Source organism: Mesorhizobium sp. CA8 (assembly GCF_020164955.1).
Classification (GTDB): Bacteria; Pseudomonadota; Alphaproteobacteria; order Rhizobiales; family Rhizobiaceae; genus Mesorhizobium.
Map to the genome: position 1 here is coordinate 1 of NZ_JAIUHG010000034.1, position 54,995 is coordinate 54,995.

Here is a 54,995-nt window from a genome sequence, read left to right on the forward strand (position 1 = left end):
CGACATCGTTGGCGCGAGCCACCTCGAAAGCGCAAATTTCAAGCCATGCCAAAGCTATCTTAGCGCATATGCCCTTGCGGGGGAGATGTCCGGCAGGACAGAGGGGGTGTGAAGGAACGCGGCTTTGGCGTCTTCGCTCCGATTGAGGACAGAAGGCCTCACTGAAAATTCCGCCCTTTCGGCATGACCTGTTGCGCGGCGCTCGATAGCGTCGCGACGTCCTGATGGACCGGCTGGCCACGGCTTGCGGCGGATCCAATCGGCCGTTCGGCGGGATTATGCTCGATGACCGGTCGATTGGCCGATTCCAGCAGCACGCTCAACCAGGACGTCAAATCCTCGATCCTGTCGGCGACGATGTGGATGACGTCCGATTCATGCTGCAGCTTGCCGGTGACGCGGATGAAGCGGGCGCCCATGACGATAGAGCGGAAACGGTCGAAGACGCGCGGCCAGATGATGACGTTGGCGATCGACTTCTCATCCTCCAGCGTGAGGAAGATGGCATTGCCCTTGCCGGGACGCTGGCGCACCAGAACGAGGCCGGCGACGGAGACGCGGCGGCCGTCGCGCACCGACGGCAGGCGGGCATTGGGGGTGACGCCGGCGCGATCCAGCCTTTCGCGCAGGAAGGCGACGGGATGCTCCTTCAGCGACAGGCCAAGCGAGCGGTAATCGTGCACGACATGCTCGCCGAGCGGCATTTTCGGCAGTTTCGTTTCCGGCTCCAGCTCGCGCAGGCGAAGCGAGGGCTGGTCGAACAGCGGCAGTTTCTCGGCGGCGCTCTTGCCGTCGAGCGCCCGCACCTCCCAGAGCGCGGCGCGGCGGTCGAGACCGATCGAGCGGAACGCGTCCGCCTCGGCCAGTTTTTCGATCTCGCCGACATCGAGGCCGGAGCGCAGCCAGACATCCCTGACCGAGCGATAGCCGTCGCCGCGCTGCGCGACGACTATATCCATGCGCTCTTCGGACAGGCCCTTGATCTGGCGGAAGCCAAGCCGCACCGCATGCGCCGTTTCGATGACGCCGCGCATCGAGGCGTGACGCTCGAGGATGCGTGACGGATCGAAGGCGGTGGCCTCCAGCGTGCAGTCCCAGACGGAATGGTTGATGTCGACCTCGCGTATCTCGACGCCATGATCGCGCGCGTCGCGCACGAGCTGGGCCGGCTGGTAGAAACCCATCGGCTGAGAATTCAGGATCGCGGCGCAGAACACGTCGGGAAAGAAGGTCTTGAACCAGCAGGAGGCGTAGACCAGCAGCGCGAAGGACGCGGCGTGGCTTTCGGGAAAGCCATATTCGCCAAAGCCTTCGATCTGCTTGAAGCAGCGCTCGGCGAACTCCCTGGGATAGCCTTTCTCGACCATCCCTTCGACCATTCGCGTTTCATAGTTGCCGATCGTGCCGGTTCGCTTGAAGGTCGCCATGGCGCGGCGCAGCTCGTCGGCTTCGCCCGGCCGGAAGCCGCCGGCGACAATGGCGATCTTCATCGCCTGCTCCTGGAACAAAGGCACGCCGAGCGTCTTGCCAAGAATCTCTTCCAACTCAGGCTTGGGGTATTCGGCCTTCTCCTTGCCCTGTCGTCGGCGCAGATAGGGATGCACCATGTCGCCCTGGATCGGACCGGGCCGCACGATCGCCACCTCGATGACGAGATCATAGAATTCGCGCGGCTTAAGCCGCGGCAGCATCGACATCTGAGCGCGGGATTCGATCTGGAAGACGCCCAACGTATCCGCCCGGCAGATCATGTCGTAGACGCGAGGGTGTTCCGGTGGCAGCGAGTTCAGGCCATAGGGCCGGCCGTAATCGTCCCGCGCCTGCGGATAATGATGCGTGAGCAAGGTCAGAGCGCGTTTCAGGCAGGTCAGCATGCCGAGCGCCAGCACGTCCACCTTTAGGATCTTCACCGCATCGAGATCATCCTTGTCCCATTCGACCATCTTGCGCTCCTCCATCGCCGTCTTGACGATGGGCACGACCTCGTCGAGCCGGTCCCTGGTGATGACGAAGCCGCCGACATGCTGGGAAAGATGGCGGGGAAAGCCCATGATCTCGTTGGCGCGCTCCAGCACCTGCCTGGACAGCGGATCGGTGCGGTCGAGGCCGCCGGCATTGGCTTCCCTTTCGCCAAGCTCGGAGGTCGACCAGCCCCAGATGGTGCTCGACAGCGCGCTCCTGACGTCTTCCGACAGGCCCATGGCCTTGGCAACTTCGCGCAGGGCGGAGCGGCCACGATAGCTGATGACGGCGGCGGCCAAGGCGGTGCGCTTGGCACTGTATTTCTCGTAGATATAGGCGATGACCTCGTCGCGCCTTTCATGCTCGAAATCGACGTCGATGTCGGGCGGCTCGTTGCGCTCTTCGGAGATGAAGCGCTCGAAGAGCGCATCGATCCGATCGGGGCCGACTTCGGTGATTCCGATGCAGAAGCAGATGACCGAATTGGCGGCAGAACCGCGCCCCTGGCAAAGGATGTCCTGACTGCGGGCGAATTTCACGATGTCGTAGACGGTCAGGAAATAGCGCGCGTAATTCAGGCGCTCGATCAGGGCGAGTTCTTCTTCGATGCGTTGCGTGACATGCGAAGGTACGCCGGCCGGGTAGCGCTTTGCCGCCCCTTCATAGGCCAAACGCGCGAGCTCGGCCTGCGGTCCAAGCCCGGATTCGGTCGGCTCGTCCGGATAATTGTATTCGAGGTCGCTAAGCGAGAAAGTGAGCTCCTCGGCGAAACGCAGCGTCTCCGCCAGGGCCTGCGGGTGGCGACGGAAAAGCCGCGCCATCTCCAGCGGGGGCTTCAGATGGCGCTCGGCATTGGCGGTCAGCTCCAGCCCGACCTCGGAAACCGGCGTGTTGAGGCGGATCGCGGTGAGCACGTCCTGCAGCGGCCGGCGGTCGGCTGCATGGTAGAGCACGTCATTGGTCGCCATCACCGGGACGCGCGCATGCTCGGCCATCGCCGCGGCCTGCTCGATGCGAAAACGGTCGTTGCCGCCATAATCCGGCGCCACGGCCAGCCGGAGCGCCGCGCCGAAGCGATTCTTAAGCCGGCTAATGAATGCCAAATTATCCTCCGCGCCTGCAGACAAATCGGGAAGGATCGCCAGCGACATCCGATCGCCCCATTCGAGCAGGTCGCTCAACTCGAGCAGCGTCGCGCCCTTCTCGTTCTCGTCGCGCAGATTGGCTTGCGTGAGCATGCGGCAGAGATGGCCCCAGCCCTGGCGGTCACGGGGATAGGCGAGGATGTCCGGCGTGCCGTCGCCGAACACCAGGCGGCAGCCGGGATGATAGGCCATCTTCTCCACCTTGGCCTGCTGCCAGGCGCGCACGACGCCGGCGACCGTGTTCCTGTCGGCAAGGCCGATCGAGGCAAAGCCGTAGAATTTCGCCGTGACCACCAGCTCCTCGGGCTTGGAGGCGCCGCGCAGGAAGGAGAAGTTCGACTGGATGCCGAACTCGGCATAGGGGATGACGGTCAGCGCGTTCATGCGAACACCCCATGCATGAACCAGCGTGGCGGCGCGGCCTGCGCGGCGCTGCTGTAGAGACCCTGGCGGTAGAGCCAGTAGCGGCGCCCCTCGCTGTCCTCGATGCGGTAATAGTCGCGGGTCGGCGCCTCCTCCTCGCCGGGCAGCTGGCGCCACCATTCGGCGGCGATGCGTTCCGGCCCCTCGGCGCGGGCGACGCGGTAGAGCGCGCGCCGCCAGCGGAAATTCATCGGTGGGCCTTCGGGGATCTCGGTCGCCGGCACCTCGATCGGCTCGGGCGAGCGGAACAGGCGCACCGGCCGCTCCGGCGGGTAGACGGTCATCGGCGGCGCTGTTCGGGGCGGCGCCGCCCGGCCGGCCGCCGGGGCGCGCCTTTGCGGCGCTTCGGCGAAAGGCACAGCTTTAACGGCCCGTTCCGGCAGATGGCTCTCGACGATCACCGGCTTCAGCACAGCGGCCTCGCCGAGACGGGCGCGGACGCGGTCGGCAAAGAGCGCGATGTCGGCGTCATCATCGGCCGTATCGCCGGTGAGGTCGCCCTGAGCCAAGTCGAAGGCGGCGACCGACAGCACGGACAGCCGCACGAGGTCGAAGCCGAAGCCGGCGTCGATGCTCTGCTCCAGCGCGGTGAGCCGCTCATGGAACAGCCTTTGGATCAGCCGCGGCTCGCGCATCGGGCGCGAGGTGCCGACGGCGATGCGGCTGACGGCGCCATCGACGCGGAAGAGAAGCAGCGCCAGTGTCCTTGCGCCCTCGCCACGGCGTTCGAGGTCGGTCCTCAAGGCGATCGCCAGCCGGCTCACCAGCCGCTCGATGTCGTCGGTGAGCATGACCGGCTCGGCAAGATGGCGCTCGACCGAGAGCGGCGCGACGGGAAGGCGCGGCGACACGGCCTCGTCGAGGCGGCCGAGCGCCTGGTCGAGGCGCAGAAGCAAGGTGGAGCCGAAGCGGCGGGCAAGCGGCGCGCGCGGTGCTGCCATCACCGCGCCGGCGGTGCGCAGGCCCACACTTTCCAGGCCGGCGCGGGTCTCCGGCGCGATGCGCAGCGCCGACAAGGGCAGTGGCGCCAGAAGCGCTTCTTCCTCGCCGCCGGCCACGATGCGGTCGCCATGGAAGCGCGCCGCCGCCCAGGCGGCACCCGGCGTCGAGGCCAGCCCGGCGCGGACATCGAAGCCCTGCTGGAAGAAGCGGGTGAGGATCTCGTCCTGCATGGCGCGCTCGCCGCCGAACAAATGCGTGCAGCCGGTGACGTCGAGGAACAGCCCGTCCTCGCCGTCGATCGCCACCAAAGGCGTGTAGCGGTCGCACCAGTCGGCAAGGCCTTCGAGCAGGCGGCGGTCGGCTTCCGCATCGGCCTCCACCACATCGATCGAAGGGTGCATGGCGCGGGCATCGGCAATGCCCATGCCGCGCTTCAGCTTCAGCGCCTCAGCCCGCTCGTCGAGGGCTGCGATGCGCTGGGTGTTGTTGTCGCGATGGCTGATCACCAGAGGCAGGTGATGCGAGGGCCGGGAACGCCAGGACCGACCCAGGCGCTGGCGCAGGATCCGCTCCGCGGCCAGATGCGGGAACCACAGCGACAGAATTCTCTGTTCTTTCTGCAAAAGCGTGCTCATCGGGGTTCCACTCCAGTGTGAATTGTCCGGGCAGGGCCGTGCGGCTCTTGCCGATATCGACTTTGAAGGCGGGGCGGCCGATCGAGCCGGCGAGCGGCCCGGCGACCGTCTCGCGGCTTGCCGAAGGTGCGGCCGAAACGATGAGGCGCACGGGTGCGGCGGTGGGATCGGCCTCGCCGGCCTGGCGCAGCAAAAGCAGTGGACGGCCAGCATTCCGGGCACGGGCGTGCAGCCGGCGCGTGGCGGTGAGGTCGAGAAGCCGCGGGCTGCCGCGGATCTCGAGGACGACCGCGGCGAAGGCGGTCATGCGGGCCGCTTCCTCGGCGATCCAGAGCGCGTCCAGCAGCTTCGGCGCCTCGGAAAACAGCAATTGCTCCGGCTCGATGCCGAACAGGGCGTGAAGGCCCATGGCATAGGGCAAGCCGGCCTCGTGAAAGATTTCCGCCGTGCCGACCCACAGGATCGGCAGGCCCTGCTTCTCCTTAAGGATCAGGCTTACGAGCGAGAGCGCGAAACCGGCGACGGCACCGGCATCGCGGGTCTCCAGGCCATGGATTTCGCTGAGCGCCGCCTTGGGCAGGCCGCCGCCAAGGGCGGTGTCGAGGCGATCAATACCGGTGTGCAGGAAGGCGTCCGCCGAGGCCACGGCAAGACCGTGCCGGAGGATCGTCATGTCCGATTTGGCGGTATGGGGAGATATTTGTTTTTCCGCAATTCCGGACGGAAAACCGCTTCGCACTTTTCCTGGAATTGCTCCAGCCGCGCTTCCTGCAGGCGCCTGCAGGCGCTCGGGCAGCGTTCCCTCGATCTTCGCGATCTGGCGGCGCAGGGCAAAAACAGTTTCCCGCGCCACGGCGCTTATCGCCATGACGTTCACTTCCGGCAGTTGTTCCTGTTATGTTCTTATAGATTCCAGAGGCGGCCGGAAGAGTCAAGCAGACTCGCAAGGAATTTATTCCCAATTATATACTTGAGAAAGTATGGGAATATGTCCTATGATTCGAGCCGACAGGCCGGCACTGAAAAGATTGAGGAAATCGAAGTCACTGACGAAATGGCGCGAGCGGGTGCGGATGTCCTAATCGGCAAGCCGGGCGCACTTGATATCATTGGGGATGCGGACGAGATCGCGAGGGAGATTTTTTGCGTGATGGTTCTGGCTTCGCCTTCGGGATTGGCGTCCGCCCTACGTCGATTGCCCGAGCAAGCAACGTGACTTGCCAGCCGCGCTTGCGCAATTGCTCGGCATGGTTTGCGAAGGTCCCTTTGTTCACGAAATGATAGGTTACCCTGCCATTGTCGCGCTTGGAATAAGCGAAGCCCTCCTGAATAAGGCGAGGTTTTGTCAGTTCGGTCATTGGGCCTCCGACTGGGCCGATGAATGCTTTTGCCCTCAGTGATAAGGGCTTCCCCTTTAGAGGGCCTTTGCCGACTGCGATGAGCCCGGAGTGTGTTCCATCCTCATATTGGGCGATATAGACGTAGTGTGAATGAACCAGATAGTTCCTGGTTTTCCATATTCGGCGTATCTTCGTAAAAAGAGCCGTGGTGATTTTCCGGTGCTTGGCGTTGGTCAGTGTGCTCACAACGGCGGCTTGGACAAGATCGATGCGCTGGGTAAAATTGCCGATGGCGTAATAGGAATTTGGGCCGGCGGTTTTGGCCTTCATCACAGTGCCGAGAAGCTCCGCCAATTGGCGTTCTAGGGCGGCCCACCGCGCGGTGATTAGACCAATGCCGGCGATTAGCTCCGGGTCGTATTCAAGAGGACTCAACACCTTGCCTGATACCTCCAAGGAAGACGAAGCCAAGTTCAACGAAACGCTGAAGCGGATGCTGAAGACCCCTCCCGATCATAAGACCGGGAAGGGGAAGAAGCCTGTAGCTCCAGACGGTTCTAAGGACAGTGAGGGAGCGCCAGCAGGTTATTCGGCTCCACCCCGTCAGGTTCGGTCTTAAGGTATTTCCGTCCGTTCGAACGCTGGCGCACGACAATCCACACGGACTCTCCTGTCGGCGCTACCGTCCAGTATTTTTCATTTTCGTTTTCAATGTTGTTTATCAGCGTATCGATGTCTCGATACCAGCCGCCAGCAGCTGGGCCGCCGAGTCCCTGAAGACGTCGATCTTTGTCGGCGTTGTCAGGCTTGTGACATGTTACTTGGAAAGTTCCGGCCATCATGGCCTCCTGTAGATTGCGCCACAGGACGGCTTGACGGATTCACCGATGGGTTTAGTTTGGTGATCGTTCTCATGCCTAGCCGTCCTGTGGCTTGGTTGCAGAAAGCGGCGGCGAACTTCCGATTCGCCGCCGCACTCATGAGAACATGACTTTAAGGAAGTGCAAGGCTAGTTCTGCACTATCCCTCAAGATTCACAGAGGCCTTTTCTTTCGCTTCCGTAACAACTTACGGGCTTTTTGCTTAGGCGTGATCGGCTTCACCAATCCGCCGATAGGTAAGGCGCTTGCCTTCGATCCTCGCCAACAACTGGTCGTGACGTTCCGTATCCGAAACGTTCAAGGCTGTACGGCGGTTATAGCGAAAATCGAACTCGGCAAGGTAACGATGAAGATGGGCTTCGCCGCAATGCTGGTAGGTGCCAACCATGCCGCGCTTGAAGACCGAAAACACGCTTTCGATGGTGTTCGTGTGGACGTCGCCGCGAGCGTATTCCTTGGCGGAATGCTTCACGGTGTCATGCTTGGCGAACTCTAGACCGGTGATCGGATACAGATTGCTTTCGTCGGTGTAGAGCGTCGATTTGCGGTCGGCGTTGCGGACCAGAACGTCGCGAACTTCCGCCTTGTTGGCATGTTGGACATGGAACATGCGGGACTTACCGCCGCGCTCGACCAAACCGACGATTGCGATCTTCATCGGCTTCTTGCGCTTGAGATAGGGACGGCCTTGGCGGTGCGGCGAGACATAGCCTTCTTCGCGGCGGCCAAAATAGGTTTCGTCGGCTTCAACGGTCTTGCCTTCGCCACCAATCGGACCAGACGACTTAACGTCTTCCTTCATGGCTTCGCGGATGCGGTGCGCCATAAACCAAGCGGTCTTGTAGGTAACGCCAAGCATGCGGTGCAGCTGGTGCGCCGACATGCCCTTCTTGGACGAAGCCAAGAGGAACGTCGCCAGCAGCCACTTGTTGAGCGGGATTTTGGAGCGCTCGAACACGGTGCCGACCGTGACGGTGAACTGTTCACGGCATTCCATGCAGTTGTAGAGACCGGGACGGTGAGCCTTGCCCACCATCTTCGTGATGCGATCCGCGTGAGCGTTGCCGCAATGAGGACAATTCGGGCCTTCCGGCCAACGCTGCGCCTCAAGGTGCTCGCGGGCGGCTTCGGCGTCTTGGAAGATTGGGCTATCGAGGCGCATTTGGCTAACTCCTTGGATTCATTTATCTCAAGGGGCACGTGCTTTGTCAAGTATATAATTAGGAATTTATTCCTTCGTCCTTTACCCTGAAAGCGGACGCCCAGCCGGCCCATTTGCCTCTATCGGCGCGAAAGCCTATATGCCGGGATCAAAGGACAGTTCATGGCCCGCATCTACAAGACACGCAGCTGGCACGACCAGCTTTCTCCGTCGATGGACGAGATGGAGCTTCTGGCGCTGGAGACCTACGCCCATCTGCCGGACGAGTTCCGCAAGCTCACCGGCGAGATCATCATCCAGATCGCCGAGTTCCCGACCGACGAGATCATGGACGACCTGTCGCTGGAGACGCCATTCGACCTGCTCGGCCTGTTCGAGGGGCGCGGCATCGCCGAGCGCTGGAACCCACAGACCGGCGAGGGTCCGAACCGCGTCACGCTCTACCGCCGCGCCATCCTCGACTACTGGGCCGAGAACGAGGAGACGCTGGGCGACATCGTCACCCATGTGCTGATCCACGAGATCGGACATCATTTCGGCCTGTCGGACGACGACATGGAGCGGATCGAGGAAGCCGCCGAGCAGGCAGCGCCGGGCTGAGCGCGCACCTCGTCATCCTAGGGCGAAGCAAGGAGCGAAGCGACGCGCGTAGACCCTAGGATCCATGCCATTCCATCAACACCAAGCCCGCGGTGCAGAACGGAACGCCTGCCGCCCGACACCGCAATTCCCTATATTCTGGCCCGCCGCGCCCTTCGGCAGAGGGAACGGAATGGATCCTAGGGTCTGCGCTCCGCTTCGCGTCGCTACGCCCTAGGATGACGAATGAGAGAGCCTGCTGGCCTTCCCTACCAGTCGCTGAGCTTGGTATCGGCTGTGTAGTCCTGGCCTTCGACATCCTTCACCACCGCCTGGCCGCAGCGCATCGACTTCGTCTGCTGGTCAAAGCCATAGGTCGGCGAGCCGAACAGGTGCCAGCCCTTGTTCAGCGCCGCCGTCACCTTGTGGCAGAAAGTGGCGTCGTCTGGGCCGGTGAGGAAGCGGTAGAGTTTCATGGATTGATCCTGTCGTGCCTAATCTGTCGTGCCTAATTGTCGTGATTGGGTGAAAAGCCGGGCCTGAAAAATCGTGTTTCGCCCGACATCATGCGCCGATGATCGCGGCCTTCGCCAGAAGTTTCTCGGCTTCCGCCAGATGCAGCCGCTCGACCATGCGGCCGTCCAGCGCAATCACCCCCTTGCCGGCATTTTCGCGCCGCGCGAACGCCTCCCGGATCGCGCGGGCCCTGGCCAGCGCCTCGGGCGACGGTGAAAAGGCGCGGTTCGCCGCTTCGATCTGGGCGGGGTGGATCAGCGACTTGCCGTCGAAACCCATGGCGGCGGCTTCCGCGCATTCGCCGGCAAAAGCGTCGAGGTCGCGAAAATCATTGGCGACGCCATCGATAACATCGAGGCCGCCGGCCCGCGCCGCGAGCACCAGCTGCATCAGCCAGGGCATCAGATAGCGCCGGTCGGGCGTCGCCATGATGCCGGTCGCCTTCACCAGGTCGTTCGTTCCGGTCACGAGACAATTGAGGCGAGAAGCAGGATCGCGGCCAAACTCGGCGATGGCGCCGATGTTGAGCAGCGCCCTGGGCGTTTCGACCATCGCCCATAGTTTCACGCTGTCCGGAGCGAAATTGTCGTCGAGCAGGTCGCCGGCTTCGAGGATGTCGCGCGGCGTGCCGATCTTGGGCAGAAGAATGCCGTCGGGCTCGGCCTTGGCCACCGCCAACAGGTCGTGGGTGCCCCATTCGCTGGCCAAAGGATTGATGCGCACCACCATCTCGCAGCGCCGTTCGCGCCCGGCGAGAATGCCTGCGACCTTGTCGCGCGCGGCTTTTTTGTCGGCGGACAGAACGGCGTCTTCGAGATCGATGATGACGGCGTCGCAGGCCAGGGAGCCGATCTTGGCGAGCGCCTTGTCGTTCGAGGCGGGAATGTACAGCACCGAGCGGCGCGGGCGGTAAGTGTCGACGGTCATGGCCGATCTATGCCGGGTGATGACAGATGAGGCAAGGCGGAGCCTCTCGAGGGACAGGACAATCGCATATGGCAGCGCCAGCCCCCGCTCCGTCTCGGCGCTGCGCGCCGAGCCACCTCTCCCCCACTTTGTGGGGGCGAGGAAACGCTAATCGCCGAGGGCGCGCGACCTTCGCAGGCCTGGGTTCCTCGCCCCCGCCAGAGGCGGGGGAGAGGTGGCTCGGCGAAGCCGAGACGGAGAGGGGGAGCGCCTATGCGATTGTCCTGCCTAAAAGGCGACCTGCCTGCACCAAATCTGCAAATCCTTGCTGAAAAGCTCCGGGATTCCGCCCTGCGCTCACCGCGCCCGCCGGCGAAATCGGCGCCATGCGAACACCTCACACATCCCGCTGGTCCCTGCCGCGCCGGCTCCGTAATGAAGGCTGGTGGCTCGTGGAGCCGCAAAGGCGGTGCCACGAAGCGGCCATCCTGCCTTTCGCCCCGAAGCCGCTCCACATGGTGGGAGCGGACACGCCGGGGACGATCCGGCGATAACGCTCTTTGCCAGCCTGCCATGGGCTCGGCCCAGGCATGCGCAAATGCTCGAGGCCTTTGTCGATTCATCGCCTTGCCCGGATGCAGCTCCGGACCGAAAACAATTTCGCACTTTTTCATGGAATTGCTCTAATCCTGCCGTCACCGAACCCTACGCACCGGGCCGCTGATTTCATGCCGCACAACATACTCGTCGCCGACGACGACCCGCATATCCGCGAGATCATCTGCTTCGCGCTGGAAAAGGCCGGCATGATGACGGCCGCTGTCGCCAACGGCGCAGCGGCGCTCCAGGCGGTCGAGCGCCGCGCGCCCGACCTCATCGTGCTCGACATCGGCATGCCGGAGATGGACGGGCTGGAGGTCTGCCGCAGGCTGAGGCAGAAATCCGACGTGCCGGTGCTGTTTTTGTCCGCGCGCGACGAGGAGATCGACCGGGTGCTCGGGCTGGAGATGGGCGGCGACGATTATGTGACCAAGCCGTTCAGCCCGCGCGAGCTGGTCGCCCGCGTCAACGTCATCCTGCGGCGCGCGCGTCCCGCGCCGCTCGAAGAAGAAGCGGACGAGCGTCAATTCGCGCATGGCAAGCTCATGCTCGTCCCGGCAAGCCACGAAGCGAGCTTCGACGGCAAGCCGCTCATCCTGACCGCAATCGAATTCGCTATCCTGAAAGGCTTCCTCGCCCGCCCGCAGCACGTGCTTGGCCGCGACGCAGTGATGGCCAATGCCTATGCCTCCAACATCCATGTCTCGGAACGCACGGTCGACAGCCACATCCGCAACGTGCGGGCCAAGCTGGCGGCGGTCGGCTGTCTCGACGCGATCGCGACGGTGCATGGCGTCGGCTTCCGGCTCGGCCGATGCGGTGGTTGAGCAAGGAAAGATGGCGGCCCAGGCTTGCCACCGTCGTCGTCGTCATCCTCATCCTGGTGATGGCGCTGCCGCTAGTCGGGCTGTTCTTCTTCCGGCTCTATGAGAACCAGCTGATCCGCCAGACCGAGGGCGAGCTGATCGCGCAGGGCGCGGTCGTTGCCGCTGTCTACGCCCAGGAAGTGCGCGCGGCCGGCATTTCCCAGGACAGGCTGGGTTCGCCGATCTCGGCCGATCCGGCGCGGGACAGCAATTATCCCTATGATCCGATCGAGCCGCGGCTAGACCTTGCCTCCGACGATGTCATGCCGATGCGCCCCGCGGCGCTTCCCGCCGCCCCCGACCCGGCCTTCGCGGCCATCGGCGCCCGGCTCGACGGCATTCTCGACGAAACGCAGAAAACGACGCTTGCCGGCTTCCGCCTGCTCGACCCGCGCGGCGTGGTGATTGCCGGCGGCGACGAGGTCGGCCGGTCGCTCGGCGATGTCGGGGAGGTACGGACCGCGCTTTCAGGTCATTATGCCAGCGAACTGCGCTTGCGGATCCCCGACCAGCCGGCGCCGCCGCTCTATTCGGTCAGCCGCGGCACTAGGGTGCGCGTCTTCGTCGCCATGCCGGTCGAGCTCGACGGCCGGGTCGCGGGCGTCGTCTATCTGTCGCGGACGCCGAACAACATCGTCAAGCACCTCTATGGCGAGCGCGGCAAGGTAACGTTGGCGGCGATCACGATCGTCGGCGGCACGCTCTTGATCGCGCTGGTGTTCATCCGCACCGTCAGCCGGCCGATCTACGCGCTGATCGAGCGGACGAAGCGCATCGCCGCCGGCGACCGCGAGGCGATCAGGCCGCTCGCCCATCACGGCACGCGCGAGATGGCGGCGCTGTCGGCGGCGTTCCTCGACATGGCGCAAAAACTGCAGGCGCGCTCCGACAGCATCCAGACCTTCGCCACCCATGTCTCGCATGAATTGAAATCGCCGCTGACCGCGATCCAGGGCGCGGCGGAGCTGCTCAGGGATTCCGGCGGCGCGATGGACGAGGCCGAGCGCCAGCGTTTCTCCAACAACATCGTCACCGATGCCGGGCGGCTCAATCTCCTGGTGCGCCGGCTGCTCGACCTGGCGCGCGCTGAAAATTTGGAGCCGAGCGGCGAAAGCACGACGCTTCATGCTGCATTGGCATCCTTGCCGATCGACACAAGGCTGGAAGCGCGGCTTGAAGGCGGCGGCGACATCAGGCTCGCCATCTCGGCCGAGAATCTCGGCATCGTGCTCGCCAATCTCATCGACAATTCGGCACGACATGGCGCCCGACAGGTGGCGATCCACGCCTCAGCCGATGGCAAGCGCGCGTCGGTCCGGATCGGCGACGACGGCGAGGGGATCTCGGCCGCCAACCGCGCCAGGATCTTCGAGCCGTTCTTCACCACGCGGCGCGAGTCCGGCGGCACCGGCATGGGGCTCGGCATCGTGCTGGCCCTCCTGAAAGCGCATGATGGCACGATCAGGCTGGTTGACTCCGAGCGCGGCACGCGCTTCGAGATCGATCTTCCTGCATTGATTTGAGCGTGCGAACCCCGAGCGTCGGGACCATGCTCTGGAGTCGGAGAACCAAAGCGTGCGCTACGACATCGTCATCATCGGCGGGGCCATTGTCGGGTCCTCGGTCGCCTATTATTTGCGCGAGGAGGGCTTTACCGGCTCAATCGCGCTGATCGAGCGCGATCCACAGTTCTCCTATGCGGCGACGACCTTGTCCTGTGCCTCGATCCGCCAGCAATTCTCGATCCCCGAAAACATCCGCCTGTCGCAGTTCACGCTGAAACTGTTCCGGCGGCTGAAGGAAACCTTTGGCACCGACGCCGATATCGGTTTTCGTGAGGGCGGATATCTCATCCTCGCCGGCGAGGCCGGGCTGCCGATCCTCAAGGCCAATCACGAGACGCAGGTCGCCGAGGGCGCCGACATCGTGCTGGAGGATGCCGGGCAGCTGGCGCAGCGTTTCCCGTGGCTGTCGACCGAAGGTATTTCCGCCGGCGCCTTTGGCCGCAGCGGCGAGGGCTGGTTCGACGCGCATGCCATGCTGATGCTGTTCCGCAAGGCGCTGCGCGACAAGAAGATCGATCTCGTCACCGCCTCCGTCACCGGCATCGCGCGCGACGGCAATCGTGTCGCCAGTGTAAGCCTCGACAATGGCGAGACGCTCGAAGCCGGCATTGTCGTCAACGCGGCCGGGCCGAATGCCGGCGAGGTCGCCGCCTTGGCCGGGCTGGCGCTGCCGGTCGAGCCGCGCAAGCGCAATGTCTTCGTCTTCGAAGCGCGCGACAAATTCGCCGATATGCCGCTGCTGGTGGATCCGTCCGGCATCTATGTGCGGCCCGAGGGCTCGGTCTACATCACCGGCGGCGCCGAGCCGGAGGAAGGCGATCATGCGCCCGATCCAACGGATTTCGAGGTTAACTGGCCGCTGTTCGAAGAGGTGATCTGGCCGGTCCTAGCCACCCGCATCCCGGCCTTCGAGGCGATCAAGCCGACGCGCGCCTGGGTCGGGCATTACGACTACAACACGCTCGACCAGAATGCGGTGATCGGGCCGCATCCGGAGGTCGAAAATTTCCTGTTCGCCAACGGCTTCTCCGGCCACGGCCTGCAGCAGGCGCCGGCGGTTGGGAAGTCGATCGCCGAGCTCATCGTGCATGGCGGCTACCGCACGATCGACTGTACGGCATTTGGATATGAGCGTGTGGCGGAAGGACGGGCGTTCCGGGAGCTGAACGTCATCTGACGGACGGCTGCATCGACCGAAAGCGCATTGCCGAGCGCATGGCCTCGTGCCGTGTTGTCGAATATGCACCAGACCTCGGCGGCCGATGCGCTGGCTTGGAAAAGCCGCCCGCTGATATCCAGAAGCTGACCGGCCTCGTAGTCCGAATAGTAGACGCGCGGCGCGCCATGGAATCGGAAGTAGGCGAGCTCACGCCAGCCGCCAGGCATAGAGGCAGCAGGCACGGGAGCAGGGTCGGCCGCAACGCGCCCAACATGAAAGCGGCTCAGCAAGGCCCCGGCTTCCGGCTCGAACCAACTGGCGTGACGCGGTTCGCAAACAAGGCGCCGGTCGGTCTTTGCACGCAGCGCGGCGAAGAACCTTCCGGTGGTTTGGGGATCGAACCCCAGGCTGGGCGGCAGTTGAACCAAAAGCACGGAAAGCTTGGCACCGAGGCCCCCGATCTGATCCAAAAACGCTTCCAGAAGATCATCGCAATCTCCCAGGCGGCGCTCATGCGTCATGACTCTGGGGATTTTTGCGGAAAAGCGAAAATGATCGGGGACCGCGCGCGCCCAGCGCTCATAGGTTTGCCGCCGATGCGGCTTGTGGAACGAGGAATTGATCTCGACGATCGAAAGCTGTGCCGCATAGCGTTCGAGCTGCGAGCCGGAAGCGGGAAAAAAGGTTTATGCGCTGCGGGTATGCTCCATCCGGCGGTTCCCACGACACAGCGGCTGTTCTCCATCCCCCGAATCTGGACAGGCGCGATTGCGAGTCAAGCGAGAGCCTCAGGGAGTTGGCCGAGCACCCAGATACCGCTGCAACCACCCCAACACCCGCGCCCAGCTCTCGGCATGTTCCGCTGCCGCATCCGGGAAACCCGCGAAACCGCCATGGCAGATGGTGAGCCGCGTGCCGCCGACGATCGGCTCCAGCAGATAGGCGACCGTCGTTTCTTCGCGGCCGAGCGCCGGATGGTCCCAGCCGTAGCGCCGCGTCTGCACGATCCGACGCGGCATTTCGATTTCGAGAAACTCTCCGCCGGCGGGCAGGCGCCCGCCGTCGGCGGTTCGCACCGTGACACGCCAGCTTCCGCCGACGCGCAGATCGGCGTTCCAGCCGGTCATGCGGTAGGTTTCGGGCGAACCCCACCAGCGCTCGACCTCGCTGGTTATCAGCGCCGCGCTAACCTCGTCCGGCGAGGCGGGAAGGTCGGCCGAGGCCACGACCGTGTCCGCGTTCGCCATGGCTTGCGGCAAGGACAGTTGCAGCATCGCATACGCCTCCGGCGAATCGTCTCGTATCCGAAACGAATATTCATCCCTTCGATGGCGGCCGCTCGAAACCCTTGCCGGTTTCGAGCAGGCTCTTGAGGCTGGCGAGCACCAGCGGCCAGCCCTTGGAGACGTTCGGAATCAGCCTGTGCGGGCCGTCGGCCTCATGGGTGACGGCGAGCTTCATCAATTCGCCGTCGGGCTCGATGGTGAAGGTGCAGCGCGTATAGCCGTCCTCCTTCACCTCGGGCATCCATTCGTTGCGCCATTTGATCACCAGGCGCCGTGGCGGGTCGATTTCGAGGATCTCGCCGGAGTCGGCGATACGCCCGTCGGGGAAGACCAGCTTCCAGCTCGAGCCGACCTTCCAGTCGCTCTCCTGATGGGAGCAGAGGAAGAAGTGCCGGTTGAATTCCGGATCCGTCAGCGCTTGCCAAAGTTTTTCCGGCGTCGTGCGGATATAGGTGACATAGACGAAACTGTTCTCGCTCACGGCTCTTCCCTTTCAAGGCGTTGCTTCAGGTCGCTGAGGGCAGCAAGCCGCCCCCGCTCGAACTTGCCGATCCAGCGCTCGGCGATCTCGTTGATCGGAACGGGGTTGAGGTAATGCTCCTTCTCGCGGCCCCGGCGCATGGTGGTGACGAGGTTCGCCTCCTCGAGGATCGCCAGGTGCTTGGTCACCGCCTGGCGCGTCATCTCCATGTTCTCGCAAAGCGCGTTCAGCGTCTGCCCATTCCGGGCATGGAGGCTGTCCAGCAATTGGCGGCGGGTCGGGTCGGCCAAAGCGCGAAAGACGGCATCCATGCTCATGGCTTTAATATGCAACTAGTTGGTTGCATGTCAAGCTCAAAAAGAATTGGCGACCGCAGCCATAGGGTCGCCCGGAGGTCAGCGCTTGCGGGAGAACCAGAAGGCGTCGGTCATGCGCGTCATGCCGATGCGCTCGTAGAAGCCGACGGCGTCGGGCATCGAGATCAGGCTGATGGCGACCGAAGGCCCGAGCTGCCGCTGCGCCTCGTCCATCAGGCCCCTGCCGACGCCGAGCCCTTGCGCCGAGGCGGATACGGCGAGCTCGGAGATGTAGCAGACCCAGGAAAAATCGGTGATGCCGCGCGCGACGCCGATCAGCGGCTTGCCTTCGATGTCGAGCCGCGCTGTCAGCACCAGATTGGCATTGCCGAGCATTATCTTCAGGCGCGCTTCATCGTCGACGGGCCGTGTTTCACCGAGACCGGATTCCACCAGCACGCGGCGGAATTCGGCGACATCGAGCGCGGGTTCGGTGGCGTAAAGGACTTTGGAAGGCTCAACCATGGTCGCAGACTGCACCAGCCGGCCAGGATTTCGAAGTCGTTTTTTGAAGCGTTCCAGCTTCGGCACGCATGCCATGCCCGACATTGGCCCGAGGCCCGCGCACGAACAGTTGCCTTCCATTTGCCGCCGGCTTTGTGTAAACCGTCCGGCAAAATTCCCCGCAAGCCACGAAGAAGACGGGCAAGGACCATGGATAAATTCACCAAGCTCACCGGCGTCGCCGCGCCCATGCCGATCGTCAATGTCGACACCGACATGATCATCCCCAAGGATTATCTCAAGACGATCAAGCGCACCGGGCTCGGCACCGGGCTTTTCGCCGAGATGCGCTACAATGAGGACGGCTCGGAGAATCCGGAATTCGTCCTCAACAAGCCGGCCTACCGCAAGGCGCAGATCCTGGTCGCCGGCGACAATTTCGGCTGCGGTTCGAGCCGCGAGCATGCGCCCTGGGCGCTGCTCGATTTCGGCATCCGTTGCGTGATCTCGACCTCGTTCGCCGACATCTTCTACAACAACTGCTTCAAGAACGGCATCCTGCCGATCACGGTCAGCCCGGAAGACCTCGACAAGCTGATGGACGACGCTTCGCGCGGCTCCAACGCGACGCTGTCGATCGACCTCGAGGCGAAGGAAATCCGCGGGCCGGATGGCGGCGTGGTCAAATTCGACCTCGACGATTTCAAGCGCCACTGCCTCTTGAACGGCCTCGACGATATCGGGCTGACCATGGAGAAGGCCGGCGCCATCGCGTCCTTCGAGAAGAGGAATGCCGAGCTGCGCCCCTGGGCCTGAGAGACTGCTTGGAAATCTACTCCGGCGGCCATCTGATGGCGGTTTCTGCGCTTCCGTTGCTCACGGACCAAATGTCCGCTGCGCTACGGTTCTCGAAACCGCCACCATATGACTCGCCAGAGCGAATTTCGAAGCAGTCTCTGAGCGGCGCGGCTTCAAATCGAAGGCCCGCCCCTTGCCGGCTGGGCTGGCGGCTGAATGGAGGGACAGTCATGACACGCTTGCTTCTGGCCGCCGCTGGCGCATCGGCGGCAATCCTTCTCGCCACGATCGGCGCCAATGCGCAGACCACCGCGCCCGCCACGCAGTCGGCGCCGGCGGCATCCGATCAAGGCGCGTCCGACCAGGGATCGGGCAACGACCAGGCCGCGCCGGATGACGATAAGCAGGCGCCGATCCCGTTTGAGGGCGGCCAGCTCACCATTACGCAGCCGGAGCAGGACGGCGAGAAGGTGCTGTCATATGACGGCAAGCAGCTTGCCAGCAATTACGACGTCTTCTTCGACAAGATCGTCAAGATCGGCGACGTCAACGTGGCGCTGGTCGATGTCGGCGATGGCGGCAACCAGTGCGGCCCGGCCAAGGTCATCGTCTGGAAGCCGAAGGACGGCGAGATCCAGACCACCACGGTCGAGCAGGACGAATGCGGCGCGCCGCCGGCAGCAGTCTCCGACAGCGCCATCTATTTCGTTCCCTATCTGCTGCCGGGAGAGACACGGCCGGCGCTGCAATGGTCGCCCACCGCAGGGCTGACGACATCCGGCAACCTAACCTATACGCCCGAACCCGGCACCGGCTGGAAGGATGTCGACCCGTCGAAATTGGACAACATCATCGACGCCTTCCACAATGAGGCCGTCTACAAAGCCGGACAGGCGTTACTGGGCAACGACATGCCCGACATGGCGACCAGCCTTCTGGTTGGCGGCGGCACCGAAAAGACGGCCTCAGGCGCCTTCTACGCCACCGGCTGCGTGCCGCATGACTGCGGCGGCAATGACGGCTTCATGGCCGTCGACCCGGCCAAGCAGAAAGTCTATTTCGCCCGCCGCGGCGACAATGGCGAGCCGCAGGCCTGGCCGCCGATGAAGGACTGGCCGGACGATATCAAGAAGGCGTATGACGACGCGCAGGGGTCGGGGAACTAGGCTCTTTGGCAGCGGTGCCGGCCATGAGGGTGCCAGCGAAAAACGATTGTCGCCCCGATCCTTCGCACCCCCCTCTGCCCTGCCGGGCATCTCCCCCGCAAGGGGGGAGATTGAGCGCTCGACCGCCTCGTCAATCTCCGATGCTACTCGAACAGGCGAAGCGCCGAAGCTGCTGATCTCCCCCCTTGCGGGGGAGATGGCCGGCAGGCCAGAGGGGGGTGCTGTCCCGCCAGCATCACATTGTCTGGCTCACGACTGGGTCGCCACTCCGTTTCACAATGCCCGCAACCAACGCGAGGCCACCCCCATACGCAAGCTCATCTCCACCGGCTCCCCCTTCGAGAAAACCGCGGGCTATTCGCGCGCGGTGGTGCAGGGTGACTGGTGCTTTGTCTCCGGCACGACCGGCTATGATTATGCCACCATGACCATGCCCGACACGGTCGAGGCGCAGACGCGCAATTGCCTTGCCACCATCGCCAAGGCGCTGGCCGAGGGCGGGTTCGACTTGGCCGATGTGGTGCGGGCGCATTACTACATCACCGACCAGGCCCATGTTGACGTCGTCTTCCCGATCCTCGGCGAGGCGTTCGGCGACATCCGCCCGGCGGCGACGATGATCGTGTGCCAGCTCAACAAGCCGGAGATGAAGATCGAGATCGAGGTGACCGCGCTGAGGCGCACGGCATAGGGGGGCTGTGAAGGATCTCGGCGCGCGTCCCCTTGCGCGCAGCCCGCTTGGCGTTTAGCAAGGCCGCGTTTTCTCCAGATACTATTGGGACGGTTCTCCATGGCTTCGAAAAATCTCTTCCTGCTCGCCGGCGACGGCATCGGCCCTGAGGCCATGGCCGAGGTGAAGAAGCTGATCAAGGCCATGAACGACAGGCTGGGCAGCGGCTTTGCTACCGACGAAGGACTGGTCGGCGGCTGCGCTTACGACGCGCATGGCGCGGCGATCTCCGATGCCGACATGGCTAAGGCGATGACGGCGGACGCCGTGCTGTTCGGCGCCGTCGGCGGGCCGAAATGGGATAGCGTGCCTTACGAGGTGCGCCCCGAGGCCGGGCTCTTGCGCCTGCGCAAGGACATGGAGCTGTTCGCCAATCTCAGACCGGCGATCTGCTATCCGGCTTTGGCCGCTTCCTCCTCGCTCAAGCAGGAGGTGGTCGAGGGCCTGGATATTCTCATCGTGCGCGAGCTGACCGGCGGCGTCTATTTCGGCGAGCCGAAGCAGATCATCGATCTCGGCAACGGCCAGAAGCGCGGCATCGACACCCAGGTCTACGACACGTTCGAGATCGAGCGCATTTCGGGCGTCGCCTTCGAGCTGGCGCGCACGCGCAAGAACCACGTCACCTCCATGGAAAAGCGCAACGTCATGAAATCGGGTGTGCTGTGGAACGAGGTCGTCTCGCAGACCCACAAGGCGCGCTATTCCGACGTCAAGCTCGACCATATGCTGGCCGATGCCGGCGGCATGCAGCTGGTGCGCTGGCCGAAGCAGTTCGACGTCATCGTCACCGACAATCTGTTCGGCGACATGCTCTCCGACATCGCCGCCATGCTAACCGGCTCGATCGGCATGCTGCCGTCCGCCTCGCTCGGCGCGCCGGACGCCAAGACCAAGAAGCGCAAGGCGCTCTACGAGCCGGTGCACGGCTCGGCGCCCGACATCGCCGGCAAGGGCATCGCCAACCCGATCGCCATGATCGCCTCCTTCGCCATGTGCCTGCGCTATTCCTTCGGCATGGTCGCCGAGGCCGACAGGCTGGAAGCGGCCATCGCCGCCGTGCTCGACGACGGCCTGCGCACCAAGGACATTCTTTCCCCGGGCATGAAGGAAGTCGGCACCACCGAAATGGGCGACGCCATCATCGCCAAGTTCCTGGGATGATGTATGACTGTCGACATTCGCTGGGCGAGGGTCGACATTGCGCACCCCACGCTATGGCGGAGCAAGGAGCGAAGCGACGCAGCGCAGACCATAGAATCCATTCCGTGACCTGTGAGCGTCGCAGCGGTGCAGAACGGCTCCCTGTTCTGCGTCGTCCCTATTCTTCGCGCGAGGTCACGGCATGGATCCTCGGGTCTGCGCGTCCGCTTCGCTCCCGCTCCGCCCGTGGATGACGAAGTTCGGACGCTTCGGCCAATCTCGAAGGTTGCGATTTGCCACCGAAAGAGAACGCCGGCGCTCGCCGCGGGTCGGCTTTCCGTCGCGATCCTACGCTGGCCGTTTCTTCTGCTTATTTCGCTTTGCCGGCTGGTCGGATTTCGGCCCGTCGAACTTTGGCTTGTCGAATTTCGCCTTGCCGGGTTTCTTCGCCCAGGTGTCCGGCGCCCCAGCATGCTGACGCTCGCCCGGCGCCCGCTTCTCGAATACGGGCGCGCCTTGGTCGAAAGACCGCTTGCCGCGATGCGGCTTTTTCTCCGGCCTCTGCGGCTGGTAGCCGGCGCGCGACAGGTCCGGCGTGCCGTCGATCCGCCTGACCGCGATGCTGCCTTGCAGCTTGCGGTCGGGGCCGATCGCGGCGACGAACCGGTCGGCCCAGTCGGCGGCGATCTGCACGAAGGTTTCCTCCGGCTGCATCTTGATGGCGCCGATCTCGCGCTTGGACATGCCGGCGGTGCGGCACAGCATCGGGATCAGCCAGCGCGGCTCGGCATTCTGCCGGCGGCCGACCGAGAGCGAGAACCAGACGCTGTCGCCGAAATCGTCGCGGCGGGCGGGTGCTTCTTCGCGGCGCGCGAACTTCTCCTTTGACGGCGCGAAGGGTGCGACGTCGATCAAATCCTCGGGCGCCGAGCGGCTACCGCGGCAAAGCCGTACGAAGGCGGCCGCCACCAATTCGGCGCCATGCCGCTCCAGAAGCGCCGCGGCGAAGTCGCGCTCCTCGTCCTTCACCGGCTCGCCGAAGGAAGGGTCGGCCAGGATGCGCTCGTCATCGCGCCGCAGCACCTCGTCGGCCGAGGGCGGGCTTGCCCAGGCCGCGGTCAGGCCGGCATTGGCGAGCAGCCGCTCGGCTCGCCGGCGGCCATTGGCCGGCACGATCAGCGCGCTCACTCCCTTGCGCCCGGCGCGGCCGGTGCGGCCGCTGCGATGCAGCAGCGTCTCCGGGTTGCTTGGCAGGTCGGCGTGGATGACGAGATCGAGATTGGGCAGGTCGATGCCGCGCGCGGCGACGTCCGTCGCGATGCAGACCTTCGCGCGGCCGTCGCGCATCGCCTGCAGGGCGTGGCTGCGCTCGTTCTGGCTGAGCTCGCCGGACAGCGCCACCACCGCAAAATTGCGGTTGTTGAAGCGCGCGGTGAGATGGTTGACAGCGGCACGCGTGTTGCAGAACACCATCGCGTTGCCCGCCTCGTAATAGCGCAGCACGTTGATGATGGCGTTCTCGCGATCAGCGGGCGCGACGGAGAGCGCCCGGTATTCGATGTCGAGATGCTGCTTTGCCTCGCCGCCGGCCGAGATGCGCACGGCGTCGCGCTGGTAGCTCTTCGCCAGCTTGGCGATGGAGCGCGGCACGGTGGCGGAAAACATCAGCGTGCGGCGTCCGGCGGGCGCTGTGTCGAGGATGAATTCCAGGTCCTCGCGGAAGCCGAGATCGAGCATCTCGTCGGCCTCGTCCAGCACCACGGCCTTCAGTGCCGACATGTCGAGCGCGGCGCGGGTGATGTGGTCGCGCAGCCGGCCCGGCGTGCCGACGACGATATGAGCACCGCGTTCCAGCGCGCGCCGCTCCGTGCGCATGTCCATGCCGCCGACGCAGGAGGCGATCTCAGCGCCGGTCAGCTCGTAAAGCCATTCCAGCTCGCGCCGCACCTGCAGCGCCAGCTCGCGCGTCGGTGCCACGACCAATCCGAGCGGCGCGCCGGCCTCGGCAAACCGCTCAGCGCCGCCAAGCAGGGTCGGCGCCACGGCAAGGCCGAAGGCCACGGTCTTGCCGGAGCCGGTCTGCGCCGACACCAGCGCGTCGGCCTCGCCGAGCTCAGGCCCAAGCACCGCCTTCTGCACCGGCGTCAGCGCCGAATAACCGCGCTTTTCCAGCGCCTGAGCCAGCGCAGGAACAATCGTTTCGAAACTAGACATTTTCTTCTTTCGGAATTCGGGGTTCTGCGCTCGTCATGGAGCACAAGGCCGGCACTGCGCCAGCCAAACGAAATTTGGGCCGTTCGTACTTGCTACAGCCGCCATTGTACAGAGCAGTGCGCAGCGCGGCGATTGGCGAAACCGCTGACGAGAGCGCCCCTCTCCCCGTCATTTTACGGGGAGAGGATGCCGGCAGGCAGGTGAGGGGCAGCGCGAACGCTGATGGGTAAGGCAAGGGGCCGGTCTTCAGGCCCTCGCTTCCGGATGAGCTAACCGTCGAACTCGGCGCCGCCCCTCATCCGCCCTTCGGGCACCTTTTTCCCCGTTAGTGACGGGGAGAAGGAGAGGCGCTGCGCCGATTGACTCTTTTGCCAAACCGCGTAAAAGCCCGCGTCGAATGGGATCGTTTTTTTCGATGCGCGGCCTTTTGATGGCTCTTCTTGCATTCGATACCCCCAGCCACAATGTAAAGCATTGGGCCGGGCGCTCAGACGCGTCCGTCCGTTCCAGCAAGACCCCATTCTTGGCCAAGAAAACCGGCAAAACCACCACCAAAACGGTGTGATTCCCTTGGCCTAACCACCCTCTCCCGGGTACGGCCCGGGGGACGAAACCCGCATGAGGCCGGCGGGTTTTCTCCAACAACCAAGCGGAGAGGGACAGGAGATATCAGATGAGTTTCAAGGTTGCGGTAGTCGGCGCCACGGGCAATGTGGGCCGCGAAATGCTCAACATTCTGGACGAGCGCGGCTTCCCGGTGAGCGAGGTGGTGGCGCTGGCGTCGCGGCGCAGCCAGGGCACCGAAGTGTCCTTCGGCGACCGCACGCTGAAGGTCAAGGCGCTCGACCAGTATGATTTTTTCGACACCGACATCTGCGTCATGTCGGCGGGCGGCAATGTGTCGAAGGAATGGTCGCCGAAGATCGGCAAGCAGGGCTGCGTCGTCATCGATAATTCGTCGGCCTTCCGCTACGATCAGGACGTGCCGCTGATCGTGCCGGAAGTGAACCCGGACGCGATCTCGCTGTTCACGCGCAAGAACATCATCGCCAACCCGAACTGCTCGACGGCGCAACTGGTCGTGGCGCTGAAGCCGCTGCATGACGTCGCCACCATCAAGCGCATCGTCGTCGCCACCTACCAGTCGGTGTCCGGCGCGGGCAAGGAAGGCATGGACGAGCTCTTCACCCAGACCCGCGCGGTGTTCGTCGCCGACCAGGTCGACGTCAAGAAGTTCACCAAGCGCATTGCCTTCAATGTCATCCCGCATATCGACGTGTTCCTCGACGACGGCTTCACCAAGGAAGAGTGGAAGATGGTGGCCGAGACCAAGAAGATGCTCGACCCCAAGATCAAGCTGACGGCGACCTGCGTGCGCGTGCCGGTGTTCATCGGCCATTCGGAAGCGGTCAACATCGAGTTCGAAAAGCCGATCACGGCAGACGAGGCGCGCGAGATCCTGCGCGAGGCGCCGGGATGCCAGGTGCTCGATAAGCGCGAGAACGGCGGCTATATCACGCCGCTGGAATCGGCCGGTGAGGACGCCACCTTCATCTCGCGCATCCGCGAGGATTCGACCGTCGACAACGGCCTGTCGATGTGGGTGGTCTCCGACAATCTGCGCAAGGGCGCGGCGCTGAACGCCGTGCAGATCGCCGAGCTTTTGGTCGAGCGCGGCCTGATCCAGCCCAAGAAGAAGGCGGCCTGACGGCAGTTTGTTTTCGCTCACGGGCCGCACCGCCGCTGCCGCGGCTGGCCCTGCGCTGGCGCGCCGGAAAGCCGGCGGCCTGCGGTCGCAGGCTCGGCCTTTGGCCGTTTGGTTTTCGCTCACGGGCCGTATCGCCGCTGCGCGGCTGGCCCTGCGCGGGCGCGCCGGAAGGCCGGCGGCCTGCGGTCGCAGGCTCGGCCTTCGGCCGGGGCGCTTCTTCCTTCTCCCCGTTCAACGGGGAGAAGGTGCCCGAAGGGTGGATGAGGGGGCAGCGCCGTCATGTCCAGTTCTCCTGAGATCTTACTACGGCCAGCCACGAGCTCGGACGCCGCCGCCATCGCAATCACGATGCGCGCCTCGCTGAATGCCATCGACTGGATGCCGTTGCTGCACACGCCTGAGGAGGACTTGTTCTTCATCCGCGACATCCTGCTGCCCAATCAGCAGGTGACGGTCGCCGATGCTGGCGGCCGCATCATCGGCTTCATCGCCATCGGCGGCGAGTGGGTCCGGCAGCTCTATTTCGATCCGGCCTGGACTGGACAAGGCATCGGCAGCCGGCTGCTTGCTCAAGCCACCGCCGGCATGTCTCTGGTCAAGCTCCATTGCTTCCAGGCCAATACCGGCGCGCGCCGCTTCTACGAACGCCACGGCTTTCGCGCCGAAGCCTTCGGCGACGGCTCGGCCAATGAGGAAGGCTTGCCAGATATTCTTTATGTCCTCAGGCGCTGAACCCAGGCCCATTTTCGGCCGCCAGGCCGCGCAATATCGCCAGCGCTTCCTCCGCCCGCTCCGCCGGCACGAACAGATGGTCGTGATAGAAGGCCGAGACCGGATTGACGCCCATGCCGGCCGCCGCGAGCCGCGTCGTGATGGCGGCGAGGAAGCCGACGGCTTCCAGCGAGGAGTGGATGTCGAGCGTGATCATCCGGCTGCGGAACGTGCCGGCAAGGCCGGCAGCCTTCGCCTGGCTTTCGGCCAGGATCAGCGTCGTGCCCTCGCGCTCGATGAAGCGCATGACCGGCTCCAGGCCCTCCGGCAAGGCTGTGCCGGGCGGCAAGGTCGCGAAGACATAGACTTCCGGGTAAAGCTGCGGCGTCATCGATGCCAGCAGCTTTTGCAGGTCCGTCTCGCCGCTCATGGTTTCCTTTCCCGGAATGCGCGTGGCGCTGTTCTTCTGTCTTGACGCAATTCCGGACGCGTGGCTACGGCGAAGGCGCCGAGCAACCGCTTACACTTTTCCTGAAAATTGCTTTCGGGGGACGTCCCGGAACATCTTCCCGGCCCTCGGGCTGGGGTCGCCTCACGTTCACGGATATCTTAACGGTGGCCCGGTAATCTCCATGTCGAACTGGGCCGCGATCGCCTTGATTGCAGCCACGTCTCGCGGAATCTCCAGTCCCTGCGCGGCAACCGCCGGGAAAAAGCCTTCGAGACCTCCCGGGGACAGGATGGCGATCCATTGCGCCGGCTCGACGACGACGAAAGCGTGCTCAACGCCAGCGGGAATGTGGAATATTTCTCCGGCGCTACGTTCGGAAGTTTCCCCGGCGCGCCAGAAGCGCAGCCGCCCTTGGAGAATGACGAAGATTTCGTCGGCCTCGAGATGGCGGTGGCGCGGCGGTCCGTCGCACGGACCAGCATCGGATGCAAATGCCCCGAGCTTGCCGCCGGTCTCGCGCGCCGTCAGAAGCGTTTCGTAGTGCGTACCGTTCCAATCGGTCTGAGTGCCAGGTGCTGCCCGCGTTTGCATCTTCGCCACATGGGGTTGGAGTGAAGCTTGATGGCGTCACGATAGCTACACGCTGACCTCGGGCGGTCGCCTCGTATGAACATATGAGATACGGCGGGGAACGGTTGTCAGCAAAGCCGGCTTCCGGCAAACTGCAGATCCCTTCAGGTGAGGGAGCGGTGAAACCGGCACGCATGCACGACTTTGAAGGCATGGTCGGGCAGATCTACGATGCGGCGGTCGAACCCGGCCGCTGGCCGCTGGTTCTCGAGACGCTCTCGGATTTCCTCGAAGGCGCCGCCACCAAGCTGACGTTCCAAAACGCAAGGACGTTGCGCAGCGAAGCGAGTTCGGTGCGCATGCCGCCCGAGGCGGACCTCACCTACGCGCAGTATTACTACAAGACCAATGTGTTCCTGCCGCGTATCGCCAAGCTGCGCGCCGGCGCGTTGATTCCGGTGTGGGACCTCGTGCCGCGGGAAGTCTACCAGCGCTCCGAGTTCTATAACGACTTCTGCCGACCCGGCGACATGTGCCACCCGATCGGGGTCGTGCTGGCCAACGAACCGGACATGCGCGTCGTGTTCACCTGCGGACGCGCCAGGACAGCCGGCGAGTTCGAGCCCGAGCATCTCGAGCGGCTGCGCCGCGTCGGGCCGCATCTGGTTCGCGCGGCGAGCGTGGGATTGCGCCTCTCGCGTTCGGAGATCGCCAGGAGTGCCAATGTCGAGGCGCTCGACCGCGTCGCCCAGGGCGTGCTGATCGTGGCGGCGAATGGCGACATCCTGTTCGCCAACCGGGCGGCCGAAGCGCTGCTCACCGAAGCCGACGGAATCAGGATCGAGAAATCGGCGCTGCGCGCAAATAAGCCAGCGGATGCCGCGCAATTTCGCCGGTTGATTGCCACGGCCGCGGAGCAGTCGGACACCGCAGGCGGCGTGATGGCGCTCGCGCGGCCGGCGCCGCGTCGACCGCTGAGCGTGCTGGTGGCGCCGCTGAAGATCGAGTCGACATGGTTCGTGACCGGCCGCCCCGCCGCAATCGTGTTCGTGGCCGATCCGGACAGCACCCCGCGGACCATGCTGGCCCAGTTGCGCAATCTCTATCGGCTGACCCCAGCCGAGGCCGCCGTGGCCATTGCGATCGCCCGCGGCGAAGGACTGCAAGCGGTCGCAGACGAGCTCGGCATCAGCCTGACCACGGCGCGCACCCACCTGCAGCACGTGTTCGAAAAGACGGAGACGCGGCGGCAGGCGGAGCTGGTGCGCCTCATTGCGGCGAGTGGCGTTTACGACCGGTTGGCGTAACCGTCGCGGAAAAGACTCCGGACCCTGTAGGATCGCGGCCCCATAGCGCGTCCTTGGTTCGACCTCCGCAGAGGGGTCGGTCGAGCCATCAGGAGGAAACATCCATGAGCATGTCCGAAGCCGTGCCCGTCTCGAACGGCGCCTTGTGGACCGGGCGCGCGCTCAGCGCCGCCGTCGTCCTGTTCATGATCTTCGACGGCGTCATGAAGCTGCCGCCGCTGGATGTCGTCACCCGGACGATGGCCGAACTCGGCTGGCCGGCCGACGCCAATGTCGCGCGCCTGATCGGGGTCATCGGCTGATCTCGACCGCGCTCTACGCCTTGCCGCGCACCTCGGTGCTCGGCGCCATCCTGCTCACCGCCTATATGGGCGGCGCGATTTCGACCCATGTGCGGATCGGCAACCCGCTCTTCTCGCACACTTTGTTCGGCGTCTATCTCGGTATCATCCTGTGGGGCGGGCTCTATCTGCGCGACCCGAGGGTACGCGCGTTGATCCCGTTCTCGCGATAGGGAGAGAAAAATGCTCACCACCATCCTCATTATCCTGGTCGTCATCATCGCCGCCGTGCTCATCTATGCCGCGACCCGGCCGAACCATTTCGTCGTCACCCGCTCGGCCAGCATCAAGGCGCCGGCCGAGACGATCTTCCCGCTGATCAACGATTTCCGGCGCTGGCCGGAATGGTCGCCCTTCGAAAAACTCGACCCTCAGATGCAGCGCACGCTGTCCGGCACCGACAGCGGCAAGGGCGCGGCCTATGCCTGGGAAGGCAACTCCAAAGCCGGCAAGGGCCGCATGGAGATCACGAATTCGGTGCCGTCATCCTGGTCTCGCTCAAGCTCGACTTCGAAAGGCCGTTCCGGGCCAACAACACGGTCGACTTCTCGCTCTCGCCGTCCGGCGACGGCACCACGGTTACCTGGGCAATGCGCGGCGCAAGGCCTTTCATTGCCAAGCTGATGGGCCTGTTCATGAATTTTGACACGCTGATCGGCAAGGATTTCGAGGCCGGGCTCGACAAGCTGAGGCGCCTTACCGAGCGCTGAAAAGCACGATATTTCAATGAGTTCATGCCGGCGCCATAAATCCGGCCGGCACGTAGCCGGCCAATTTTCATCATTGCGGGGATCAATTTACCTGTTTGTGAGTTTAGGGCATGGCGGCGAGGACGGCGCTTGAGAGAGGAACAGCAATGAAGAAAGCAATTACCATCCTGGTGCTGACGGTCGCCCTCGGCGCCTGCTCGCAAACGGAAAAGGGTGCTGCGATCGGCGGCCTGGGCGGTGCGGCGGTCGGAGCCGCGGTGGCCAACGATCCGGTGCAGGGCGCGGTGGTCGGCGGCGCGGTCGGCGCCGTCGCCGGCGCACTGATCGGACGTGCCAGCGAAAGCGGCAAGTGCCGGTATCGCGACCGCTACGGTCGCGTCTATGTCGCAAGGTGTCCGGCGGGATATTGAGGCTGCAAAGCCGGCAAAGAAAAACGGCGGGTCCGTGCCCGCCGTTTTTGTAAGCGAAAAGGCCGGGACTACTCGGCGGTGGCGGCTTCGGCCGGAGCGGCGGTCGCCGCGGCGGCAGCAGCAGCCGCGTCTTCCTGGGCCTTCTTCAGCAGCGCGGCGCGTTCCTGCGCCTTCTTGCCAGGCAGGGCCTTGTTCGGGTTCGAGCGGGCTTCGCGCTTGGCAAGGCCGGCTTCGTCGAGGAAGCGCAGCACGCGGTCGGTGGGCTGGGCGCCGTGCGACAGCCAGTGCTTGACGCGCTCGGCGTCAACCTTGACGCGCTCGCCATCCTTCGGCAGCAGCGGGTTCCAGGAACCCAGCGACTCGATGAAACGGCCGTCGCGCGGCGAACGGGCGTCGGCGACGACGACGTGGTAGTAGGGACGCTTCTTCGAGCCCGCACGGGCCAGTCTGATCTTCAGTGCCATTGTTTTCTCCTAAAAAGCTCTGATTTCGTTTGATTGACGTTGTCTTTGCTTGCGTATGTCGTTGCCCCAAAACCGCTGCGCAGTTTTGGGCGACACGCGCCGGGCTTCACCCGGTTTTCATCACGCCGTTGTCAGCGGCGATCTGTTCGTGATGACGGATCACTTCGCGGACGACGAAGTTCAGGAACTTCTCCGCGAAATCGGGATCGAGGTTCGCATCCTTCGCCAGCTGGCGAAGGCGGGCGATCTGCTGCTGCTCGCGCGACGGGTCCGCGGGCGGCAGGCCATGCTCGGCCTTCAGAACGCCGACCGCCTTGGTGCAGCGGAAGCGTTCGGCCAGCATATGGATAAGGGCGGCGTCGATGTTGTCGATCGAAGCGCGGTAGCCGGCCAGGATGGCGCGTGCTTCGGCCATGTCTTTCTCCTCGTTCATCGCCCCGCTCACTTCTTCTTGCCCAAACCGGGCAGTCCGCCACCGCCCGGGCCGGGAAGACCGGGAAGCTTCATGCCGCCGGGCAGGCCCGGCAGTCCGCCGCCAGGAAGTCCACCCGGCAAGCCGCCGGGAAGTCCCTTGCCGAGGCCGGCGGCCTGCGCCTGTTTCTGCAGGGCCTCGAGCTGCTTGGGATCCATCTTGGACAGGTCGGGCATGCCGCCGCCCGGCATCATGCCGCCAAGGCCCATTTTCGAGGCGAGGCCGCCCATCATGCCGCGCATGAGGCCGCCGCCTTTGCCCTTGCCGCCCATCGCCTTCATCATGTCGGCCATGCCGCGATGCATCTTCAAGAGCTTGTTGATCTCGGCAGCGTCGGTGCCGGAGCCGGCGGCGATGCGCTTCTTGCGCGAGTGCTTGAGGATATCGGGATTGGCGCGCTCGGCCTTGGTCATCGAGGAGATGATGGCGAGCTGGCGGCCGAACATCTTGTCGTCGAGGCCGGCGGCGGCCATCTGGTCCTTCATCTTGCCCATGCCGGGCATCATGCCCATGATGCCGCCCATGCCGCCCATTTTCGACATCTGCTGAAGCTGCTGGGCGAGGTCGTTCAGGTCGAACTTGCCCGACTGCATCTTCTTGGCCATCGCCGCCGCCTGCTCGGCGTCGATGGTTTCGGCGGCCTTCTCGACGAGCGAGACAATGTCGCCCATGCCGAGGATCCGGTCGGCGATGCGCTTGGGGTGGAATTCCTCCAGCCCGTCCATCTTTTCGCCGGTGCCGATGAGCTTGATCGGCTTGCCGGTGACGGCGCGCATCGAAAGCGCGGCACCGCCGCGGCCGTCGCCGTCCATGCGGGTCAGCACAAGGCCGGTGATGCCGACGCGTTCGTCGAAGCTTTTCGCCAGATTGACGGCGTCCTGGCCGGTCAGCGAGTCGGCGACCAGCAGGATCTCGTGCGGCGACGACACCTTCTTAATGTCGGCCATCTCGACCATCAGCGGCTCGTCGATATGAGTGCGGCCGGCGGTGTCGAGGATAACGACGTCATGGCCGCCGAGCCTGGCCGCCTGCACGGCGCGCTTGGCGATGTCGACCGGGCTCTGGCCGGCGATGATCGGCAGGGTGGCGACCTTGGTCTGCTCGCCGAGCTGGCGCAGCTGCTCCTGCGCGGCGGGACGCCGCGTGTCGAGCGAGGCCATCAGGACCTTCTTGTTCTGGCGCTCGGTCAGCCGCTTGGCGATCTTGGCCGAGGTGGTCGTCTTGCCGGAGCCCTGCAGGCCGACCATCATGATGACGACGGGCGCCGGCGCATTGAGGTCGATGGCGACACCCTCGGCGCCGAGCATGTCGACCAGCTCGTCATGGACGATCTTGACGACCATCTGTCCGGGCTTGATCGACTTCAGCACCGCGGCGCCGACCGCCTTCTCGCGCACCTTGTCGGTGAAGGAACGCACCACCTCCAGCGCCACGTCGGCCTCGAGCAGGGCGCGGCGCACCTCGCGCAGCGCTGCCGAGACATCCGCCTCGGACAGCGCGCCGCGGCCGGTCAGGCCGTTCAGGATGGAGCCAAGGCGCTCTTGCAGGGACTCAAACATTCTTCTTCCTTTTCTCTGGCACCTGTGGATGCCCGAGAGGTAGTGCGTTCGCGCCGGGCCGCCAAGCAAAAGCGCAAAGCCAAAAAGCACCCGGGGGCGCATCGCGCTGCCGGGTGTTGGCCTCCGGGATCTCTTTACAGCACCCGCCTCAAAGAGGCTTCGGCGTCCTGGTCGGCTTTCGCGAAAGAAAACTCGTCGCGGAATTCAGCGGCTCTAGACAGGAAATCGGCCGCGGAGTCAAGGCCAATGCATGTCGCGCAAAGGTGCGCAGCGGTTTTGCGGCAACGGCATGCATCAAAAAACTATGCCGGAATCCGGGCCAAAACACCGCGATTGACGGCGGCTTAGCCCAGGCTTTGATTGGTCGCCCCGACCCGCAGCGGCGAGCGCCGGTGCAAAAGCAGCAGAATCGTCAGAAGCGTGCTGACGATGCCGATCGCCGCGATCAGAACGGCGTCCCAACTGGTCCAGCCGGGACCTTCGAGGGGCTTCGCATTGAGCAGCGCGAAGGAATTATAGGCCTCCTGGTGCGAGATCAGCAGGAAGCCGGTCAGATTGTTGCCGAGATGGGCGCCGAAACCGGCGCCGAGATTGCCGGTGACATAGACCAGGAGCGTGAGCAACAGCGCAAAGGTGCCGATCGAGATGAAGACACTGGCATTGATGGCCAGCGTCGAGGCCGTGTTCCAATGCAGCGACGTGAACAGCAGGCCCGGCAGCACCGCCCAAACCAGAGGGCTCCTGAAGCGACAGGCGAGCGCGCGCAGCAGATAGCCGCGAAACAGCATTTCCTCCGAGGAGGTCTGCAGGAAGGCGAGCAGCGCGATCGGCAGCAGGAAAAGCAGCCAGGACGAGAAGGCGATCGGTCCGCGCGCGATCTCCGGCTGCAGCCAATAGAGCAGCACTTCGGAAAGTAGCGAGGTGATCAGCACCGCAACCAGGCCCTTGAGGAAATCGCCGCCCGCGATGCGGCGGCTGACGCCGAAAAGGGCGGCGAGGGGCTCCTCATGCAGGAAACGCATCGCCACCCAGAGGCCGATCCAGATGCCGGCAAAGGAGCTCAGCGCGCTCAAGATTCCGGTGGGCGATGCCAGGAAATCCTGCATGTATTGCCCGGTCGAGGGTCCGGGAAGGCGCCAGACGATGTAGAGATACGTACCGGCAAACAGCACCAGGGCCGTCGCCGCCATCCAGAAGGCGATGACGATCGCCGTGCCAAAGAACAGGCGCGGCAAAGTTGTCTTTTCGTTCGGTGAGCAGCGATAGCGCTCGAAGGCGGCATTTTCGATCGTCACGCGGCTCCCCTGCCGAAGGCTTTCGCCACATGGGTATTAGGAGATCGGCAGTTAGCACGCAATTACCGCCCCCACGGGTTGCCGCGTGCAGACATCAAAAGACGGCCGCCATCGCTGGCGACCGTTCTTCTCACGGCGATCAAGCCCGATCAGCGCATCACATAGACGATGCGCCGCGTGCCGGGGTCGACCAGCGCGGGCTGGTTGTTCACATAGACATAACGATACCGGTAATCGGGGATCTCGCGCAGCTCGACCGTGTCGGGCAGCGTGGCGCCGGTCACCACCTCGCCCTCCAGATAGACCGGATCGACCCGATGCGTGGTGACATAGGTGCCGACCTCGGCCGGCGGTCTGCCGATCGACTCGATGGCGTCGTCGCTCGAAACGATGGCGCCGGTGTAGCTGTTGGTGGTGTAGAGATCATCGGTCGGCGGGGCCACGACGGCGATATCGGTATTGGCCGGGCGGCGGGTCACGACGACGCGGCTGCCGCCGAACTCGCCCGTGACATAATCGGAATAGACCCAACCCTTGCCGTCGGCTTCGGCGATCGTGCACCACTTGCTGCCTTCGATGCAGCCGTTGAGCGTGGCCGATTGGCCGGCCGCCAGCACGCCGATGACCGGATATTGCGGACCGGGGCCGGCGCGGACGTTCAAGTCGGTCACCGCCTGGACGGGGGTATCGGCGAAAGCGGCGCCCGAGATCGTGAGCAGCGCACCGGCCAGCGCCGGAAACAATACGCGTGTCATAGTTCTTCTCTCCGTTTTCAACGCTCCCTCGGGCTCGGAAACGAAACAGAGGCTTATGCGTTCCGGCTAAAGTCCTTGTTCCCACTCACGAATTGTTCCAGCTCTTTTTCGGCGCACCGGTCAAAAGCTCGTGCACGAAGGCCAATTTGCGCGCCGCCACCTCGGAAATCACGAAAGGGTAGAGGTCCGGCAGGCCCATGCAGCGGTTGATGGAGTTCGACGCCTCCGACAGCACAAGCCAGCGGGCCAGGATCCTTTCAAATGGCTCCGGACCCGGGTCGGGATCGGCGGGCGCCGGCTGCAAATGCCCGCCAGTATCGCTGCGCGGCAGGTCGCCCACTCCCACGGTCTCCAGCCGGCCAAGCGGGAAGTTCAGCGAATGAACCATCTCCAGCGTGTCGGTGATGTGGAGATGGTGCGCCCAGGTCTCGGCCCAGTCTTCCCAGGGATGGGATGCGGCGTAGGCGGAGATGTGGCGCTGCTGCCAGTCCGGCGGCGCGCCGTTGGCGTAGTAAGCTTCCAGGGCCTGCTCGTAATCGGCACGCTCGTCGCCGAAGAGGGCGCGGAAGGCCGAAAGGCGCGCGGGATCGTCACGGATCAGCCGATCCCAATAATAGTGGCCGAGCTCGTGGCGGAAATGGCCAAGCAGGGTGCGGTAATTCTCGCCCATCTCGACCCGCCGCCGTTCACGCTCGGCGGAATCGGCTTCGGCAACATTGAGCGTGATCAAGCCGTTGTCATGGCCGGTCAGGATGGGCTCACCGCCCGGACCGGCGCCGATCGGGTCGGCGAGAAAGTCGAAGGCAAGGCCGGTCTCGTCTTTCGCATCGGCCTTGGGCACGACCGGCAGGCCGAAGGCGAGCAGAGAATAGACTGCGCGTTTCTTCGCCGCCTCGACCCGGATCCAGCGCCGGCGGTTGCCGTCGATGGAAAGGTCGGGAATGACCTGATTGAGGGCGCATGCGTGGCAGAAAATCCGGCCGCCCTCGGCCCGCCAGTTGCAGGCGCATTCATCGGCATTGCCGCACGGAAGAATGCCGCCCTTGCCGCTGAGCACGAAGCTCGCCTGCTCCGGGTCATAGAGCACCAGGCTGGAACAGTTCAGGCACTGGGCATTCTCGAAATAGAGGCGATGGCCGCAATTGGGGCAGTCGAGCAGCTTCATGCGTGATCAACCCATGGATCGGAGCGTGGGTGCAGGCTCCGTCTTGGAGCGGGATGACTTTTCCCTGGGATCGTCAACTCGCTCCGAGATTTTTTGTGAAGCATGCCCTAACGCTTTCCGGCTTCCGGCGTTCCGGCGCTATTTCGCCGCGAGCTGGGCAATGACGGCCGACACAGGCCAATCCGGTCCATCGCCTCGCGCAGAAGGACGGAAAGCCCGGCCGCTCGAAGGGCTTTCGGCGCGGCAAGCTCGCCGAACCGGGCCAATGATCACGACGTCGACCTCTTTCATGAGGCAAGCCCGCCACAGCTGATCGCTGATCGTAGGCAGATTGCCCTTCTTTCGCCAGTGTCGGGTGTCACGTCTCCCGCGAGGGCGGTGACAATCGGGCGTTTCGCTGGCAAATTCGCAACCGGGACGTGATTCAAGGCAACATTTAAGGGCAACCAGGAGAACGACATGGCATTTTTTGCCAAAGGAAGGATTTTTGCGGCCGCCGCGGCGGTGGTGGCGATGCTTGGGCTGGTCACAGGCGCGGAGGCCGCGGCCAGCTGTGGCAAGAACGGCGCCGGCTTCGAGGCCTGGAAGCAGGAGTTCGCCGCCGAGGCCAAGGCCAACGGCGTCGGCCAAAGGGGGCTTTCGGCGCTGGCGGGGGCGACCTACGCGACCAGGACGATCGCCGCCGACCGCGCCATCCACAAGGCTTTCAGCGGCTCGGTGGAGGCGTTCATGCAACGCCGCGGGGCGTCCGCTATCATCTCAAGAGGCCGCGCGCTGAAAAAGGCCAACGCGGCGATGTTCGCCAACATCGAGCGGACCTATGGCGTGCCGCCGGGCGTGCTGCTCGCCATCTGGGGCATGGAGACCGGTTTCGGCGCCTCGATGGGCAACCAGAACACGGTGTCGGCCATCCTGACGCTCGCCTATGACTGCCGCCGCCCCGACTATTTCACCCCGCATGCCATCGCGGCGCTGAAGCTGGTCGATCGCGGCGCGCTGAGCGCCTCCTCGGTCGGCGCCATGCATGGCGAGATCGGCCACACCCAGTTCCTGCCCGGAAACGTGCTGAAATACGGCGTCGGCAGCGGAAACCTGCGCGACCGCAACACGGCGCTCGCCTCGACCGCCAACTATCTCAAGGCGCATGGCTGGCAAGCCGGCGCGAGCTACGAGGCCAATATGGGCGCGATTGCCGGCTGGAACTCGGCAAGCGTCTATCAGCAGGCTATAGCCCGCATTGCCGAAGCGATCGACGCGGACTGATTGAGATCGTCATTCCACGAAAAAGCCCGGCCATGCGCCGGGCTTTTTTTGTTGGGCTTGGAGATTGGCGAAAGCCGGGAAAGTGGGAATCTCCCAACTTGAGGGGGAGATGGCCGGCAGGCCAGAAGGGGTCGTCTCATACAGAGCGTCGACGCTGTTTCTTGTCGCGCAGGGTGTCGGCGCTTCACGCGCAGCGACCCCCTCTGTCGCCTTCGGCGACATCTCTCCCCCTCGAGGGGGAAATCAGCAGCTTCAGCGGCGGTTCCTTGCCGCCAGTGTCCTGAGCCGCAGCCCGTTGAGCCGAATGAAACCTTCCGCGTCCTTCTGGTCGTAGGCGCCGCGATCGTCCTCGAAAGTGACCAGCGCATCGGAATAGAGCGTCTTTTCCGACTTGCGGCCGGTGACGATGACGTTGCCCTTGTAGAGCTTCAGCCGCACCGTGCCTTCGACGTCGTCCTGGCTCTTGTCGATCATCGCCTGCAGCATCACGCGCTCTGGCGAGAACCAAAAGCCGTTGTAGATGAGTTCCGCATAGCGCGGCATGAACTCGTCCTTGAGGTGGGCGGCACCCCGGTCGAGCGTGATCGATTCGATCGCGCGGTGGGCGGCGATCAGGATGGTGCCGCCGGGGGTCTCGTAGACGCCGCGCGACTTCATGCCCACAAAACGGTTCTCGACGAGATCGAGGCGGCCGATGCCGTTGTCGCGGCCGAGGTCGTTGAGCGCCGCCAGCATGGTGGCCGGCGACAGTTTCTTGCCGTTGAGCGCGACCGGGTCGCCTTTGAGGAACTCGATCTCGATCTCGGTGACGACATCGGGCGCATCCATCGGCGAGACGGTGCGCTGATGCACGAATTCCGGCGGCTCGCTCCACGGATCCTCCAGCACCTTGCCCTCGGAGGAGGAGTGCAAAAGATTGGCGTCGACCGAGAAGGGCGCGTCGCCGCGCTTGTCCTTCGGCACCGGGAGCTGGTGCTGCTCGGCGAAGTTGAGAAGGTCGGTGCGGGACTTGAACGACCAGTCGCGCCACGGCGCGATGACTTTGATGTCGGGGTTCAGCGCATAGGCGGACAATTCGAAGCGGACCTGGTCGTTGCCCTTGCCGGTTGCGCCATGCGCGATCGCGTCGGCGCCGGTTTCCTTGGCGATCTCGACCAGATGCTTGGAGATCAGCGGCCGGGCGATCGAGGTCCCGAGCAGATAGGTGCCTTCATAGACGGCGTTGGCGCGAAACATCGGGAAGACGAAGTCGGCGACGAATTCCTCACGCACGTCGACGATGCGGATGTCCTTGATGCCCATCATCTCGGCCTTGCGGCGCGCCGGCTCCAGCTCGCCGCCCTGGCCGAGATCGGCGGTGAAGGTGACGACTTCGGCGCCGAGCTCGGTCTGCAGCCACTTCAGGATGATGGAGGTGTCGAGGCCGCCGGAATAGGCGAGCACGACTTTCTTGACGTTCTTGGTCTTGGACATTTTGGCGGTTCCGCGGGAAAATGGCTTCGCGGGCGAGGTATCACGGCCTTTCCGGGCGGCGCAAGAGACGAAGGTGAGCAGGAGAAGCCAATCGCCTCGGCTGGCGCGACTGGGGCAGCCGCGCTATAAACTCGCAAACCAACACGATACCGGGCCTTCTATGTCCTTCATTCCCGACACTTCGACGCTCATCCAGTTCGCTATCGCCACCGTCATCCTGGCGATCACGCCGGGACCGGACATGACGCTGTTCGTCTCGCGAACGCTGAGCCAGGGCCGCGCCACCGGCTTCGCCTCCATGGCCGGCGCGCTTTGCGGCACGCTGATCCACACCACGCTGGTGGTGGTCGGCATATCGGCGCTGATCGTCGCTTCGCCGATGGCTTTCTTCGTCTTGAAGATCTTCGGCGCCGGCTATCTGGTATTCCTGGCCTGGCAGGCGATCGCCAAGGGCTCGGCCTTTTCGCCGGAGAAGCGAACGGGACCGCAAGTTTCGCTGTTCCGCAGCTGGGCGGCCGGGCTCGGGGTCAACCTGCTCAACCCGAAGATCATCCTGTTCTTCATGACCTTCCTGCCGCAATTCGTCTCCGCGCACGATCCGAACGCATCCGGAAAACTGTTCTTCCTCGGCGTGATGTTCATCGTGCTGTCGATCCCGGTGACGGCGCCGATGGTGCTGGCGGCGGAAAAGTTCTCCGCCGCGATGAAGGCAAGCCCGCGCGTGACGCGCGTTGTCGACTATCTGTTCGGCGGCGTGTTCTCGGCCTTCGCGCTCAAGATCCTGACCGCGCACGCGAAGTAGGCTTCCATCGCCCCTTTCCCAAGCGAGCTTCCGGTCGTCCGGTCCGGCGCCGTTTCAGAGAAAAGTCCTTGACCTGGAGTTGCTCCAGGACGGTAGCTTGGTCTGCACAGTGTAGATCAAGGGCAAGGCATGCGGATTTCAGAGGCTGCGTCCGCCAGCGGGCTCGGTATCGATACCATCCGATACTATGAAAAGGCGGGCCTGCTTCCGCCCGTCGAACGAGGAAGAGATGGCAAGCGTCGCTTTTCGGCGGTGGACGTCGATTGGCTCGTCCTGCTGTCGTCCCTGCGCGACACCGGCATGCGGATGGAAACGATGCGGTACTTTGCGCGGCTCTACCAAAGGGGCGACGAAACGATCCCAGAGCGAAAGCGAATTCTTCTGGGCCACTCCGAACAGCTCGACAAGCAACGCGGGGTCCTGGACCGTTGTGCCGAAATCCTTGCGCACAAGCTGAAGCGGTATGACGAGATCGCAGCGTCATGAGGATTGTCGTTGTCGGTGCCGAGGGTGACATCGGCAAAGCCGTGTGCGCCGAGCTGGAAAGTCGCCACGAGATCATCAGGGCAGGTCGTTCCAGTGGCGACATCCGGGTCGACATGGCGAACCGCGCATCGGTCGATGCCATGTACGCAAGTTGCGGCAAGGTGGATGCCGTCGTTTCGACAGCAGGCGACGTTCATTTCAGTCGGTTGCACGACTATACGGAAGAGAGTTTCATGCTCGGTCTCAGGCACAAGGTGCTGGGGCAGGTCAATCTGGTCCTGGCAGGACTTGATATCGTCAACGAAGCGGGATCCTTCACGTTGACGAGTGGTGTGCTGGACCGCGATCCAATCCGAACGGGGGCGGCTGCAGCGACGGCGAATGGCGCCCTTGGCGGCTTCGTCGTCGGGGCGGCAATCGAAATGCCGCGTGGTCTGCGCATCAACGTGGTGAGCCCGGGGCTTCTGGACGTTTCCGTGCCACGGTATGGAGAATGGTTTCCCGGCCACGAACCTGTTTCTTCGAAACGGGTCGGTCTTGCCTACGCGAGGAGCGTCGAGGGAGCCATCACCGGAAAGGTGATCGTTATCGGATAGGCTGCTCCGGCACGCGCCAGCGAGGTCCGGCAAGCACGCTCCCCACACTTAAGCCCGCGGATCGGGCAGCGCCTCGCGGCGCCAGCTTCCGGCCCAGCGGCCGGCGGAGAGCCAGTAGAAGATGCCGCCGACCATGCCGGCGCCGATCACGGCCAATCTGGCGTTGGTCGCTGTGACATCGAAATCGGCGTCGCCCACACTATGGACGAAGCCGAGGAAGACGAGTGCGATGACGGCGCCGCCCAGCGCGTAAAACAGCCAGTCGCGCCGGCCGAGCACTTCGGCGATCAAAATGACGACCGCCGCCGGCATGAAGGCGAAATAGGCGACGAACAGCGCCACGAAAGGCACCGAGAAATAAAGCGCCGGCGCGATCGTCGGGTGCCCCGGCTCCAGAGGGTAACCGAAATAGCCGAGGAAAAGCGCGTTGAGGAAGGCGCTTGCCGCCAGCGAGCCGACGATATAGCCGACCAGGATGACGGCGAAGCGGACGAGATAGGCGATGATGCGCCTCACGCCTCGCCGTGCCCCGCGATCATCATGGCTTCGAGCGCCAGCCGGTCGACCTTGCGCATGCGTTCGGACTCCGACTTCAGCTGGCCGCAGGCGGCGAGGATGTCGCGGCCGCGCGGCGTGCGGATCGGCGAGGCATAGCCGGCATTGTTTATGTAGTCGGCAAACTTCTGGATAGTCTCCCAGTCCGAGCACTGGTAGTTGGTGCCGGGCCAGGGGTTGAACGGGATGAGGTTGATCTTGGCGGGAATGCCTTTCAAGAGCTTCACCAGCGCCTTGGCATCGTCGAGGGAATCGTTGACGTCCTTCAGCATCACATATTCGAAGGTGATGCGCTTGGCGTTGGAGAGGCCTGGATAGGCCTTGCAGGCGGCGATCAGCTCCTTCAGCGGAAACTTCTTGTTGATCGGCACCAGCAGGTCGCGCAGGTCGTCATTGGTGGCATGCAGCGAGATCGCCAGCATCACGCCGATCTCCTCGCCGGTGCGGAAGATTTCCGGCACGACGCCGGAGGTCGACAGCGTGATGCGCCTTTTTGACAAGGAAAGCCCGTCGCCATCGGAAGCGATCAGCAGCGCCTTCTTCACCGCCTCGAAATTATAGAGCGGCTCGCCCATGCCCATCATGACGATGTTGGACACCTTGCGACCCTCGGCCGGCACAATGGCGCCGTCCGGCGTGTCGCGGTCGGGGAAGTCGCCGAGACGGTCGCGCGCGGTGAGCAACTGGGCCAGGATCTCCTCGGCGGTGAGGTTTCGCACCAGCTTCTGCGTGCCGGTGTGGCAGAAGGAGCAGGTCAGCGTGCAGCCGACCTGCGAGGAGATGCAGAGCGTGCCGCGGCCTTCCTCGGGAATGTACACGGTCTCGATCTCGACGGGGCGGCCGGCCCCGCGCGGCGGAAAGCGGAACAGCCATTTGCGCGTGCCGTCGGAAGAGATCTGCTCCTCGACGATCTCCGGCCGCGCGACGGTGAAATGCTTGTCGAGTTCCGCGCGCAATTCCTTGGAGATGTTGAACATATGCGCGAAGTCGGAAACGCCGCGCACATACATCCAGTGCCAGAGCTGCTGGGCGCGCATCTTGGCCTGGCGCTCCGGCACGATGCCGGCGCCGACAAGCGCTTCGGCGAGCTCGGCGCGGGTCAGGCCGATCAGCGACGGCTTCTCGGCCGGTGCTGCGCGGCGCAAGGCGTCACGAGCGCCTTCGGCGGTAAGATCAAGCGAAACGGTCATGGTGGCGCCAATATAAGCGATTTGCGGCCGATTTCAGCATCGGCCGCACGGGAAGCGCGGCGCATAGCACAGCTCGGCGCCGGAGTCATGCGCCCGGGCTTTCCTTCTCCCAAGCCGGCATCGATGTCGTGCGGCCCAGCCGGTCCCGCGTCCCACCACACCGGGCTGCTTTATGTCTCGACCGATGCGAAGCGATAGCTATTTCGACTGGCACGGAGGTCAACAAATTCTGACACCTGCCTGAGCCAGGGGCGTAACGCGGCCGGCTGCCCATCTGAAACTCGATCACATATTCGTGTTGACGTAATCATTCGAGCTGCGCCGGCGAACCGGAAGAGGGCGACCATGCCCCTCAACAATGGGAGTTGTTCAGATGCACTCAATCAAGCTCGCACTCATTGCCGGCCTCGCCGGTCTTTGCGCCTCGCAAGCCTTTGCCGAAGATACAATGGGCGCCATGACCATGATGAAGGGCGGGCAGGTCACCGCGATCATGCCGGACGGTCACATGGGCACAATGATGCCGGACGCCAAGATGAGCGCCGAAATGATGAAGATGGCCAAGCCGATCAAGCATTGCATGATGATGATCACCGACGCCAAGGGCAAAGCCTACATGATCGATACGTCGACCAAGAAGGCCCAGGCCGAATGTGAAAAAATGGCGATGTGACCTCGCCGATCCTGCGTGCCGACCTCCCCGCCGGCCGGTACGCCGGCGGGTTATCCGCCATCCGGTAACGTCCCCTTGAGCACCACTCCTCGACCTGACTGACATAGCGTCGGGCTCGCCCTAGCGGGTTGATCGACCCGGCGACTGTGCTAGGGCGGGTAACCATCAAGAGGACGGTCATGGCCGGCATATCCCGAAAATACCGCATGCTGCGGCGTTCCCACGCCATGTGGATGTCGCGGCGCGTCTGGCAACCGCGCCTCGTCTTCTGGGCCGGCGCCATCTCGATCGGCCTGATCAGCGTCCTGTTCGCCCTGCTCGCCGACCGGGCGCAGGCCCTGTTCCTTGCCGTGACTGGCAACGACGGCGGCTGGCGCTTCTATCTGCCACTTGTGGCGACGCCGCTCGGTTTCGTCTTTTGCGCCTGGCTTGCGCATTCCTTCTTTCCGGGGTCGCAAGGCAGCGGCATTCCGCAGGCGATTGCGGCACGTCACCTGCGCGACGAGGACGACCGCAGCCGCATCCTGTCGCTGAGGCTGGTGGTGGGAAAGATCGCGCTCACTATCGTCGGCCTCGCCTGCGGCGCCTCTATCGGCCGCGAAGGCCCGACGGTGCAGGTCGGCGCTTCGCTGATGCTGCAGGCGGCGCGATGGGGCGGCATGGCACAGGCACGCGGCCTGATCCTGGCAGGCTCCGCCGCCGGCATCGCCGCCGCCTTCAACACACCGCTTGCCGGCATCGTCTTCGCCATCGAGGAAATGGGCCGCGCTTATGAGGCGCGCACCAACGGGCTGGTGCTGACGGCGGTGATCCTGGCCGGCCTCGCTTCGCTCGGGCTGCTCGGCAACTACCCCTATTTTGGCGTCGCCAAGGATACGGTCGCCTTCGTTGCCGACTGGCCGCTGGTGCTCGCCTGCGGCATCATCGGCGGCGGTGCCGGCGCGCTGTTCTCACTGCTGGCGCTCAACGTCATGCGCCGCATCCGGCGCTGGAACGCACTGCAGCCGCTGCCACGCACTCTGGTCGTGGCGGCTATCTGCGGGCTCGCCGTGGCGGTGATCGGCGTCGCCTCCGGCGGGCTGACATTCGGCACCGGCTATGTGCAGGCGCGCGGCGCGATCGAAGGCACACCGCTGCCGGCCTTCTTTTTCGTCGAGAAATTCGCCGCTGGTCTCTTGTCGATGGTGTCGGGCATTCCCGGAGGCCTCTTCGCGCCGTCGCTGGCGGTGGGCGCCGGCCTTGGCAGCACGCTCGGCCTGGTCTTCGGCACGGCCACCGGAACCGCGGCGCTGCTCGGCATGGCCGGCTATTTCGCCGGCGTCGTGCAGGCGCCGATGACGGCCTTCGTCATCATCCTCGAAATGACCGGCAACCACGACAATGTGATCGCGCTGATGTGCGCGGCGATGCTGGGCTACGGCACGGCGAGGCTCATCTCCAACGAACCGCTCTACCATGCGCTGTCGCGCGTCTTCATCGCCGAAGCGATCCGGCGGCGGCGGGCGGAGACGAGCGAAGCGGTGAAAGTCTAGTCTAGCAGCTTCGAAGGTGGGCGATCGTCACAAGACCCAACGGAACGCGCGCCTGAGTTCGTCGGCGCCGTCTCTGTCATACCACCGGCCATGGGCAATTATGACGCGTTCCGGATGCCAGGCGAGCATCTGGTGAACGGCCGCCCGCAGAGCCCGGCGACGGCGAAAGAAGCTCAGCCGCATGTCGATGGGCGCCTTGCCGTCCGGATCGGCCGCGCCGGCGAGCCTGACGAGAAGCCTCAGAAACCAACTGTGAATCCGGCCTGGCTCGAAGTTCTCGATCAGGTCGGTGAGGACCAGCGTTCGCGTGGCGCGGTGAAACAGAACGGCTTCGGTGAGGACGCCGCCGCGCACGACCAACAGGTCGACCTCGGCCAGCCAGGGCGAGCCGCGTCCCACCAGCAGCCGGTCCACCGCGATCGGACGCTTCGCCCGCTCCCGCAGGCCGCGCACCGCCAAAACCTCCGCCTTGGGGATGGCTGCTTTCCAGTCGGGAAGCCACCAGCAGTGAAGGGAATTCGGCGCAACCAGGAAGCGGACCGGCGCCAAAAGCTCGACCGCGGACCGGAGCGCGGGCGTCAGCGCCACGGGCGAATGCAGGATCAGGTCGCCATTGCGAAGCCGTATGACCGTCATGCGAGTGGTGAAGGGAAATTCAAACGGTCCGACGCCAAAGCCGATTCGTGGCCCGTCCACGATCCACAGATCGGGAGCGACGGGTTTCAGGATATCGATCGGCTCGTAAAGTTCCAGACTGGACCGGTCAGAGGGATGTTCCTGGGGCATGGCTGCTCGCCGATAACTCGAACCGCGATCCGGTCAGCAGAAACGGTCCGGCGTCACATAGCCATATGGCGCGCCTTCGTGGGGAGGGAAGCGCGCGGCTCCACGCATCGCCAGCCACTCGCGAAGCGCGGTACGGATCGTCTCCATGCGAGCGGGCTTCATGATGGGCCTCAGAATCGGACCGGTTTATTTCCTCTTTTCGTGAAAACGGCCCGGCAACCCCAAGCCGAGATGCCGGGCCGTTGGGAAACGCCCGCGCGCAGCGCTTCCCGGGTCAAGTTCCCAGGTCACCGGCGGAGCCGGTGACCTACGGCGGCGTCTCGTTCGCGCAGGCGATCAGCGGGACGGTCGAAGCCCGCAGCCGCGCTTGCGACAGCCACAATTGACGGTGCTCCCGTGACAAGCCCTTCATCGCGTTCCGAGCCGCCGAGGTGATCTCGAATGCCCCGCAGGCGGCACACTGGAATTCCACCTTGCGCAGGGTGACCTCGGCTTCCAGGGACACGCCGGCGCAAACCGGACAGGTGGACGGATAGTATCTCCTTTCGAAGGACTGGACGTTCATCGTGTGGACCCATCCGACAGCATGCGGCAGGGGCGGGCTTTGAACTCCAACATCGGGCGCATTCTTTTCCCTTCTGCGACCGGCGGCCACGATCAGCCTCTTATCTTCGGCGCAACGCCGCGACGCGTGGCGACCTCGATCTGCTTTGCTTCCACCTCGAGCCGATCCGGTGCGGCCGATCCCATCAGCGCGTAGGCCGTGCCCCCGGACTGCCAATAGACCGTCGGCACGCGGCCGTCGGTGGCGGGCGTCGGCGGAACGGCGCCCTCGCCGTTCATCGGAGCGGCGACAAGCGTGATACGCCCGACGCTCGGCGTATCCGCCGTCACCACCAGGCTCTGCTGCCCGTCCCAAGGCTGCACCTGGACATCCTTGACCACCCATGCGGAGGGCAGCGTCGGCATGCTGACGTTGACGGCGCCAACCAGCCGCTGGATCTTGTCCTGCTTGAGCTCGACGCCCTTTTCGGGACCCGCATTGAGCTGCGCGACGCGCAGCGCATCCCGCGCGGCCAGGATGAAGGTTTCGTCGGCTGTCCTGCCGCCCTGGCGAAGCGGAACGGTCAGCGAGTTGGCCGACCACCCGATCGCGACCAGGGCGACAGCGGCGGCCTGAAGCCTGAGCATCGCGAACATCCGCCTGCGGCGAAGCGCCTGTTCCAGCTGTCTCGCCTTTTCGACGGTCGCGCCGGGCGGGAACAATCGCCGGGGCTGGGAATCGCGCAGCGCTTCCATGCGTTGCGCGTGGGCAAACACCGCCGCCGCCAGCTCGGGCTCGCGGGCAAGCCGGGCCTGCAGCTCGGATCGCTGCGACGGCGACAGCTCGCCATCCAGCAAACGGCCGATATCCTGTTCGGAAACGCGATTATCGGGCCACATCACGCCCTCCAATGATCTTCAAGTGACGGGCGGCTGCGCTGTCCATATCTTCCATGTTGTTCTTCAAGGCCGTGCGAGCCCGGCTGAGGCGGGACATCACGGTTCCCGTCGGCACGCCCAGCAGGTCGGCCGCCTCGGCATAAGTGAAGCCCAGGACGCCGACGAGATGCAGTATTTCGGCTTGGTCGGTCGGCATGCGGGCGAGGGCCCTGGTGACGTTGGACAACTCGGCGCTGTGCTCCTGCGGCGGCGGCAAGGCCGCATCCGACAGGTCGGCGATCGATGCGAGGCGCCGCCTGTCGGCATCGGCACGGCTGGCGCCGGTGAAGAAGGTGTTGCGGACAATCCTGATCAGCCAGGGCAGCAGCGGCCGGGAGGGATCGTAGCTGCCGGCCATCGAGAGCGCACGGGCGAGAGCTTCCTGCACCAGGTCATCGGCGTCGGAATCATTGCCGGTGAGCACCCTGCCGTAACGCCACAGATCCTCCAGATGCGGTATGACGTCGAACTTCGGTTTCATCCCATCTCATGCCGCCCGTCTCATGTCGCCCGCTTCAAGCCGGATTGGCGCAAGCCGGGCCTATCTTGCCTGCGCTGCCCGGCCGGAGCCGGCGTGAAAGACGGCCCAGCGGTCAGGGACAGGGGACAGGCAACCGCTGGGCCGGATGGGAGCGTGCTCCTCCCGACTGCAAGCCCTGAAAGACGCTCGTCCCCAGTGCTTGCCGCCGCTCCCTGTTTCGACGTGGCCGTGCAGATGACGGCCACTTCAAAGAGCGTTCTCCCTCTTTTGCCCCATCTACCGGTCTCGGCCGGAAACTATTCCGTTCGCCACGCAATTTTTTGAAGATAGCCGCAGGCGATCGCCGGCGCGCGGAATCGACCAGCGCCGACGCAAGGACAAAGCCGAATGCAAAGGGCCGGACCTGGCGGCCCGGCCTTTGCGTCAAATCCGGATGTCGGCTTGGCCTATTTGCACTTGGCGATGGAGGCCAGCGCGGCCGAGATGCCCTTCAGCGAGAAGACATAGGAGGTGGGGTTGCCGCGGCCGGACTTGGCCTGCACCTTCATGTCGGAGCCGGTCTTCATGGCGGCGATCAGCACCGGCTCCTCGGCGGCGTTCTCGACCCAAGCCGACTTGCCGCGGGTGAACATCGAGAAGGTCTTCTTGTCGATGGTGACGGTGGCCTTCGAGCCTTCCTGGAAATTGTAGCCGGCGATGAACTGCGGCTCGTAGGAAACCTGCTGTCCCGGACGCTGGCTGACGAAGAAGAACATGTCGCCGTGATCGAGCGAGGGGGGCTGCTTGTCGGTGGGCACGGTGAGCACATAGCAGACCTTGCCTGCCTTCGACTGATAGCTGTAGGTGCCCCAGGCATTGTGCTGGCCGATCTTCGTCGCCTGCTGAGCCAGCGCCGGCACTGCGAAGCTGGCCGCCAGGACCAGGCCGGAAATTGTAGCAATCAATCCGCGCATCGTTCTTCCCGTATTCCAAATGGTGCGGAGGCGGGCCGCGTGGCGTCCTGCCGTCGCTTCATTTTGATTTAATCAGGGTTACCAAACGGTGAATTGTCCTCGAAGAAAAGGAGCTCACCCCAGGAAACCGCCACCATCGCGCCGCCGCCTGTGGTTGTCGGCGCGTTGTCCCGGCGCGGAGTTGGAGGCCACGAAAACGGCAAGAGTTTGTCTTTTCGAACGCGCTGATTTGCGGGCGTAAGTCAGCTCTTGTCGGCCAACGCATCCCTGGCGGCCTGCCTGTGGGCAGGCGTGATGTGGGCGCTGACGGCGGTGATTGCGGCAGTCAGCACGGCGAGGTCGTCGGTGTAGCCGAGGCCGACGACGAAATCGGGAATGAAATCGAACGGCAGGACGAAATAGCCGAGCGCGCCGAGCAGGGTGGCCTTGGCGCGCAGCGGCGTGTCCCTGTCCATGGCGCAGTAATAGGCGGCAACAACTTCGTCCATGAACGGAATCTGCCGCGCCGCCTTCTTGGCGGTGCGCCAGAATTTTTCGCGGACCTCGCCTTCGCCGGCGAGCTTGTCGCCGAAGCCGAAGAAATCGAAACCGGTACGTTGCGTCATCAGCCGCTCCTTAGCGGCCATGCGCATCGTTGCACCAGCCCGCCGCGGGAAAATGTGGTGAAAGCGGGAGGCTGCTACAAGAGTTCAGCCGAAATACCGGTTCATCCGCTTTGCCAACTCGATATCCAGCGCCGTCACGCCGCCGGCGTCGTGCGTGTTCAGCGTCACTTCGACGGTCTTGTAGACATTCGACCAATCCGGGTGGTGGTCCATCTTTTCGGCCGCCAGCGCCACGCGGGTCATGAAGGCGAAGGCCTCGGAGAAGTTCTTGAAGACGAAGCTGCGCTTGATCGAAGCGCCGTCGACGGCAAGCGACCAGCCGTCGAGTTCCGCAAGCGCGGCGGCGATCGCTTCCTTGCTGAGTTTTTCCCTGTTCATGTCCGGTCCCTGTGCTAGTCGGAAGTGATCCAACCATAGCGCCGGATCGATGAGCGCAAAGCCCATAAAATCCATTCTGTTCGTTTTGCCTCGGCAACATCTGCAAGGTGCTGCCGGGGGATTTTTCGCGCTTCGACCTGATCCTCGGCATGGGCCGGGCGAATGTGCGCGACCTCAAAGCGCTGGCGCCGCAGGCCGCGCGCGACCGCATCCATCTCTATCTGGATTTTGCCGCGGGAAAGGCCGAGGACGTTCCCGATCCCTATTACGACGGCGCCGAGGCCTTCGCCTCGATCTACCGCATGATCCGCGAGGCGTCGGAAGCGCTGGCGAAGCGGCTCGAGGCCAGCGTTTCGCCGACCAGCGGCCACGCCTCCTCGACGATGTAGGGGCCGCCGCCGACCGAATCACGCGACGACATGAGGACGAAGCGGCCGACACGGAAGGGCAATGCCGCGAAATTGCCGCGCGCCGAAAGATATTGCGCGACATCAAGCGGGCTCCCATTGCGCAGGCGCGCCAGGGTTACATGCGGCGAGAACTTGCGCGGATCGGCCGGCAGGCCGAGCCGCTGGCAGATGCGGTCGATCTCGCCCTGCAGCGCCGTCAGGTCCGGCGAGGCCGACACGCCGGCCCACACCGCATGCGGCTTCTTGCCGCCGAAGGCGCCGACGCCGGAGAGCGTCATCTGGAAAGAGGGGCGGTCGACCCTGTCGAGGGCGTTGGCGATCTCGTCGGCGACATGGCCCTCGACATCGCCGATGAAACGCAGCGTCAGATGGTAGTTTTCGACATCGATCCAGCGCGCTCCGGGCAGCCCGCCGCGGAGCAGGGACAAAGAGAGTGCGGCATCACGCGGAATTTCGAGGGCGGTGAAAAGACGTGGCATGTGAAGCCTCCTGTCCTCGAATCGAAACTCTCGGCCCTAGCGAATCATCGATATAAGCGCGGGGCAAGCGGTTTGTTGTCCACAGGGTTTCCCCAGCGGAAAGCGGTGGCGTTCCGGAATCACGGCGGCCCGCCCTTATGACGGTCCACCCCCTCATGACGGGCCACCATTGTCGGCGATCGCCTTCTCGACCACGGGAAGGATGCGCTCGACCATGACATCGACCCCCTTGGGATTGGGGTGCAGGCCGTCATCGAGCTGGCGGTCGGGATGGCCGGCGACGCCGTCGAGAAAGAACGGATAGAGCGGGACACGGTATTTTTCGGCAAGCCGCGGATAGATGGCGTCGAAGGCCTTCTGGTAGTCGGCGCCGAGATTGGGCGCGGCGCGCATGCCGGCCAGAAGCACCGGAATGTTGCGCTGCTTCAGCTTGCCGAGCATGGCGTCGAGATTCTTCTCGGCGATCTCGGGCGAAAGGCCGCGCAGCATGTCGTTGGCGCCGAGCTCGAGGATCACCAGCCTTGTGCCGTCCGGCACCGACCAGTCGAGCCGCGCCAGCCCGCCGCTCGACGTGTCGCCCGACACGCCGGCATTGGCCACGGCGACATTGAGGCCCTTCGCCTTCAATGCCGCTTGCAGCCTGTCGGTGAAACCCTGGCCGGGGCCAAGGTTGAAGCCCGCCATCAGGCTGTCGCCGAAGCCGACGATGGTAAAGGTGACGGCGCGCGCCGGCGAAATGGCGCCGCAAAGCGCGAGGAAAAGGATGAGGACTGCGGCAGAACGGTGTTTGAATGCCATGCGGCGAGCCCCATATGACCGAAACAACCCAAGGAAGGAGACACAGACCGTCTCCTTTTTTTCACATATAGGGCACTTTCATTGTGACAGAAGCCGTCATCGCGCTGAGGGACGTATCGCTGACGCTCGGCGAGGGCGCGTCCTCCGTCCACGTGCTGAAGAACGTCAGCCTCGACGTCGCGGCCGGGCAAGCCACCGGCATTGTCGGCCCGTCCGGTTCCGGCAAGTCCACGCTGCTGATGGTGCTTGCCGGCCTGGAAAGGGTCGATTCGGGCACGGTCCGGATCGCCGGCGAGCTGATCAACGACAAAAGCGAGGACCAGATGGCTTCGTTTCGGGGGCGAAACATCGGCATCGTGTTCCAATCCTTCCATCTCATCCCCAACATGACGGCGCTGGAAAATGTCGCGGTGCCGCTCGAGCTTGCCGGCCATGCCGATCCGTTCGGGGTGGCCGCGCGTGAACTCGCGGCGGTCGGCCTGAGCGACCGCGTGACGCATTATCCGGGCGAGCTTTCCGGCGGTGAGCAGCAGCGCGTGGCGATCGCGCGGGCATTGGCGCCGTCGCCGCGCATCCTCATCGCCGACGAGCCGACCGGCAATCTCGACCAGGCGACGGGAAAGCAGATCGCCGATCTTCTCTTCGCCAAGGCGGCGGAACGCGGCATGACGCTGGTGCTGGTCACGCATGATCCGGCGCTTGCCGGGCGTTGCGCGCGCCAGATTTCGATGCGCTCGGGGCGAGTCGAGGACGCGCCCCAGCTGGCGAAGGTGCCGGCTTGACGCGGACATTGAAGCTCGCCATCCGCTTCTCGCTGCGCGAGATGCGCGGCGGCCTGTCCGGCTTCATGATCTTCCTGGCCTGCATTGCGCTGGGCGTCGCGGCGATCGGCGGCGTCAATTCGGTGGCGCAGGCGATCTCCGCCGGCGTCGCCGATCAAGGCCAGACGCTGCTTGGCGGCGATTTGCGCTTCCAGATCAACCAGCGCAGCGCTTCGGACGCCGAGCTCGGCTTCGTCCGGAGCCTCGGCACGGTTTCGCTCAATTCCGGCATGCGCTCGATGGCGCGGCTGGAGGACGGCTCGGACCAGGCGCTGGTCGAGGCCAAGGCCGTCGACGACGCCTATCCGCTCTACGGCGCGCTGGAAACCGATCCGGCGCTGCCGAAGGAGCAATTGTTCGGTGAAAAGTCCGGCGTGTTCGGCGCCGCCGCGCCCGACCTTTTGTTCGACCGGCTCAATCTTCACATCGGCGACAGGTTGAACCTCGGCAGCGCCATTTTCGAGTTGCGGGCGCGGTTGGTCAGCGAGCCGGATGCGGTCTCGGACGGTTTCGGTTTCGCGCCGCGGCTGATGATTTCGCGCCAGGGCCTCGCCGCATCCGGCCTGGTGCAGCCAGGCAGCTTGGTCGAGAATGCCTATAAGGTGCGGCTGCCCGACGGCACGTCCGAGGCGCGGATCAAGGATATCCAGGCTCAAGCCGCGAAGGATTTCCCGCAGGCCGGCTGGTCGATCCGCACGCGCAGCAACGCCGCCCCCGCGCTCTCCGCCAATATCGAGCGATTCTCGCAATTCCTGACGCTCGTCGGGTTGACGGCGCTGGTGGTCGGCGGCGTCGGCGTGGCGAACGCCGTGCGCGCCTATCTCGACGGCAAGCGCGGCGTCATTGCCACCTTCAAGAGCCTCGGAGCTTCGGGCGGCTTCGTCTTCACCGTCTATCTGGTGCAGATCCTGTTGATCGCAGGCTTAGGCATCGTGCTCGGGCTCATCCTTGGGGCCGTGATGCCGTTCGTGGCGAGCGCGCTTCTGCAATCCGTCATCCCCGTGCCGGCGCAAGGCGGCTTCTACCCAGGCGCGCTCGCTCTTGCCGCATTCTTCGGCCTGCTGGTGACGCTGGCCTTCGCGCTTTTGCCGCTCGGCCGTGCCCGCGACGTGCCGGCGACGGCGCTGTTCCGCGAAATGGGATTCGAGAGCCGCGGTTTGCCTCGCCTGCCATATGCGGGTGCGGCGCTGGCAATCGTCATCGCGCTGGCGGCGCTGGCGATCCTCTCGGCCAACGACCACCGCATCGCCTCGATCTTCGTCGGCGCCACGGTCTTTGCCTTCCTGGTGCTGCGGCTGGTGGCGGTGCTGGTGCAATGGGCGGCGAAAAAGAGCCGGCGCGCGCGTTCCGTGTCGCTGCGGCTGGCGCTAGGCAACATCCATCGTCCGGGCGCGCTGACGCCCTCGGTGGTGCTGTCGCTCGGCCTTGGGCTGACGCTCTTGGTGACGCTAGCGCTGATCGACGGGAATCTGCGGCGGCAGATCTCCGGCAGCCTGCCGGAGCGGGCGCCGAACTTCTTCTTCGTCGACATCCAGAGCAGCGACGTCGATGCCTTCGCCAGCCTTGTCGGCAGGGAGTCGCCGCGAGGCACGCTGGTCAAGGTGCCGATGCTGCGCGGCCGCATCATGGCGCTCAACGGCGCCGATGTCGACAAGCTGAAGATCCCAGCCGACGGCGCCTGGGTGCTGCGAGGCGACCGCGGCCTGACCTATGACGCCAAGCAGCCGGACAACGCGACGCTGACCGAAGGCGCGTGGTGGCCGCAGGATTATTCCGGCGAGCCGCTGGTGTCGTTTTCGGCCGAGGAGGGCAAGGCGATCGGGCTGAAGCTTGGCGACACCGTGACCGTCAACGTGCTCGGCCGCAACGTCACGGCCAAGATCGCCAATTTCCGCCAGGTCGAGTGGGAGACGATGGGCATCAATTTCGTCATGGTGTTCTCGCCCAACACCTTTGCCGGGGCGCCGCATGGCTGGCTGGCGACATTGACCGACAAACAAGCCACCACGGCCGACGATGCAAGGCTGCTCAATGCCGTTACCCGCGCCTTTCCCGCGGTGACGACGGTTCGCGTCAAGGACGCGCTCGACATCATCAACCGACTGGTCGCGCAGCTGGGCACGGCGATCCGCGCCGCCGCCGGCGTGGCGCTGATCGCCTCGGTGCTGGTGCTCTCCGGCGCTTTGGCCGCCGGCAACCGGGCGCGCATCCACGACGCTGTGGTGCTGAAGACGCTCGGCGCAACGCGCCGGACGCTGATTACCGCTTTCTCGCTGGAATATGCGTTGATCGGCCTTGCGACCGCACTGTTCGCGCTTGCCGCCGGCGGCATCGCCGCCTGGTTCGTGGTCGCGCATATCATGACGCTGCCGTCGCATTTCATGCCGGAAGTGGCGGTGGCGACTATCCTGGTTTCGCTGACAGTCACCGTCGGTATCGGCCTTGCCGGCACCTGGCGGGTGCTCGGCCACAAGGCGGCGCCGGTGCTGCGCAACCTCTGACCGGGAGGTTTCCGGGCGTTCACCCGGTTAAATCTTTGTGAGCCCGGTTAAATTTTTGTAAGAAAGGCGGCCGGAAGCGGCGAAAACCGGCCTTTTGCTTTCTTACAAAGCGTTACCGCTCGTTACCGTCTTGTTCTTGACGTCGAGAACGCTCATATTTTGCGCAGGCATGCTGGAGCTCCGCCAGCGGCGCCTGGTCCCAACGGGTCATCCAGAAAGGACCTGTCACCGGACGGGGCAGAAGCAACAGAGGATTTCCAATGGCTGATCCCATTCGCAACTACCAGACGTCCGCCGCCCCCGGCGCGCGCGTCGATATCGATCAGGGCCTGCGCGCCTATATGATCAAAGTCTATAACCTCATGGGGCTTGGCCTTCTGATCACCGGCCTTGCCGCCTGGGGCGCCTTCCAGCTCGCCGTCACGGGCGACGGCCAGCTGACCGCCTTCGGCCAGCTCATCTATGCAAGCGCGTTCCGCTGGGTCGTCATCCTGGCGCCGCTCGCGGCGGTGATGTTCCTGTCGTTCCGCATCCAGTCGATGAGCGTGGCGGCGGCGCAGGCCACGTTCTGGGTCTATGCCGGCCTTGTCGGCCTGTCGCTGTCGACGATCTTCCTCGTCTACACCGGCACCAGCATCACCCAGACCTTCTTCGCCACGGCCGCGGCCTTCGGCGGTCTGTCGCTCTACGGCTACACGACAAGGCGCGACCTGTCGGCGTTCGGCTCGTTCCTAATCATGGGCGTGATCGGCCTGCTGATCGCGATGCTGATCAACATCTTCCTGCAGTCGTCGGCGCTCGCCTTCGCCATCTCGGCGATCGGCGTGCTGGTCTTCGCGGGCCTGACCGCCTACGACACGCAGAAGATCAAGGAGATGTATTTCGAGGGCGACGTCGCCGACGTTGCCGGCCGCAAGGCGATCATGGGCGCGCTGCAGCTCTATCTCGACTTCATCAACCTGTTCATGTTCCTGCTGCAGTTTATGGGCGACCGCCGCTAAGGGCAGTTGCCCGGTCCCAGTGGACCAAAGACTTTGCGAAGGGCGGCCCAACGGCCGCCCTTTCTTTTTGCGCGGTCCTTTGCTGTTATCGAGGCGGGAAAGAGAACTGCACAAATTATGAGCACTGTTGCCATCAGACCCGCCACCGCGGCCGACCTCGACCGAATCACGGAGATCTATGCCGATGCGGTCACGCATGGCACAGCGAGCTACGAGTTGGAGCCGCCCAGCCGCGCCGAAATGGGCAACCGATTCGACGCTCTGGCGGCCGGCGGCTTTCCGTATCTCGTGGCCGAGAAGAACGGCGCCGTGCTCGGCTATGCCTATGCCGGGCCGTTCCGGCCGCGCCCGGCCTACCGGTTCGTCATCGAGGATTCGGTCTATGTCGCGCCGGAGGCCAAGGGACAGGGCGTGGGCTCGCTGCTGATGCAGGCGCTGATCGAGGCGGCGCGCGCGGCGGGTTTCCGCCAGATCATTGCGGTGATCGGCGACGGCCACGCGGACAGCGCTTCG

The 54,995-nt window shown here is 64.4% G+C and carries 58 protein-coding genes and 2 pseudogenes (1 of these 60 running past the window's edge); 25 read left to right on the forward strand and 35 right to left on the reverse strand.

Features of this window, described 5'->3' with window-relative positions; translation table 11 throughout:
- Nucleotides 1–158: 158 nt before the first annotated feature.
- From LB553_RS27260 to LB553_RS27285, 6 genes are all read right to left on the reverse strand, one after another.
- Nucleotides 159–3,491 carry an error-prone DNA polymerase gene (locus LB553_RS27260; protein WP_224517908.1) on the reverse strand — a complete coding sequence of 1,111 codons (3,333 nt, stop codon included), beginning with the start codon at nt 3,489–3,491 and terminating at the stop codon, nt 159–161.
- Nucleotides 3,488–4,978: a DUF6504 family protein gene (locus tag LB553_RS27265; protein WP_224517965.1), complete on the reverse strand. Its 1,491-nt coding sequence runs from the start codon at nt 4,976–4,978 to the stop codon at nt 3,488–3,490. Before LB553_RS27265 ends, LB553_RS27260 begins: the two co-directional genes overlap by 4 nt.
- Nucleotides 4,920–5,975, reverse strand: coding sequence for an ImuA family protein (locus LB553_RS27270; protein WP_224517909.1), 1,056 nt, complete (start codon nt 5,973–5,975; stop codon nt 4,920–4,922). The genes LB553_RS27265 and LB553_RS27270 overlap by 59 nt, the downstream gene beginning before the upstream one ends.
- Before the next feature lie 238 nt (nt 5,976–6,213).
- Nucleotides 6,214–6,882, reverse strand: a complete 669-nt coding sequence (locus tag LB553_RS27275; RefSeq protein WP_224517910.1) for a hypothetical protein — start codon at nt 6,880–6,882, stop codon at nt 6,214–6,216.
- A 122-nt stretch (nt 6,883–7,004) separates the two neighbouring features.
- Nucleotides 7,005–7,286, reverse strand: a complete 282-nt coding sequence (locus LB553_RS27280; RefSeq protein ID WP_224517911.1) for a DUF3892 domain-containing protein — start codon at nt 7,284–7,286, stop codon at nt 7,005–7,007.
- 244 nt (nt 7,287–7,530) lie between these two features.
- On the reverse strand, nt 7,531–8,490 hold the full coding sequence (locus LB553_RS27285) for an IS1595 family transposase (protein WP_224517912.1): 960 nt from the start codon (nt 8,488–8,490) through the stop codon (nt 7,531–7,533).
- A gap of 162 nt (nt 8,491–8,652) precedes the next feature.
- On the opposite strand from LB553_RS27285, the gene LB553_RS27290 reads away from it, so the two are divergent.
- The gene (locus LB553_RS27290) at nt 8,653–9,090 is read left to right on the forward strand and encodes a metallopeptidase family protein (protein WP_224517913.1); all 438 of its coding nucleotides are present in this window, start codon (nt 8,653–8,655) and stop codon (nt 9,088–9,090) included.
- Nucleotides 9,091–9,338: 248 nt separating this feature from the next.
- Here the strand turns inward: LB553_RS27290 and LB553_RS27295 are convergent, their stop codons facing one another.
- Nucleotides 9,339–9,545: a DUF1737 domain-containing protein gene (locus LB553_RS27295; RefSeq protein ID WP_224517914.1), complete on the reverse strand. Its 207-nt coding sequence runs from the start codon at nt 9,543–9,545 to the stop codon at nt 9,339–9,341.
- An 88-nt stretch (nt 9,546–9,633) separates the two neighbouring features.
- Nucleotides 9,634–10,512, reverse strand: a complete 879-nt coding sequence (locus tag LB553_RS27300; RefSeq protein WP_224517915.1) for an HpcH/HpaI aldolase/citrate lyase family protein — start codon at nt 10,510–10,512, stop codon at nt 9,634–9,636.
- Nucleotides 10,513–11,219: 707 nt separating this feature from the next.
- Between LB553_RS27300 and LB553_RS27305 the strand changes: the two genes are divergently transcribed.
- The 3 genes from LB553_RS27305 to LB553_RS27315 are packed head-to-tail and all read left to right on the forward strand — an operon-like array spanning nt 11,220 to nt 14,699.
- On the forward strand, nt 11,220–11,918 hold the full coding sequence (locus LB553_RS27305) for a response regulator transcription factor (RefSeq protein ID WP_224517916.1): 699 nt from the start codon (nt 11,220–11,222) through the stop codon (nt 11,916–11,918).
- A gap of 59 nt (nt 11,919–11,977) precedes the next feature.
- Complete coding sequence (locus LB553_RS27310; RefSeq protein WP_411962275.1) at nt 11,978–13,480, forward strand: ATP-binding protein; 1,503 nt, start codon at nt 11,978–11,980, stop codon at nt 13,478–13,480.
- 52 nt (nt 13,481–13,532) lie between these two features.
- A complete protein-coding gene (locus LB553_RS27315; RefSeq protein WP_224517918.1) occupies nt 13,533–14,699 on the forward strand; it encodes an NAD(P)/FAD-dependent oxidoreductase in 1,167 nt (388 codons plus the stop codon).
- Here the strand turns inward: LB553_RS27315 and LB553_RS27320 are convergent.
- From LB553_RS27320 to LB553_RS27340, 5 genes are all read right to left on the reverse strand, one after another.
- Entirely contained in the window at nt 14,618–15,313 is a 696-nt protein-coding gene (locus LB553_RS27320) for a DUF72 domain-containing protein (RefSeq protein WP_318011540.1), read from the reverse strand. The genes LB553_RS27315 and LB553_RS27320 overlap by 82 nt on opposite strands.
- A 156-nt stretch (nt 15,314–15,469) precedes the next feature.
- Nucleotides 15,470–15,955, reverse strand: coding sequence for an SRPBCC family protein (locus LB553_RS27325; protein ID WP_224517919.1), 486 nt, complete (start codon nt 15,953–15,955; stop codon nt 15,470–15,472).
- Between the two features lie 43 nt (nt 15,956–15,998).
- Nucleotides 15,999–16,448 carry an SRPBCC family protein gene (locus LB553_RS27330; protein ID WP_224517920.1) on the reverse strand — a complete coding sequence of 150 codons (450 nt, stop codon included), beginning with the start codon at nt 16,446–16,448 and terminating at the stop codon, nt 15,999–16,001.
- Nucleotides 16,445–16,765 carry an ArsR/SmtB family transcription factor gene (locus LB553_RS27335; protein ID WP_224517921.1) on the reverse strand — a complete coding sequence of 107 codons (321 nt, stop codon included), beginning with the start codon at nt 16,763–16,765 and terminating at the stop codon, nt 16,445–16,447. The genes LB553_RS27330 and LB553_RS27335 overlap by 4 nt, the downstream gene beginning before the upstream one ends.
- A gap of 78 nt (nt 16,766–16,843) precedes the next feature.
- Nucleotides 16,844–17,269, reverse strand: a complete 426-nt coding sequence (locus LB553_RS27340) for a GNAT family N-acetyltransferase (protein WP_224517922.1) — start codon at nt 17,267–17,269, stop codon at nt 16,844–16,846.
- Between the two features lie 189 nt (nt 17,270–17,458).
- Here LB553_RS27340 and leuD point away from each other — a divergent pair, with 189 nt between their 5' ends.
- From leuD to leuB, 4 genes are all read left to right on the forward strand, one after another.
- Nucleotides 17,459–18,064, forward strand: coding sequence for a 3-isopropylmalate dehydratase small subunit (gene leuD, locus LB553_RS27345; RefSeq protein ID WP_224517923.1), 606 nt, complete (start codon nt 17,459–17,461; stop codon nt 18,062–18,064).
- A gap of 212 nt (nt 18,065–18,276) precedes the next feature.
- Complete coding sequence (locus tag LB553_RS27350) at nt 18,277–19,212, forward strand: hypothetical protein (RefSeq protein ID WP_224517924.1); 936 nt, start codon at nt 18,277–18,279, stop codon at nt 19,210–19,212.
- 307 nt (nt 19,213–19,519) lie between these two features.
- A complete protein-coding gene (locus LB553_RS27355) occupies nt 19,520–19,903 on the forward strand; it encodes a RidA family protein (RefSeq protein ID WP_224517966.1) in 384 nt (127 codons plus the stop codon).
- Nucleotides 19,904–20,002: 99 nt separating this feature from the next.
- Nucleotides 20,003–21,106 (forward strand): 3-isopropylmalate dehydrogenase, encoded by a 1,104-nt coding sequence (gene leuB, locus LB553_RS27360; protein WP_224517925.1) that lies wholly within the window; start codon nt 20,003–20,005, stop codon nt 21,104–21,106.
- Nucleotides 21,107–21,433: 327 nt separating this feature from the next.
- On the opposite strand, the gene LB553_RS27365 is transcribed toward leuB, so the two are convergent.
- Entirely contained in the window at nt 21,434–23,299 is a 1,866-nt protein-coding gene (locus LB553_RS27365; RefSeq protein WP_224517926.1) for a DEAD/DEAH box helicase, read from the reverse strand.
- Nucleotides 23,300–23,972: 673 nt separating this feature from the next.
- Here LB553_RS27365 and LB553_RS27370 point away from each other — a divergent pair.
- Both LB553_RS27370 and LB553_RS27375 read left to right on the forward strand, forming a co-directional pair.
- A complete protein-coding gene (locus LB553_RS27370) occupies nt 23,973–25,007 on the forward strand; it encodes an aspartate-semialdehyde dehydrogenase (RefSeq protein ID WP_224517927.1) in 1,035 nt (344 codons plus the stop codon).
- A 279-nt stretch (nt 25,008–25,286) separates the two neighbouring features.
- Nucleotides 25,287–25,739 (forward strand): GNAT family N-acetyltransferase, encoded by a 453-nt coding sequence (locus LB553_RS27375; RefSeq protein ID WP_224517928.1) that lies wholly within the window; start codon nt 25,287–25,289, stop codon nt 25,737–25,739.
- Here LB553_RS27375 and LB553_RS27380 read toward each other — a convergent pair.
- Nucleotides 25,729–26,148, reverse strand: coding sequence for an ACT domain-containing protein (locus LB553_RS27380; protein ID WP_224517929.1), 420 nt, complete (start codon nt 26,146–26,148; stop codon nt 25,729–25,731). The genes LB553_RS27375 and LB553_RS27380 overlap by 11 nt on opposite strands.
- Before the next feature lie 168 nt (nt 26,149–26,316).
- Nucleotides 26,317–26,760, reverse strand: a complete 444-nt coding sequence (locus LB553_RS27385) for a cupin domain-containing protein (RefSeq protein WP_224517930.1) — start codon at nt 26,758–26,760, stop codon at nt 26,317–26,319.
- A gap of 191 nt (nt 26,761–26,951) precedes the next feature.
- Here LB553_RS27385 and LB553_RS27390 point away from each other — a divergent pair, with 191 nt between their 5' ends.
- From LB553_RS27390 to LB553_RS27405, 4 genes and pseudogenes are all read left to right on the forward strand, one after another.
- Nucleotides 26,952–28,046: a helix-turn-helix transcriptional regulator gene (locus LB553_RS27390; protein ID WP_224517931.1), complete on the forward strand. Its 1,095-nt coding sequence runs from the start codon at nt 26,952–26,954 to the stop codon at nt 28,044–28,046.
- Between the two features lie 104 nt (nt 28,047–28,150).
- Nucleotides 28,151–28,560: pseudogene (locus tag LB553_RS27395) on the forward strand (DoxX family protein).
- Between the two features lie 10 nt (nt 28,561–28,570).
- A pseudogene (locus LB553_RS27400) lies at nt 28,571–29,097 on the forward strand (SRPBCC family protein).
- 146 nt (nt 29,098–29,243) lie between these two features.
- The gene (locus tag LB553_RS27405) at nt 29,244–29,507 is read left to right on the forward strand and encodes a YMGG-like glycine zipper-containing protein (protein ID WP_224517932.1); all 264 of its coding nucleotides are present in this window, start codon (nt 29,244–29,246) and stop codon (nt 29,505–29,507) included.
- 68 nt (nt 29,508–29,575) lie between these two features.
- Here LB553_RS27405 and rpsP read toward each other — a convergent pair whose 3' ends face one another.
- The 6 genes from rpsP to LB553_RS27435 form a co-directional block, all read right to left on the reverse strand.
- The gene (gene rpsP, locus LB553_RS27410; protein WP_127866065.1) at nt 29,576–29,971 is read right to left on the reverse strand and encodes a 30S ribosomal protein S16; all 396 of its coding nucleotides are present in this window, start codon (nt 29,969–29,971) and stop codon (nt 29,576–29,578) included.
- 106 nt (nt 29,972–30,077) lie between these two features.
- Complete coding sequence (locus LB553_RS27415; RefSeq protein ID WP_224517967.1) at nt 30,078–30,404, reverse strand: chorismate mutase; 327 nt, start codon at nt 30,402–30,404, stop codon at nt 30,078–30,080.
- A gap of 8 nt (nt 30,405–30,412) precedes the next feature.
- Nucleotides 30,413–32,002 carry a signal recognition particle protein gene (gene ffh / locus LB553_RS27420; protein ID WP_224517933.1) on the reverse strand — a complete coding sequence of 530 codons (1,590 nt, stop codon included), beginning with the start codon at nt 32,000–32,002 and terminating at the stop codon, nt 30,413–30,415.
- Between the two features lie 344 nt (nt 32,003–32,346).
- Nucleotides 32,347–33,297, reverse strand: a complete 951-nt coding sequence (locus tag LB553_RS27425; RefSeq protein WP_224517934.1) for a CPBP family intramembrane glutamic endopeptidase — start codon at nt 33,295–33,297, stop codon at nt 32,347–32,349.
- 149 nt (nt 33,298–33,446) lie between these two features.
- Nucleotides 33,447–34,052, reverse strand: a complete 606-nt coding sequence (locus LB553_RS27430; RefSeq protein ID WP_224517935.1) for a DUF1236 domain-containing protein — start codon at nt 34,050–34,052, stop codon at nt 33,447–33,449.
- An 85-nt stretch (nt 34,053–34,137) separates the two neighbouring features.
- Nucleotides 34,138–35,217: a putative zinc-binding metallopeptidase gene (locus tag LB553_RS27435; protein WP_224517936.1), complete on the reverse strand. Its 1,080-nt coding sequence runs from the start codon at nt 35,215–35,217 to the stop codon at nt 34,138–34,140.
- A 459-nt stretch (nt 35,218–35,676) separates the two neighbouring features.
- On the opposite strand from LB553_RS27435, the gene LB553_RS27440 reads away from it, so the two are divergent.
- Nucleotides 35,677–36,480, forward strand: coding sequence for a lytic transglycosylase domain-containing protein (locus LB553_RS27440; RefSeq protein WP_224517937.1), 804 nt, complete (start codon nt 35,677–35,679; stop codon nt 36,478–36,480).
- Nucleotides 36,481–36,732: 252 nt separating this feature from the next.
- Here LB553_RS27440 and LB553_RS27445 read toward each other — a convergent pair whose 3' ends face one another.
- Complete coding sequence (locus LB553_RS27445; protein WP_224517938.1) at nt 36,733–37,953, reverse strand: argininosuccinate synthase; 1,221 nt, start codon at nt 37,951–37,953, stop codon at nt 36,733–36,735.
- A gap of 160 nt (nt 37,954–38,113) precedes the next feature.
- On the opposite strand from LB553_RS27445, the gene LB553_RS27450 reads away from it, so the two are divergent.
- The 3 genes from LB553_RS27450 to LB553_RS27460 all read left to right on the forward strand — a co-directional run bounded on the left by LB553_RS27450 (nt 38,114) and on the right by LB553_RS27460 (nt 39,837).
- Entirely contained in the window at nt 38,114–38,755 is a 642-nt protein-coding gene (locus tag LB553_RS27450) for a LysE family translocator (RefSeq protein WP_224517939.1), read from the forward strand.
- A 129-nt stretch (nt 38,756–38,884) separates the two neighbouring features.
- On the forward strand, nt 38,885–39,241 hold the full coding sequence (locus LB553_RS27455) for a MerR family transcriptional regulator (protein WP_224517940.1): 357 nt from the start codon (nt 38,885–38,887) through the stop codon (nt 39,239–39,241).
- Nucleotides 39,238–39,837, forward strand: a complete 600-nt coding sequence (locus tag LB553_RS27460) for a short chain dehydrogenase (protein WP_224517941.1) — start codon at nt 39,238–39,240, stop codon at nt 39,835–39,837. The genes LB553_RS27455 and LB553_RS27460 overlap by 4 nt, the downstream gene beginning before the upstream one ends.
- Nucleotides 39,838–39,885: 48 nt before the next feature.
- On the opposite strand, the gene LB553_RS27465 is transcribed toward LB553_RS27460, so the two are convergent.
- Together LB553_RS27465 and rlmN are read right to left on the reverse strand one after the other, a co-directional pair.
- On the reverse strand, nt 39,886–40,353 hold the full coding sequence (locus LB553_RS27465) for a hypothetical protein (protein WP_224517942.1): 468 nt from the start codon (nt 40,351–40,353) through the stop codon (nt 39,886–39,888).
- Nucleotides 40,350–41,582 (reverse strand): 23S rRNA (adenine(2503)-C(2))-methyltransferase RlmN, encoded by a 1,233-nt coding sequence (gene rlmN, locus LB553_RS27470; RefSeq protein WP_224517943.1) that lies wholly within the window; start codon nt 41,580–41,582, stop codon nt 40,350–40,352. The genes LB553_RS27465 and rlmN overlap by 4 nt, the downstream gene beginning before the upstream one ends.
- Nucleotides 41,583–41,955: 373 nt before the next feature.
- On the opposite strand from rlmN, the gene LB553_RS27475 reads away from it, so the two are divergent.
- Nucleotides 41,956–42,255 carry a hypothetical protein gene (locus tag LB553_RS27475; protein ID WP_224517944.1) on the forward strand — a complete coding sequence of 100 codons (300 nt, stop codon included), beginning with the start codon at nt 41,956–41,958 and terminating at the stop codon, nt 42,253–42,255.
- 179 nt (nt 42,256–42,434) lie between these two features.
- Complete coding sequence (locus LB553_RS27480) at nt 42,435–43,787, forward strand: chloride channel protein (protein WP_224517945.1); 1,353 nt, start codon at nt 42,435–42,437, stop codon at nt 43,785–43,787.
- Nucleotides 43,788–43,814: 27 nt separating this feature from the next.
- Here LB553_RS27480 and LB553_RS27485 read toward each other — a convergent pair whose 3' ends face one another.
- From LB553_RS27485 to LB553_RS27515, 8 genes are all read right to left on the reverse strand, one after another.
- Nucleotides 43,815–44,573 carry a DUF4336 domain-containing protein gene (locus LB553_RS27485; protein WP_224517946.1) on the reverse strand — a complete coding sequence of 253 codons (759 nt, stop codon included), beginning with the start codon at nt 44,571–44,573 and terminating at the stop codon, nt 43,815–43,817.
- Nucleotides 44,574–44,606: 33 nt separating this feature from the next.
- Entirely contained in the window at nt 44,607–44,735 is a 129-nt protein-coding gene (locus LB553_RS30615; protein WP_263484265.1) for a hypothetical protein, read from the reverse strand.
- Nucleotides 44,736–44,880: 145 nt separating this feature from the next.
- A complete protein-coding gene (locus LB553_RS27490; protein WP_224517947.1) occupies nt 44,881–45,138 on the reverse strand; it encodes a hypothetical protein in 258 nt (85 codons plus the stop codon).
- Between the two features lie 92 nt (nt 45,139–45,230).
- Nucleotides 45,231–46,019 (reverse strand): anti-sigma factor family protein, encoded by a 789-nt coding sequence (locus LB553_RS27495; RefSeq protein ID WP_224517968.1) that lies wholly within the window; start codon nt 46,017–46,019, stop codon nt 45,231–45,233.
- Nucleotides 46,003–46,536, reverse strand: coding sequence for a sigma-70 family RNA polymerase sigma factor (locus LB553_RS27500; protein ID WP_224517948.1), 534 nt, complete (start codon nt 46,534–46,536; stop codon nt 46,003–46,005). Before LB553_RS27500 ends, LB553_RS27495 begins: the two co-directional genes overlap by 17 nt.
- A gap of 446 nt (nt 46,537–46,982) precedes the next feature.
- On the reverse strand, nt 46,983–47,489 hold the full coding sequence (locus LB553_RS27505) for an invasion associated locus B family protein (protein WP_224517949.1): 507 nt from the start codon (nt 47,487–47,489) through the stop codon (nt 46,983–46,985).
- A gap of 242 nt (nt 47,490–47,731) precedes the next feature.
- Nucleotides 47,732–48,094, reverse strand: a complete 363-nt coding sequence (locus tag LB553_RS27510; RefSeq protein WP_224517950.1) for a YkvA family protein — start codon at nt 48,092–48,094, stop codon at nt 47,732–47,734.
- 84 nt (nt 48,095–48,178) lie between these two features.
- The gene (locus LB553_RS27515) at nt 48,179–48,472 is read right to left on the reverse strand and encodes a 4a-hydroxytetrahydrobiopterin dehydratase (protein WP_224517951.1); all 294 of its coding nucleotides are present in this window, start codon (nt 48,470–48,472) and stop codon (nt 48,179–48,181) included.
- A 107-nt stretch (nt 48,473–48,579) separates the two neighbouring features.
- Here LB553_RS27515 and LB553_RS27520 point away from each other — a divergent pair, with 107 nt between their 5' ends.
- Nucleotides 48,580–48,861 carry a hypothetical protein gene (locus tag LB553_RS27520; protein ID WP_411962276.1) on the forward strand — a complete coding sequence of 94 codons (282 nt, stop codon included), beginning with the start codon at nt 48,580–48,582 and terminating at the stop codon, nt 48,859–48,861.
- Here the strand turns inward: LB553_RS27520 and thpR are convergent.
- Together thpR and LB553_RS27530 are read right to left on the reverse strand one after the other, a co-directional pair.
- The gene (thpR, locus tag LB553_RS27525) at nt 48,768–49,361 is read right to left on the reverse strand and encodes an RNA 2',3'-cyclic phosphodiesterase (RefSeq protein WP_224517952.1); all 594 of its coding nucleotides are present in this window, start codon (nt 49,359–49,361) and stop codon (nt 48,768–48,770) included. The genes LB553_RS27520 and thpR overlap by 94 nt on opposite strands.
- A 153-nt stretch (nt 49,362–49,514) precedes the next feature.
- A complete protein-coding gene (locus tag LB553_RS27530) occupies nt 49,515–50,159 on the reverse strand; it encodes an arylesterase (protein ID WP_224517953.1) in 645 nt (214 codons plus the stop codon).
- 83 nt (nt 50,160–50,242) lie between these two features.
- Between LB553_RS27530 and LB553_RS27535 the strand changes: the two genes are divergently transcribed.
- From LB553_RS27535 to LB553_RS27550, 4 genes are all read left to right on the forward strand, one after another.
- Nucleotides 50,243–50,941, forward strand: coding sequence for an ABC transporter ATP-binding protein (locus LB553_RS27535; RefSeq protein WP_224517954.1), 699 nt, complete (start codon nt 50,243–50,245; stop codon nt 50,939–50,941).
- A 41-nt stretch (nt 50,942–50,982) separates the two neighbouring features.
- Entirely contained in the window at nt 50,983–53,481 is a 2,499-nt protein-coding gene (locus tag LB553_RS27540) for an ABC transporter permease (protein WP_224517969.1), read from the forward strand.
- A 260-nt stretch (nt 53,482–53,741) separates the two neighbouring features.
- Nucleotides 53,742–54,482 carry a Bax inhibitor-1/YccA family protein gene (locus tag LB553_RS27545; RefSeq protein ID WP_224517955.1) on the forward strand — a complete coding sequence of 247 codons (741 nt, stop codon included), beginning with the start codon at nt 53,742–53,744 and terminating at the stop codon, nt 54,480–54,482.
- A gap of 117 nt (nt 54,483–54,599) precedes the next feature.
- Nucleotides 54,600–54,995, forward strand: partial view of a GNAT family N-acetyltransferase gene (locus LB553_RS27550; protein ID WP_224517956.1) — the 5' portion only. It continues 186 nt past the right edge of the window; 396 of the gene's 582 nt are visible here — the first part of the coding sequence; its start codon is at nt 54,600–54,602; its stop codon lies off the right edge, out of view.

Bases quoted from the DNA above. Each gene is read 5' to 3' on its own strand.
- LB553_RS27340 (WP_224517922.1), bottom strand. From the start codon at position 17,269: ATGGTTGAGCCTTCCAAAGTCCTTTACGCCACCGAACCCGCGCTCGAT.
- LB553_RS27325 (WP_224517919.1), bottom strand. From the start codon at position 15,955: ATGCTGCAACTGTCCTTGCCGCAAGCCATGGCGAACGCGGACACGGTC.
- LB553_RS27310 (WP_411962275.1), top strand. From the start codon at position 11,978: ATGGCGCTGCCGCTAGTCGGGCTGTTCTTCTTCCGGCTCTATGAGAAC.
- LB553_RS27390 (WP_224517931.1), top strand. From the start codon at position 26,952: ATGGTCGGGCAGATCTACGATGCGGCGGTCGAACCCGGCCGCTGGCCG.
- LB553_RS27510 (WP_224517950.1), bottom strand. From the start codon at position 48,094: ATGACGCAACGTACCGGTTTCGATTTCTTCGGCTTCGGCGACAAGCTC.
- rlmN (WP_224517943.1), bottom strand. From the start codon at position 41,582: ATGACCGTTTCGCTTGATCTTACCGCCGAAGGCGCTCGTGACGCCTTG.
- LB553_RS27505 (WP_224517949.1), bottom strand. From the start codon at position 47,489: ATGCGCGGATTGATTGCTACAATTTCCGGCCTGGTCCTGGCGGCCAGC.
- LB553_RS27500 (WP_224517948.1), bottom strand. From the start codon at position 46,536: ATGAAACCGAAGTTCGACGTCATACCGCATCTGGAGGATCTGTGGCGT.
- LB553_RS27455 (WP_224517940.1), top strand. From the start codon at position 38,885: ATGCGGATTTCAGAGGCTGCGTCCGCCAGCGGGCTCGGTATCGATACC.
- thpR (WP_224517952.1), bottom strand. From the start codon at position 49,361: ATGCCACGTCTTTTCACCGCCCTCGAAATTCCGCGTGATGCCGCACTC.
- LB553_RS27375 (WP_224517928.1), top strand. From the start codon at position 25,287: ATGTCCAGTTCTCCTGAGATCTTACTACGGCCAGCCACGAGCTCGGAC.
- rpsP (WP_127866065.1), bottom strand. From the start codon at position 29,971: ATGGCACTGAAGATCAGACTGGCCCGTGCGGGCTCGAAGAAGCGTCCC.
- LB553_RS27460 (WP_224517941.1), top strand. From the start codon at position 39,238: ATGAGGATTGTCGTTGTCGGTGCCGAGGGTGACATCGGCAAAGCCGTG.
- LB553_RS27475 (WP_224517944.1), top strand. From the start codon at position 41,956: ATGCACTCAATCAAGCTCGCACTCATTGCCGGCCTCGCCGGTCTTTGC.
- ffh (WP_224517933.1), bottom strand. From the start codon at position 32,002: ATGTTTGAGTCCCTGCAAGAGCGCCTTGGCTCCATCCTGAACGGCCTG.
- LB553_RS27350 (WP_224517924.1), top strand. From the start codon at position 18,277: ATGACACGCTTGCTTCTGGCCGCCGCTGGCGCATCGGCGGCAATCCTT.
- LB553_RS27435 (WP_224517936.1), bottom strand. From the start codon at position 35,217: ATGAAGCTGCTCGACTGCCCCAATTGCGGCCATCGCCTCTATTTCGAG.
- LB553_RS27295 (WP_224517914.1), bottom strand. From the start codon at position 9,545: ATGAAACTCTACCGCTTCCTCACCGGCCCAGACGACGCCACTTTCTGC.
- LB553_RS27335 (WP_224517921.1), bottom strand. From the start codon at position 16,765: ATGAGCATGGATGCCGTCTTTCGCGCTTTGGCCGACCCGACCCGCCGC.
- LB553_RS27540 (WP_224517969.1), top strand. From the start codon at position 50,983: ATGCGCGGCGGCCTGTCCGGCTTCATGATCTTCCTGGCCTGCATTGCG.
- LB553_RS27440 (WP_224517937.1), top strand. From the start codon at position 35,677: ATGGCATTTTTTGCCAAAGGAAGGATTTTTGCGGCCGCCGCGGCGGTG.
- LB553_RS27430 (WP_224517935.1), bottom strand. From the start codon at position 34,052: ATGACACGCGTATTGTTTCCGGCGCTGGCCGGTGCGCTGCTCACGATC.
- LB553_RS30615 (WP_263484265.1), bottom strand. From the start codon at position 44,735: ATGAAGCCCGCTCGCATGGAGACGATCCGTACCGCGCTTCGCGAGTGG.
- LB553_RS27285 (WP_224517912.1), bottom strand. From the start codon at position 8,490: ATGCGCCTCGATAGCCCAATCTTCCAAGACGCCGAAGCCGCCCGCGAG.
- LB553_RS27370 (WP_224517927.1), top strand. From the start codon at position 23,973: ATGAGTTTCAAGGTTGCGGTAGTCGGCGCCACGGGCAATGTGGGCCGC.
- LB553_RS27270 (WP_224517909.1), bottom strand. From the start codon at position 5,975: ATGGCGATAAGCGCCGTGGCGCGGGAAACTGTTTTTGCCCTGCGCCGC.
- leuB (WP_224517925.1), top strand. From the start codon at position 20,003: ATGGCTTCGAAAAATCTCTTCCTGCTCGCCGGCGACGGCATCGGCCCT.
- LB553_RS27365 (WP_224517926.1), bottom strand. From the start codon at position 23,299: ATGTCTAGTTTCGAAACGATTGTTCCTGCGCTGGCTCAGGCGCTGGAA.
- LB553_RS27445 (WP_224517938.1), bottom strand. From the start codon at position 37,953: ATGTCCAAGACCAAGAACGTCAAGAAAGTCGTGCTCGCCTATTCCGGC.
- LB553_RS27280 (WP_224517911.1), bottom strand. From the start codon at position 7,286: ATGGCCGGAACTTTCCAAGTAACATGTCACAAGCCTGACAACGCCGAC.
- LB553_RS27480 (WP_224517945.1), top strand. From the start codon at position 42,435: ATGGCCGGCATATCCCGAAAATACCGCATGCTGCGGCGTTCCCACGCC.
- LB553_RS27385 (WP_224517930.1), bottom strand. From the start codon at position 26,760: ATGCAAACGCGGGCAGCACCTGGCACTCAGACCGATTGGAACGGTACG.
- LB553_RS27530 (WP_224517953.1), bottom strand. From the start codon at position 50,159: ATGGCATTCAAACACCGTTCTGCCGCAGTCCTCATCCTTTTCCTCGCG.
- LB553_RS27415 (WP_224517967.1), bottom strand. From the start codon at position 30,404: ATGAACGAGGAGAAAGACATGGCCGAAGCACGCGCCATCCTGGCCGGC.
- LB553_RS27485 (WP_224517946.1), bottom strand. From the start codon at position 44,573: ATGCCCCAGGAACATCCCTCTGACCGGTCCAGTCTGGAACTTTACGAG.
- leuD (WP_224517923.1), top strand. From the start codon at position 17,459: ATGGATAAATTCACCAAGCTCACCGGCGTCGCCGCGCCCATGCCGATC.
- LB553_RS27290 (WP_224517913.1), top strand. From the start codon at position 8,653: ATGGCCCGCATCTACAAGACACGCAGCTGGCACGACCAGCTTTCTCCG.
- LB553_RS27380 (WP_224517929.1), bottom strand. From the start codon at position 26,148: ATGAGCGGCGAGACGGACCTGCAAAAGCTGCTGGCATCGATGACGCCG.
- LB553_RS27405 (WP_224517932.1), top strand. From the start codon at position 29,244: ATGAAGAAAGCAATTACCATCCTGGTGCTGACGGTCGCCCTCGGCGCC.
- LB553_RS27305 (WP_224517916.1), top strand. From the start codon at position 11,220: ATGCCGCACAACATACTCGTCGCCGACGACGACCCGCATATCCGCGAG.
- LB553_RS27545 (WP_224517955.1), top strand. From the start codon at position 53,742: ATGGCTGATCCCATTCGCAACTACCAGACGTCCGCCGCCCCCGGCGCG.
- LB553_RS27260 (WP_224517908.1), bottom strand. From the start codon at position 3,491: ATGAACGCGCTGACCGTCATCCCCTATGCCGAGTTCGGCATCCAGTCG.
- LB553_RS27490 (WP_224517947.1), bottom strand. From the start codon at position 45,138: ATGAACGTCCAGTCCTTCGAAAGGAGATACTATCCGTCCACCTGTCCG.
- LB553_RS27450 (WP_224517939.1), top strand. From the start codon at position 38,114: ATGTCCTTCATTCCCGACACTTCGACGCTCATCCAGTTCGCTATCGCC.
- LB553_RS27300 (WP_224517915.1), bottom strand. From the start codon at position 10,512: ATGACCGTCGACACTTACCGCCCGCGCCGCTCGGTGCTGTACATTCCC.
- LB553_RS27515 (WP_224517951.1), bottom strand. From the start codon at position 48,472: ATGAACAGGGAAAAACTCAGCAAGGAAGCGATCGCCGCCGCGCTTGCG.